Consider the following 57,671-nt stretch of genomic DNA (forward strand, 5'->3'; position numbering starts at 1 on the left):
GTCATGATCGCCAGCAAAGCATCGAGCCGGGCATTCTGTTCGCCCGCCCCCGCCGCGCGACTGCGCTTGAGTTGTGGCAGGCCCAGGCCGGTGACGGCCGGGAATGCCAGTTGCGCTTCTTCCCGGGCGCCTCGCACGCCATAGCGTTGAGCCACTTGGGCGCCATGGCTGAAGGGGTTGGGTGCGTAGCGATCGTTGAGCAAGGCCAGCCGCGCGGCACGTAAAGTGACGGCGCTGGCGACGCTGGATTCAGGTTCCAGTGCGGCCGCAGCCACCAACAGCCCCAAAGCCCAGATCGCGCCACGGTGGGTGTTCACACCGTCGGTGGTAGCGAGCATCGCCGCTTCCCCTTCACGGCCGATCCGCCCAAGAGCTTCGCGCAACGGCAGGCCGATCTCGCCGTATTCAAGGGCGGCGTCGGCCATTTCCTTAAATGCCGGCCACAGCGACAATGCCGAAGCGTGCATCAGACCCAGGTGCAGATCGGTGTGGGCGCCATTGCCGCGCCGATCCACCAAGGCCGGTTTGGGTGACAGGTCGGCTTCGTCGATCAGCGCGTCCACCGCCATATCCGCCAAGCGCTCGGCCAAGGACAATTTTTTCGGTTGCAGGTTGAAGGCGTGCATTTACCAACTCCTGAACTTGGCGGGCGGGTTGTAGAGGCCACCTGACCACTCCACCAGATCGGCCACGCTCTTGGCGGCGAGCAACTCGCGGGTGGCGTCGGTGCGACGAATGCCGAGGTCTTCAGGCAAGGCAATCAAGCCTTCGCGGCGCATACGGGCAGTGTCTTTCGGGTTATGGCGCAAACCGATTGCAGTGACCCCGGCCACGGCGGCGATCATTGCCTGGCGCTCTTCCAGGGAGCGGGCCTTGTACAGGTAGGCGATGCCCTCTTCGGTGAGCAAGTGGGTGACGTCGTCGCCGTAGATCATGATCGGTGCCAGGGGCATGCCGGCTTTTTTCGCCACCTCCACCGCGTCGAGGGTTTCGACGAAGGTGGGTTTGCCGCCTTCCTGGAAGGTCTCGACCATCTGCACCACCAGTTTCTTGCCCCGCTCAAGCAGCGGCGCCTCGCCATCGCCGTGGCGCATGTCGAGCCAGGCCGGTGTGCCGTGACGGCGACCGCGCGGGTCGTGGCCCATGTTCGGCGCACCGCCGAAACCGGCCAGTCGGCCACGGGTTACCGTCGAAGAATGTCCGTCGCCGTCCACCTGCAAAGTAGCGCCGATAAATAGGTCCACCGCGTATTGCCCGGCCAGTTGGCAGACCATGCGGTTGGAGCGCAGCGAACCGTCATGACCGGTGAAGAACACGTCCGGCCGCGCGGCAATGTAGTTTTCCATGCCCAGTTCGGTGCCAAAGCAATGCACGCTTTCGACCCAGCCGCTTTCGATAGCCGGGATCAGGGTTGGATGGGGATTGAGGGTCCAGTTACGGCAGATCTTGCCCTTCAAACCCAGGGACTCGCCGTAGGTTGGCAGGATCAGCTCGATGGCGGCGGTGTTGAAGCCGATGCCGTGATTGAGCGACTGGACGTTGTGCTTCTCGTAGATCCCGCGAATCGCCATCATCGCCATCAACACATGCACCGGCTTGATGTGGCGCGGGTCGCGGGTGAACAGCGGTTCGATGTAGAACGGCTTGTCGGCCACCACCACAAAATCGACCCAGGATGCCGGGATATCAACCCTCGGCAGGTCGCTGACGTCGTCCACCAACTGGTTGACCTGGACAATCACAATCCCGTCGCTGAACGCCGCCGGCTCAATCAGCGCGGGGGTGTCTTCGGTACTGGGGCCGGTGTAGATATTGCCAGCACGGTCGGCCATGAACCCGGCCGAGAGCACCACGTTGGGAATCAGGTCCACCACCAGCCGGGCATAAAGTTCGATGTAGGTGTGGATCGCACCGACTTCCAGCAGGCCATCTTCGAGCAACTGGCTGATGCGCAGGCTCTGGGTGCCGGCGAAGGAAAAATCCAGCTTGCGGGCAATGCCGCGTTCGAACAGGTCCAGGTGTTCGGAGCGGCCGACGCTGGGCATGATCATGTGCAGGTCGTGCAGCTTCGCCGGGTCGACTTTGGCCAGAGAGCGCGATAGAAAATCCGCCTGCTTCTGGTTATTGCCTTCCAGCACCACGCGATCGCCCGGAAGGATCAACGCCTCCAGCGCCGCAACGATCTTGTCGGTGGGCAACACCACACCGTCGGCAAGCCCCTTCACCAGCTCGAGACGCCGCTGCTTTTCGCAACGCCGCCGCGTCCAGCGCGAGTCGGGGGATATTGTTGTTGTCATGACCACTCCACGGGTTCGCTGTCGTGGGGGCTACCTTAGGAGCGTCGGGATCAGGACATCAATCAAGCTCAGCGGCGGATCGTTACGCTTGGCGTAATGGTTGAACGCAGTCCTGTGGGAGCAAGCGTTGCTCCCACAGGTCCTGGCGAATCGAATGCTGGACAAAGTCCATACACAACCCCTGACCTCACCACGGGCGGTATTCGCATACTCAAACAGCCCCCAACAAAAAGCCCCGCTTCCTTTCAGAAGCGGGGCTTTTTGCGTGTCAGGCCAGTTGAGGCTGTGCGCTCATGGGCTGAAGCGGCAGTAGCGGAGCGTGGGGATCGGCCTTGACCGATGCACGCCACGCCGCCAACCACTCGCTATGCCCCTCGCTCCAGACCTGCTCATGCAGGCGGGACAGGGTCACCGGGTCGCTCAGCAGCGCCAGTCGCTCGCTGTTGTTCAGGCCCGCCGGGCCAACCTTGAGGGCGTGACGAACCCGTTCGATCCGCAGCCATTCGATCGGCTCGGCCTGGCCGTGACGCGATGTGGCCAGCGCAAAGGCCAGGGCGTTCTGTTGCGGATCGACCACTGCGCGGATGAAACCGTCGTTCAGCGCGTGCCAACGGTTTTCATGGGTGTACTGATCGGTCGACAGCAGTTCCTGTGGCGGTGCGTATTCCTCAGGGATCAGGAACAGGCTTTCATCGCGGGACTTCAAGCCAAGGCCCACTCGGCTGGAGATCACCGACACCGGAATCGACAGCATCAGCGAACCGACGATCGGCACCAGCCACCACAAAAAGCTCGGGTTCAGCCAGATCACCAGCAAGGCCCAGAAGAAGCCCAGAAGGGTTTGCGGGCCGTGGCGCTTGACGGCTTCGCTCCAGGGCGTGGAGTCGTCGTCACGTTTGGGCGAGTTCCAGGTAGCGGCCCAGCCCAGGAAGGCGGCGAGCACGAAGCGGGTGTGGAAAATCATCCGCACCGGCGCCAGCAGCATGGAGAACAACATCTCCAGCAACATCGACATCGTTACCTTGAACTTGCCACCAAACTCTTTCGCGCCCTTGGCCCAGATCAGGATGATGCTCAGCAGCTTGGGCAGGAACAGCAACACGATGGTGGTGGAGAACAGCGCGATGGCTTTTTCCGGATGCCACTGCGGCCACAACGGGTACAGCTGGCGTGGCTCGAGGAAGTATTGCGGCTCCATCAGCGTGTTCACCGCCAGCAGCGCAGTGGATAGCACCAGGAAGAAGAACCACAGCGGTGCCGACAGATAGGACATCACGCCGGTCAGGAATACCGCGCGATGCACCGGGTGCATGCCCTTGACCAGGAACAGCCGGAAGTTCATCAGGTTACCGTGGCACCAGCGACGGTCACGCTTGAGTTCGTCCAACAGGTTGGGCGGCAACTCTTCATAGCTGCCCGGCAAATCGTAGGCAATCCAGACGCCCCAGCCGGCACGGCGCATCAACGCGGCTTCGACGAAGTCGTGGGACAGGATCGCCCCGGCGAACGCCCCTTTACCGGGCAACGGCGCCAGGGCGCAATGCTCGATGAACGGCTTCATGCGGATGATCGCGTTGTGACCCCAGTAGTGGGATTCCCCCAACTGCCAGAAGTGCAGGCCGGCGGTGAACAGCGGACCGTACACCCGGGTGGCGAATTGCTGCATGCGCGCATACAGCGTGTCCATGCCCGAGGCGCGTGGCGCGGTCTGGATGATGCCGGCATCCGGCGTGGCTTCCATCAGGCGCACCAGGCTGGTCAGGCACTCGCCACTCATGACGCTGTCGGCGTCGAGCACGACCATGTACTTGTAGTCACTGCCCCAGCGACGGCAGAAGTCGTCGAGGTTACCGCTCTTGCGTTTGACGCGACGACGACGGCGGCGATAGAAAATCTTGCCAAAACCCCCGGCTTCACGGCAGACATCCAGCCAGGCTTGCTGCTCGGCGACGCAGATATCGGTTTCGTTACTGTCGCTGAGTACGAAGAAGTCGAAACGATCCAGGTCCCCGGTGGCCGCAACCGACTCGAACGTGGCACGCAAACCGGCGAACACTCGCGGCACATCCTCGTTGCAGATCGGCATCACCAGTGCGGTGCGGGCGTCCTTGGGAATCGGCTCGTTGCCGGCACTGGCACCGGAGATGCGGTACTTGTCGTGACCGGTGAGCAGCTCGAGAAACCCCATCAGCGCCGTCCAGAAACCGGCCGATACCCAGCAGAACAGGATCCCGAACAGAATCAGGATGCTGGTCTGCAATGCATAGGGTAGTACCTGGGTGGCGGTCTGCAACAGCGGCTGGTGCAGGACTTCGTCCAGGTCCACCAACGACCAGCCCTGGTACGGCATGATGCCCTTCATGTACCAGCCGGCGACGATGGTCTGGCCGAGCATCAGGATCAGCAGGATATAGCGACGGATCGAACCCACGGTGCGCCAGCGTGCGTGCGGCAACACGCGCTCATCCTTGGGCGGCTTCGGCGGGTTGGTGCGACCTGTCAGGCGACGCCAGGCGCGCACCAGGATATTGGTGCGCCACGGCTCCGGTACCACCTTGGTCCGACGAATCGGCGGCGTGGCTTTGAGACAGACACGCCCGCTGGCGTCGAGCGCCAGCATTTCGGCGTCTTCGAGTTCTTCGGCGGTGCTCAGGGTCAGCCGACGGCCCACCGAGGCTTGCGCCGCTTCGGTGGGTGCATCGAAGGCCGACGACGAAAGGCGCTCGTGCAGCTCGCTGAAAGACTTGCAGCCCGCCAGCTCGGCGCGCTGCGCATCGGTCATGGGCAAATGGGCCAGATACTCGCTGAGCGTCTCTGGCTGTACTGGAGTATTACTCATCGGCTGGCAACTGATAGCTCCAGGTCTCGGTCAGGACTTGTTCAGTCGGTTCCGGTTCCTGCGGGGTTGGGGTCGACTCAGCGGCAGTGGACGCGCTATCGACCTTGGCTTCTTTCTCCTGCTCTTTTTCCTGCGCGATTTCCTTATCGCTCTGCTGCCTGGCGACCTTGTCAGCCTTGGCAAGGGTCGTGGTCACCGCATGGGACGCGGCCGGCGCTTCAACCGGAACCAGTGGACGGACCAGCGCGGCGCGCAATTCAGTGGACTGTTTAGGGTCTTTGATCTTCAGTCGCAGGGTCAGGCGCCAGCCCTTGGTTTCAGGGTTGTAACGCACATTATTCTCGACGATCTCACCGTTTTCGCCGACGCTCACCTGACTACGCACTTCGGCGTCTTCCGGCAGGGCTTGCAGGGAAGGACCTTCGAAATCCACCAGATAAGCCACGCTGCCGTCCGGCTGACGGATCAGGTTGGACTGCTTCACGTCACCGGTCGAACGCAGGGTCTGCTTGACCCAGGCGCTGTCCGGCGAATGCAGGTTGGCTTCGTCGAGGGTCCAGTGCAGGCGGTAGGCGAAGTCCAGCGGCTGACCTGGCTCAGGCAGCTTTTCCGGGCTCCAGAACGCCACGATGTTGTCGTTGGTTTCGTCAGCGGTCGGAATTTCAACCAGGTCGACGGAGCCCTTGCCCCAATCGCCTTTCGGTTCGATCCAGGCACTTGGACGCTTGTCGTAGCGGTCATCGAGGTCTTCGTAGTGGCTGAAGTCACGACCGCGCTGCAGCAGGCCGAAACCACGCGGGTTTTCTACCGAGAAGTTGCTTACAGCCAAGTGTTTCGGGTTGTTCAACGGGCGCCAGATCCACTCGCCGTTGCCGGCATGGATCGACAAGCCGCTGGAGTCGTGCAGCTCTCGACGGTAGTTCAGGATCTTGGACGGCTGGTTGGCGCCGAACAGGAACATGCTGGTCAACGGAGCAATGCCCAGCTTGGTGACGCGATCTCGCAGGAACACGCGCGACTTCACATCGACGACGGTGTCGGTGCCCGGACGCAGGATCATGCGATAGGCACCGGTAGCCCGTGGCGAATCCAGCAGGGCGAAGATCACCAAGTGCTTATCGGTCGGCCTCGGACGCTGGATCCAGAACTCGCGAAAGCGCGGGAATTCTTCACCCGATGGCAGGGCGGTATCGATGGCCAGGCCACGGGCGGACAAGCCATAAACCTGACCCTTGCCAATGACGCGGAAATAACTCGCGCCCAGCATGGTCATGATTTCGTCTTGCTTGTCGGCCTTGTTGATCGGGTACAGCACGCGAAAACCCGCGTAGCCCAGTTTCTCAGTGGATTTGGGATCGAACTGGACGTCGCCGAAATCGAAGCGCGTCGGGTCGTACTTGATCTCATCGACGGTGGTCGCAGTGATCTCGTTGATCTTCACCGGCGTGTCGAAATGCATGCCCTGGTGATAGAAGGACAGCCTGAACGGCGTCTTCTGATCGGCCCACTCGGCTTTTTCGGTGCGGAAACGGATTTTTTGATAGTCAGCGAATTTCATTTCGCGGAATTCGTTCGGCAGATTGCTGCGCGGGGCTTCGAATTTTTGCCCGGCCAGTTCTTGAGCCTTCGCCGATACATCATCCAGGCTGAATGCCCACAGTTGGCCCGCGCCAAACAGGCACAGCAGGGCCGAGCCCGCTACCAGAGCGTTTCTAAACCGTTTGGCAGTCATTTTTGGTGCATTACAGGGACTAACAATCACGAGCAACCCTCGCCGAAAACAGATCAAAAAACCAACGGCCAGATAAAGTATCTGCAAGGTATCGGCATTGAAAAACCGCACCTGCAGGCCACTCTTGCCAAGTTGGCGAGCATTGTTCCGACTCCGATGGGACAAAATGATTCCCCAAACGGCCCAGGACAAGTCTCTACCTAAGTCAAATGGACCAGCGAACGCTGGTCCCCCGTAGCGCGCGATTATCTAGTAGCCCGCGTGACAACGCATCAGGGGTAACAAAGTATTTATCGAGAAAACTCCCTGTTTTGCCTCGAAACAGGACCGAAAAGATGTTTCAAACGCTTTCAGACCTGTAACAGGAAGGTTACCGGGCCGTCGTTAACCAGATGCACCTGCATGTCGGCGCCGAATCTACCTGATGCCACAGTGCCATGCACCTGTTTCGCGTGGGTGAGCAGATAGTCAAAGAGCTCCTCGCCCAAGGCCGGAGGTGCAGCCGTCGAAAAGCTCGGGCGTAATCCGCTTTTGGTGTCCGCCGCCAGGGTGAACTGCGACACCAACAGCAAGCCACCGCCGACATCTGCCAAGGACAGATTCATCTTGCCATCAGCGTCGCTGAACACCCTGTAGTTCAGCAGTTTGTGCAGCAACTTGTCGGCGCTGGCCCGGGTGTCCTCGGGCTCGACCGCTATCAGGACCAGCAGGCCTTGGTCCACCGCGCCAACGACTTCCCCTGCGACCTCGACCCGGGCGCTGCGGACCCGTTGCAACAGCCCCTTCATGCTTCTTCGGGCGGCAGGTCGAGCAGGCGCCGGGCCATCTGCGCAGCGGCACGTACCAACGCATCGGTGATACCTGGCTCCGAGGCCGCGTGGCCGGCGTCGCGGATCACCTGCAGTTCGCTGTTGGGCCAGTTCTGGTGCAGCTCCCAGGCATTGTCCAGCGGGCAGATCACGTCGTAGCGACCGTGCACGATGACGCCCGGCAGATGGGCGATCTTGCCCATGTCACGGATCAACTGGTTGGGTTCGAGAAAAGCGTTGTTGGTGAAGTAATGACACTCGATCCGGGCAATCGACAACGCACGCTGCGGCTCGGAGAAGCGATCGACCACCAGCGGGTTCGGGCGCAGAGTCGCAGTGCGACCTTCCCAAGTCGACCAAGCCTTGGCCGCGTGCATCTGAGCGATCTGGTCATTACCTGTCAGGCGTTTGTGGAAGGCGCCGAGCAGGTCGTCGCGTTCGTCCAGAGGGATCGGCGCGATGTAGTCCTGCCAGTAATCGGGGAACAGGCGACTGGCGCCGGCCTGGTAGAACCACTCGATTTCCTGCGGACGGCAGAGAAAGATCCCACGCAGAATCAGGCCGTGTACCCGCTCGGGATGGGTCTGGGCGTAAGCCAAGGCCAGGGTCGAGCCCCAGGAGCCGCCAAACAGCACCCATTTTTCGATGCCCAGATGTTTGCGGATGCGTTCCAGGTCTTCGACCAGATCCCAGGTGGTGTTGTTTTCAAGGCTGGCGTGAGGGGTGGAGCGGCCACAGCCGCGCTGGTCGAAGGTAACGATGCGGTACAGGTTCGGATCGAAGTAGCGACGGCTCTGCGCATCGCAACCGGCACCCGGGCCACCGTGAATGAACACCACCGGCAGGCCTTCCGGGGAACCACTTTCATCGACATAGAGCGTGTGGGTGTCATCGACAGCCAGATCGTGCCGGGCATGAGGTTTGATCTGCGGGTACAAAGTCTGCATTGCGCGCTCCGTAAGGGGTCGAGTCATCCCTGGGGGGACTTCTATTTAATCTGCCGTCCGGCATCATAAACCCGAATTACCCGAATGAGCATGTCCCCTGCACAGTCAAAGCGTGTCAGCCAGATACGCCAGCAGTGTGCGATACATCTGATCGACCTCCGGCACCAGCCCCCGGCCCCGCAGGCAACCATGGACCAGGCCCTCGCCGACATACAAGGAAGAGCTCACCCCGGCGATGTTCAGCCGCTCGCTATAAAGGACGCCGTCGTCGCGCAACGGGTCCCATTGCGCCACGACGACCAGCGCTGGCGGCAGGCCGCTCAGGTCATCGGCGAGCAACGGCATGGCGAGGGAAGACGGTTGAGTGTCGCTCAGATAGAGGGCGTGATAACTGTCCAGATCGCGGCTGCTCAACAGTGGTGCATCGGCACATTCGCGCCGCGAGGGCAGATGGGCCGGGCCACCGAGGGCGGGATAAATCAGCACCTGGGCCCGTGGCAGCGCTTGCCCGGCATCGCGCAAGGCCAGGCATAACGCGGCGGCGAGATTGCCCCCGGCGCTGTCACCGGCCACCACCCGACGGCGAGGGTCGATGGCAAAGGGGCTGGCCGCCAGGTGATGCCACACCGTGACGCAATCTTCGAAACCCGCCGGAAACGGATGCTCCGGGGCCAACCGATAATCCACCGCCATGACCAGCACGCCGAGGGTTGCGGCCAGTTCCATGCAGATGAAGTTGTGGGAGTCCAGATCCCCCACCACCCAGCCGCCACCGTGCAGATAAAGGATGCATGGCCAGCCTTCGGCCGGCAGCGCGCTCCGAGGGCAGTAAGCCCGCACGGCTACCCCGGCCAGCTCGAAATCCTCGACCGCCAGCGCCTCCGGGCACGGCGGGGTGAACGCCCGGCACATTTGGCTGTAGGCCTGGCGCTGGCTGGAGAGGCTGTTGTCCGGGCTGTTGAAGCTCAGGGTTTTGTCGATGAAGGCTGACATCGCCTGGGAGAGTGAGTAGGCCATTATGGTTTGCCGTGGATCGCTAAGGTGTAGCTTGGAGGCTTTTGTGGCGAGGGAGCTTGCTCCCGCTGGGCTGCAAAGCAGTCCTCGCTTTTTTTGGCGGTTGCTGCGCAACCGAGCGGGAGCAAGCTCCCTCGCCACAAAGTTACTCACTGCCCTCTGGATTGCATCAGTTCTTGAGACTGGCCTGCACCGCCGCCACGCCATCCTTGCCGTCGAAACTGGTGACACCTGCCAGCCACCGCTGCAAATCCTCAGGATGCTCGCGCAACCATTGCCGAGCAACTTCCTGAGGCGTCTTGCGCGCCATGATCGGCACCATCAACTGGCTTTCCTGGGCCGCCGTAAATGTCAGGTTATCCAGCAACCGGCTCACATTCGGGCAGCGCTGGGCGTAGTCCGGCGCGGTCACGGTGGAGACCGTCGCGGCGCCTTCGTTCGGGCCGTAGACGTCTTCGCTGCCCGTCAGGTAGGTGATGTTCATATTGATGTTCATCGGGTGCGGGGTCCAGCCGACGAAGACCACGAACTCCTTGCGATTCACCGCCCGCTGCACCGCCGCCAGCATCCCGGCCTCACCAGACTCGATCAGCTTGAAGTCCTTGAGGCCAAAGTGATTGGTTTCAATCATGGTCTTGATGGTGGTGTTGGCACCGCTGCCCGGCTCGATGCCGTATATTTTTCCGCCGAGCTGCTCCTTGAACCGGGCGATGTCAGCGAACGTCTTGAGGCCCGCGGCGGCCACGTAGTCCGGCACCGCCAGCGTGGCCTGGGCATCGGCAAGGCTTGGCTGGTCCAGGACTCTCACCTGGTTGGCCGCCAGGAACGGAGCGATGTTGTTGTCCATCGCTGGTTTCCAGTAGCCCAGGAAGATATCGAGGCGCTTGTCACGGATGCCGGCGAAGATGATCTGCTGCACGGCGCTGGTCTGTTTGCTTTCATAACCCAGCCCCGTGAGCAACACATCAGCCATGCCACTGGTGGCGATCACGTCGGTCCAGTTGACCACGCCCATGCGCACGGTCTGGCAGGACGTAGGCTCTGCGGCCATTGCCCCGCTGCTCAATATGGCGGTACCGCAGAGGATCGACAGACAGCGTTTGAACAGTCTTTTCATCGGGAAGGTCTCGTGCGGCAGCGGATTATTGTAGGCCGGTGTCTTGGTGCACCGTGACCGGAACATTACGCAGCGTCGAGGGGGTGAAGGTGACCTGTGGCGACTCGGTTTTGCACGGTGGCGACCGTTCCTCTGCGAGACTCAAGGCAAACACAATCCTGTGGCGAGGGGATTTATCCCCGCTGGACTGCGCAGCAGTCCCAAAACCTGAAGGCACCTTGTAGAACCGGTGTAGATCATCCATTTGTGGGGCCGCTTCGCGACCCAGCGGGGATAAATCCCCTCGCCACAGAGGAATCGCGCAAGAGTTTATTGTTTGTAGGCCTGCCGCCCCCACGCCAACAAGCCTTCCAGCAATTCCTTGAGCACCACTTGGGTCGGTTCCGCCAGATCCGCACGGTAGTTGAACGGCTCGAACTCTTCCATGTAGGTGCTCTGGCACAGTTCCAGTTGCACCGCGTGGATGTCCTCGGCAGGGTTGCCATAGTGCCGGGTGATGTGTCCGCCCTTGAAACGTCCGTTGAGCACGTGGGTAAATTCGCCGTGGCGGGCGCAGATGGCTTCGAGCTGGTGGGCCAATGCAGGGTCGCAACTGGCGCCGTTGAAAGTGCCCAGGTTGAAGTCCGGTAACTTGCCGTCGAACAGGTGTGGGATCACCGAGCGGATCGAGTGAGCGTCGAACAGCAAGGCATAGCCGAATTCGGCCTTGAGCCGCGCCAGTTCCTGCCGCAGGGCCTGATGGTAAGGCACCCAGATCTGTTGCAGATAAGTCGCCCGCTCCGCGGCGGACGGCTCCAGCCCCTGGCGAAACAACGGTACGCCATCGAACAGAATCGAAGGATACAACCCGGTAGTAGCGCCAACGTACATCGGCTTGTCATCGTCAGGGCGGTTCAGATCAATCACGAACCGTGAATATTCAGCGGCCAGGGTGCTGGCGCCCAGTTCGGCGGCGAACTCGTAAAGCTTAGGAATATGCCAGTCGGTGTCCGGCAGGCTTTGGGCCTCGGGGATCAAACCCGCCTTCACCGCCGGGGTCAGGCGCAGGCCGGCGTGGGGCATGCTGATCAATAGCGGCACGCGCCCTTGCTTGAAATTCAGGACCTTCTCCACAACCGTTCTCCTTAATCGATTTCCACGCCGTGACGCACGACGCGTTTTTCCAGATCGCCACCGAGCCAGTACGACAGGTCAGCCGGGCGGTCGATGTGCCAGGCGACAAAATCCGCCACTTTGCCCACTTCCAGCGAACCGTGGGTCCGGGCCATGCCCAGGGCCTGGGCGGCATGAAGGGTCGCCCCAGCCAGGGCCTCCTCGGGGGTCATACGAAAGCAGGTGCAGGCCATGTTCAACATCAAGCGCAACGACAGTGCCGGCGACGTGCCGGGGTTGAGGTCGCTGGCCACGGCGATCTTCACGCCGTGCTTGCGCAGGGCATCCATGGGCGGCAGCTGGGTTTCGCGCAGGAAATAAAATGCCCCCGGCAGCAGCACCGCCACCGTGCCGGATTCGGCCATGGCCCTGGCGTCGTCCTCGGTCATGAATTCCAGATGATCGGCCGACAGCGCCTGATAACGGGCCGCCAGGCTTGAACCGTGCAGCGACGACAATTGTTCAGCGTGCAGCTTCACCGGCAGGCCCAGTTGTTGGGCGGTGATAAACACCCGTTCGACCTGCGCCGGGGAAAACGCCAGGTACTCGCAAAAGGCATCCACTGCATCCACCAACCCTTCGGCCGCCAGGGCCGGAAGCATTTCGGTGCAGATGTGCTCGATGTAGTCATCGGCGCGATCAGCGTATTCCGGCGGCAAGGCGTGGGCCGCCAGGCACGTGCTGCGCACGCTGACCGGCAGTTGTTCACCGAGACGACGGATGACCCGCAGGATCTTGCGTTCGCTGGCCAGGTCAAGGCCGTAGCCTGACTTGATTTCCACCGTGGTCACGCCATCGCGCATCAGGCTTTTCAGGCGTTTGGCGGCGCTGCTGAACAGTTCATCTTCGCTGGCCGCCCGGGTAGCGCGCACGGTGCTGGCGATCCCCCCGCCGGCCGCTGCGATCTCGGCGTAGCTGACACCCTGCAGACGCTGTTCAAATTCACCGCTGCGGTTGCCGCCGAACACCGTGTGGGTGTGGCAGTCGATCAGCCCCGGAGTGACCCAGGCGCCGTTGAGGTCGTTGACGGCCGGGTAGTCACCGGCCGGCAGCTCGGCGCGCGGGCCGATCCATTGAATGAGCTCGCCGTGGGTGACGATGGCGGCGTCTTCGATGATCGAGTAGACGCCCTGGGCCATGGTGGCGGCGTGGCAGTTTTGCCAGAGGGTTTTCATCCCGGTTTCCTCGAATTATTGAAGATCGAATCGCGAGCAGGCTCGCTCCCACAAGGACTTCCGGTGTGCCGGGGCTCTACACCAACCCCCTGTGGGAGCGAGCCTGCTCGCGATGAGGTCCTTACAGGCTCGGCAGCAACTGCGCCATGACCAGTTCATTCAGGCAACGACTGGCCAGCAACTCACTGGCGGCATTGATGTCGGGGGCAAAGAACCGGTCCTTCTCATAGAACGGCACTTCTGCGCGCAACAGGCTGCGAGCCTGTTCCAGCTTCGCGGAGGTCTTCAAACCACCGCGCAGATCCAGCCCCTGGCACGCCGCCAACCATTCCACCGCCAAAATCCCCCGGGTGTTCTCGGCCATTTCCCACAGCCGCTTACCGGCGGCGGGGGCCATGGACACATGGTCTTCCTGGTTGGCCGAAGTCGGCAGGCTGTCCACCGAATGGGGATGGGACAACGCCTTGTTTTCGCTGGCCAGGGCAGCAGCGGTGACCTGGGCGATCATGAAGCCGGAGTTCACCCCGCCATTGGCCACCAGAAATGGCGGCAGTTGCGACATGTGCTTGTCCATCATCAGCGAAATACGCCGCTCACTCAGGGAACCGATTTCGGCGATTGCCAGGGCCATGTTGTCGGCGGCCATTGCCACCGGTTCGGCGTGGAAGTTGCCGCCGGAAATCACATCACCCTCGGCGGCGAACACCAGCGGGTTATCCGACACAGCGTTGGCTTCGATCACCAGCACCTCAGCGGCCTGGCGGAACTGGGTCAGGCAGGCGCCCATCACTTGTGGCTGGCAGCGCAGGGAATACGGATCCTGAACCTTGTCGCAATTCTGGTGGGAAGCGGAGACTTCGCTGCGCTCGCCCAGCAGATCGCGATAAGCGGCGGCGGCATCGATCTGGCCTTTCTGGCCGCGCGCGGCGTGAATACGCGCATCGAATGGCGAGCGCGAACCGAGCACCGCTTCTACCGTCAAGCTGCCCAGGGCCAGGGCACCGGCGAACAGGTCTTCGCCTTCGAACAGGCCACGCAGGGCAAACGCCGTGGACACCTGGGTGCCATTGAGCAGCGCCAATCCTTCTTTTGCAGCCAGGGTCAGCGGCGCAAGGCCGGCCACTTTCAGCGCTTCGACAGCCGGCAACCATTCACCTTTGTAACGGGCCTTGCCTTCACCCAACAGCACCAGGGACATGTGGGCCAACGGCGCCAGATCACCCGAAGCACCGACCGAACCTTTAAGCGGAATGTGCGGATAGACCTCGGCATTGATCAGTGCGATCAGCGCATCGATCACCTGCCGACGGATGCCGGAAAAGCCCCGGCTCAGACTGTTGACCTTGAGCACCATGACCAGCCGCACCAGCGCATCGCTGATCGGCTCGCCCACGCCAGCGGCATGGGACAGCACCAGGGAGCGTTGCAGGTTTTCCAGGTCTTCACTGGCGATGCGGGTCGAGGCCAGCAGACCAAAACCGGTGTTGATGCCGTAGGCGGTACGGTTCTCGGCCAGGATCTGCTCAACGCAGGCGACGCTGGCCTCGATCTGCGCCGCCGCGCTGGCGTCGAGGCTCAGGGTCACGGGTTGCTGATAGATGTCACGCAATTGAGCCAGGCTCAATTGGCCGGGAATCAGGTTTAAGGCAGTCATGTATTGCTCCTTTTGAGAGTTTTGTTTTCACCCGCCAGTCGCTCCGGAATGCTCCGTTATCCGTCACCCTGGCCTTTTGGGCGGTGGATGCCTTGGCACGCTGGCGGTTTTTTTGATCAATTCAAATTCGGTAAAGCGTTGTGCAGCACGGCTGGATCTTTAAGCAGGGCGGCGGCGCTGGCGATGTCCGGCGCCAGCCAGCGGTCCTGATCGTAGGCCGGCACATGCTCGCGCAGCAGTTTCCAGGCAACGTTAGTGCCGGCGCCGAAACGTTGCGTCTTGAGGAATTCAAAAGCCTGGGCGGCCAGCAGGTATTCGATGGCGAGGATCTGCGTGCAGTTTTCCAGCGCCCGGTGCAGCTTCAGGGCGGCGTTGGTGCCCATGCTCAGGTGATCTTCCTGCAAGCCCGAGGTGACAAAGTTGTCGAGCACCGCCGGTTGCGCCAGTTGGCGATTTTCCGCACACAGCGACGCGGCGACGTATTGCACGATCATCATCCCCGAATTCACCCCGGGGTTGGCCACCAGGAACGCCGGCAGGCCGCTGACGTGAGGATTGATCAAGCGGTCGAGCCGGCGTTCGGCGATGGAGCCGATTTCGGCCATGGCAATCGCCAGCAGATCCGCGGCCAAGGCCACCGACTGACCGTGGGGGTTGGCCTGGGACATGACCCGGAAGCTCTCCGGCGTGCCCAGCAACAGCGGGTTATCGGTGGCGGCGTTGAGTTCGGTTTCAATCTGTTGCCGGGCATGCGCCAGTTGGTCGCGAGCGGCACCGTGGACCTGGGGAATCGAGCGGATGCTCAACGCATCCTGGGTGCGAATGCCCAGGCTCGACGCGATGACTTCGCTGCCGTCCAGCAGTGCCCGCAAGTTGACGCCGACCTGTTGCATGCCAGGGTGCGGCTTGAGGGCGATAATCTGGGCATCGAACGCCGCGATCTGCCCGCGCTGGGCCTCGAAACTCATGGCGCCGATCACGTCGGCCCATTGCAGCAGGCGTGTTGCATCGGCCAAGGCCAGGCAACTGAGGCCGGTCATGCACGGCGTGCCGTTGACCAGGCACAAACCGTCCTTGGCCCCCAGTTGTACCGGTTGCAAGCCTTCGGCAGCCAAGGCCTGTTGCGCCGACACGACTTGCCCGCGATAGCTGACATTGCCAACCCCCAATAACGCGATGCTGATATGGGCCATGTGGGTCAGGTAGCCCACCGAACCCTGGGAGGGCACTTGCGGGGTGATGCCGCGATTGAGCAGCGCCAGCAGGGCTTCAACCACCCGGCGATGAATGCCGGATTTGCCCTGGCTGTAGTTGAGGATGGCCGCGCAGATAATCGCCCGGGTCTGTTCATCGGCCAGCGGCGCGCCGACGCCACAGGCATGGCTGAGCAAGGTGTTGCGCGACAGTTGTCTGAGCTGTTCGTCCTTGAGCGAGACATTGCACAAGGCACCCAGACCGGTGTTGACGCCATAGGCGCGCTCGCCGCTTGCGACGATGCGCTGGACGATGGCCTGGGCATTGTCGATCCGCGCCCAGGCCTGGGCCGACAGCTCAAGCTCGGCACCGAAGCGGGCGACGGCGACCACATCCTGCCAACGCAACGGAGCGTCGGCGATTACGATTTTTTCAGCCTGGGACATCTTCAACCTCATGAAAAATTCATCTCAGCATCACACCTGGCTTAAGGCATGGCCCTCGTGGCGAGGGAGCTTGCTCCCGCTTGAGTGCGCAGCGCTCACAAGATTTTTGGGGCGGCTGCGCCACCCAGCGGGAGCAAGCTCCCTCGCCACAACGGCGTCCGGCCTTACACCACCGCAGCCCTGCGCTGCACAAACCGATCGACATACTCATCCGCCGGCGAGTGCAGGATCTCTCGGGGTGTGCCGACCTGGATCAGCTTGCCATCCTTGAGAATCGCGATGCGGTTGCCGATGCGCACGGCTTCGTCGAGGTCGTGGGTGATGAAGACGATGGTCTTGTGCAGGGTCTTTTGCAGCTCCAGCAACTGGTCCTGCATTTCCGCGCGGATCAGCGGATCAAGAGCGCTGAAGGCTTCGTCCATCAGAATGATATCGGTGTCCGCCGCCAGGGCACGGGCCAGGCCCACGCGCTGGCGCATGCCGCCGGAGAGCTGGTGCGGGTACTTGTTCTCGTAGCCCTTGAGGCCCACGGTGTTGATCCAGTGCAGCGCCCGCTCGGCGCACACCTCTTTGCTCTCGCCGCGCACTTTCAAGCCGTAGGCGACGTTGTCCAGCACGCTCTTGTGGGGCAGCAGGCCGAAGCTCTGGAACACCATGCTGATCTTGTGGCGGCGAAATTCGCGCAGGGCGTCCATGTCCAGTTGCAGGATGTCTTCGCCATCCACCAGGATCGCACCGCTGGTGGGGTCGATCAGCCGGTTGAAGTGCCGCACCAGGGTGGATTTGCCGGAGCCGGACAGGCCCATGATCACGAAGATCTCGCCGGTGCCAATGCTCAGCGACAGGTCGTTCACACCGACCACGCAACCGGTTTCGGCCAGCACCTGGTCCTTGGTCTTGTTCTGGCGGATCAGCTCCAAAGCCTCCTTGGAGCGATTGCCGAAAATCTTGAAGACGTTCTTGACTTCGATCTTGCTGATGGCTGCGTTGTTCATTTGCTCACCTCATGCCGAGGACGACCATAGGCCTGGGTAATGCGGTCGATGACCACGGCGAGAATCACGATCGCCAGCCCGGCTTCCAGGCCGCGCCCGACGTTGAGGGTCTGGATGCCCACCAGGACATCTTCGCCCAGGCCACGGGCGCCGATCATCGAAGCGATGACGACCATCGACAGGGCCATCATGGTGGTCTGGTTGATCCCGGCCATGATGCTTGGCAGGGCCAGGGGCAGTTGCACGCCGAACAGCTGTTGCCAACGGTTGGCCCCGAAGGCATTGATGGCTTCCATCACTTCACCGTCCACCTGGCGAATGCCCAGGTCGGTCAGGCGAATCAAGGGTGGCGCGGCGTAGATCACCGTGGCGAAAATCGCCGGGACCTTGCCCAGGCCGAACAGCATCAATACCGGAATCAGGTACACGAAGCTCGGCATGGTCTGCATGATGTCCAACAACGGCATCAATACCGAACGCAGGCGATTGCTGCGGGCCGAGAGGATGCCCAGCGGAATGCCGATCAACACGGAAATAAATGTCGCCACCAGCATCAGGGCGAGGGTCTGCATCAGTTTGTCCCACAGGCCCACCGCACCCACCAGGAACAACAGGCCGACAATCACCGCCGTGGTCGCGACCTTGCGGGTGGCGTGCCAGGCAATGCCGCCGACGATGGCCAGCATCAGCCACCAGGGCGCCAGGCGCAGCAGGCCTTCGAGGTTGACGATGGCCCACAGCAAGGTGTCGGAGATGTGCCGGAACACATCGCCGTAGTTGGTCACCAGGGAGTCGACCCAACTGTTGACCCAGTCGGCGATGGAGAAGGTAAAGCTTTCGGGAAACATAAGAGACTCTCGATCAAGTGGATGCAGTGAACGTCCCGGCCAGCCCTAGGGTTGGCCGGGGGGGATTCGACCTACAGAGCCGCGTCGATTTTCTTGGCCGCGTCTTCACTGACCCAGGCGTGCCAGACTTCAGGATGTTCCTTCAGGAAGATCTTCGCCAGTTTCGGCGACTCGATCCGCTCCTTGGCCATGCGCCCGAGGTTCTGGTTCAGGATATCGATGGGCAGGTTGACCTTTTCCAGCACCGCCACCAGCTCCGGCGCTTCATCGTGGAAGGTCTTGGACAGGCCGACCTTGATGGTCACGCTTTTGTCCACGCCCGGCTTTTCTTCCAGTTTCACCAGGTCCACCTGACCCATGAGCGGGGTTGGCGACCAGTAGTAGAACAGGATCGGCTCGCCGCGCTTGTAGCTCGACAGCACCGCCGCATCCAGGGCCGGACCGGTGCCGGGGCGGAAGTTGGTGTAGGTTTTTTCCAGGCCATAGCTTTTCAGCATCTCGCTGTTGTCCAGCTCGCAGGTCCAGCCGGCCGGGCAGTTGTAGAAGCGGCCCTTGGACGGCTCTTCCTGATCCTTGAACACAGCGGCGTACTGGCCCAGGTCAGCGATGTTCTTCAGGCCCGGCGCCTTGGGTTCGAGCTTGCGCTTGGCGTCGCCCTCGATCACATAGCGCGGCACGTACCAGCCTTCGATAGCACCCACCACCGGGGCGCCGACGCCGACGACCTTGCCGGCCTTCTCGGCCTTGTTCCAGACTTCACTGCGACCGACCCATTCTTCGGCGAACACCTGAATATCGTTGCTGCTCAAGGCGTTTTCCATGGTGATGGAGTTGCCTGGCAGACTGTCGGTCTTGCAGCCGTAGCCTTTTTCCAGCACCACTTGCATGACGTCGGTCAGCAACATGCCGCTTTCCCAGTTCAGACCGGCGAATTTCACCGGCTTGCCCGACTCGCACCAACCCGCCGCTTGCGTGGCGCCGGCACTGGCCAGCAGGCCCATGCAAAGCAATGTGGTCAGCAGGGTCTTGTTCGATTTCATTATGTGACGCTCCTAATCAGTGAATTGGCTTACGGCAGTCAAGAGGCATCCAGCCCTGTCAACATCCCATCAGGCCGCTTGGATGCGACCCGCCCTGCTCGGTTGTGCGTCAACCGCGTCCTGCTCGATCGGCAGGATCAATTGATCGGGTACTGCGCTGTGCCACTTCCTGGCGGCGACGTAATACAGCCCCGCCGGAACCACCAGGCCGATGATCCAGGAAATATCCACACCACCCATGGCTTCCACCAGCGGACCGGTATAGAACTTGGTGGCGATGAACGGCAGTTGAACCAGTACACCGAAGACATAGACGCTGATACCAAGGGCATTCCAACGACCGTAGCGACCGTTCGGGTCGGCCAGCGCCGGCACGTCATAGCGCTCGCGAGTGATGCAGTAGTAGTCCACCAGATTGATCGCGCTCCAAGGCGTAAAAAACGCCAGCAAGAACAGGATGAAAGACTTGAACGCACCGAGGAACGAGTGCTGACCGAGCAGCGCGATCAGGGTCGCCGCGCCGACGATGACCAGCACGAAGCCTAGACGCTGCAAGCGCGTGACGTTCAGGTGACCACGAAAACCGCTGATGATGGTCGCAATGCACATGAAGCTGCCGTAGGAGTTCAGCGTGGAGATAGTGACCTTGCCGAACGCGATGCTGAAGTACAGCAGCGCAGCGGTGGCACCCGTACCGCCCAGGCCAACGATGTAGGCCACTTCGTGACCCGCGAACTGCCCATTGGCCGAGGCGGCGGCAAACACGCCGAGGATCATCGCCACCTGCGCGCCGATGACTGAACCTGCGCCTGCGGCAAAAAAGGTTTTCACCGAGGACGTCTTGCTCGGCAGGTAACGCGAATAGTCCGCTACGTAGGGGCCGAAGGCGATCTGCCAGGAAGCCGCGAGCGACACCGCAAGCAGGAAACTGCTCCAGCTGAAATGGCGGATTTGCAGGAGTGCGCCAACGTCCGTCTGGCTCATCAGGCGAGCGAACAGGTAAACAAAGGCGATCACACCAATGACGCTGGCAACACGGCCAATGAAGTGAATCACCCGATAGCCGAGCACCGTGACCAGCACGATGGCACTGGCGAAAATAAGGATGCCGACGCTGTCGCTGACGCCAAACAACTGGCCCAGCGCCTGGCCGGAAAGCACGGTTCCCGTTGCGGTGAAACCCAGGTACATCAGGCACACCAGCACGATCGGGATGGCTGCGCCGTACACACCAAACTGCACCCGGCTGGAGATCATCTGCGGCAGGCCAAGCTTGGGCCCTTGCGCGGCATGCAACGCCATGACGCCACCGCCGAGCAGTTGGCCGATCAGCAAACCGATCAACGACCAGAACACATCACCGCCCAGCACCACCGCCAATGCGCCAGTGACAATGGCAGTGATTTGCAGGTTGGCACCCATCCAGAGGGTGAACTGGCTCAACAATCGGCCGTGTCTCTCCGCTTCCGGGATGTAGTCGATCGAGCGTTTCTCGATCAACGGCTTGCTACTTGCGCGTGTGCGGGTGACGGCCATGGTTCAACCTCTGTGGATTGTTCTGGGTGTTGGATAACGCCCCTGTAGGAGCTGCCGAGTGCAACGAGGCTGCGATCTTGTCCCGGACGATTGAGTCGCAAGCGAAAGATCAAGATCAAGATCAAGAGATCGCAGGCTTCGCCAGCTCCTACCCGGTAATCATCGGTAGGTTCAGCCCCTGCTCTTTCGCGCAATCAATGGCGATCTGGTAACCCGCATCGGCATGGCGCATCACGCCGGTGCCCGGGTCGTTGTGCAGCACACGGGCAATGCGCTCGGCCGCTTCGTCGGTGCCGTCGCAGACAATGACCATGCCCGAATGCTGGGAGAAGCCCATGCCGACGCCGCCGCCGTGGTGCAGCGACACCCAGGTCGCGCCGCTGGCGGTGTTGAGCAAGGCGTTGAGCAACGGCCAATCGGACACGGCATCGGAACCGTCCTGCATGGCTTCGGTTTCGCGGTTGGGGCTGGCCACGGAACCGGAGTCCAGGTGGTCGCGACCGATCACGATAGGCGCCGACAATTCGCCGCTGCGCACCATTTCGTTGAACGCCAGGCCCAGCTTGGCACGCTGGCCCAGGCCGACCCAGCAGATCCGCGCCGGCAGACCCTGGAAGCTGATGCGCTCGCGGGCCATGTCCAGCCAGTTGTGCAGGTGGGCGTCGTCGGGGATCAGTTCCTTGACCTTGGCGTCGGTCTTGTAGATGTCCTGCGGATCACCCGACAGCGCCGCCCAGCGGAACGGACCGATGCCACGGCAGAACAGCGGACGGATATACGCCGGCACGAACCCTGGGAAATCGAAGGCATTTTCGACGCCCTCTTCCTGGGCCATCTGACGGATGTTGTTGCCGTAGTCGAAGGTCGGCACGCCCATTTTCTGGAAGGCCAGCATGGCTTTGACGTGGACAGCCATCGATTGCTTGGCCGCTTTGACCACAACAGCAGGTTCAGTCTTGGCGCGGGCGCGGTATTCATCCCAGGTCCAGCCGGCCGGCAGGTAACCGTTGAGCGGGTCGTGGGCGCTGGTCTGGTCGGTGACCATGTCCGGGCGCACACCGCGACGGACCATTTCCGGCAGGATTTCGGCGGCGTTTCCACACAGCGCAATGGAGATCGCCTTGCCTTCTGCGGTGTATTTCTCGATACGGGCCAGAGCGTCGTCCAGATCGGTGGCCTGTTCGTCGACATAACGAGTCTTGAGGCGGAAATCGATGCTCACCTGCTGGCATTCGATGTTCAGCGAGCAGGCGCCAGCCAGGGTCGCGGCCAACGGCTGCGCACCGCCCATGCCGCCCAGGCCGGCCGTGAGGACCCAGCGCCCCTTGAGGTTGGCGTCGTAATGCTGGCGACCAGCCTCGACGAAGGTCTCGTAGGTGCCTTGGACGATGCCCTGGCTACCAATGTAGATCCAGCTGCCGGCGGTCATCTGGCCGTACATGGCCAGGCCCTTGGCATCCAGTTCATTGAAGTGTTCCCAACTGGCCCAGTGCGGCACCAGGTTGGAGTTAGCGATCAACACGCGAGGAGCGTTGCTGTGGGTCTTGAACACGCCCACCGGCTTGCCGGATTGCACCAACAGGGTTTCGTCGTCATTGAGGTGGGTGAGGCTCTCGACGATCTTGTCGTAGCACTCCCAATTGCGCGCCGCACGGCCGATGCCACCGTAAACCACCAGTTCCTTGGGGTTCTCGGCCACTTCCGGGTCGAGGTTGTTCATCAACATGCGCAGCGGCGCTTCGGTCAGCCAGCTCTTGGCGGTCAGGGTGTTACCGCGTGGGGCACGGATTTCAACGTCACGGTATTTTTCGGGTTTGCGGGTAGCGTCGGTCACAGCAAGAACTCCTCAGCGATCAATCCAGACCAGCCCAGGCAATGGGCGCGATTTCCAGGCACGTTACGTTGAGCATGGGGACTCATACGCATACGTCTTTACTTGTATGTACAAGCATATGCAATCAAGCGGCCAACTTATTGAGGATATGTTGGGAATGACGTTTGGAATGGCTGAAAGCCCCGATTTTGAGCGGTTTTCTAGTCAGATGAAATTTCTGAAGGGGGGATTCTGGAAGGAGGCAGGCAGGTCATGAAAGCGTGGTTCTGCGCCACACTGGGGCGTTTGGTAACAAGTTGGTGCGCGAAGAGGGAACAGCGAGGGCGAGGCTTTTTGTGGCGAGGGAGCTTGCTCCCGCTGGGCCGCGAAGCGGTCCCCAAGAAGCGACGGGCGCTGCGCACCCGAGCGGGAGCAAGCTCCCCTCGCCACAAAGAGTGTGTTAGCCGGAAATCAATGGGCAGTCAGCTCAATCACGCAGCATTGGCCGTGGGTGGAGATGTCCAGCAGCTCGGTGTTACCGCTCAGTTGCAAGCAGTCGTAGAGGCCCAGGTCAACGGTGGACTCACCGATCTTGATCGCCAACCCCGGGGCCGCGCTGAACACCAGCACTGTCCCCGCCTCGCTGAAAAACCGCTGCTGGCCGCCCATCCATTGCACCCGTGCGCGGTAACGCTGCGGCGCATAGATCAGGTTGAAGTCGCGAATCGGTCCGCCCAGCAACGTGCAATGCACATGGCTTTCGCCGTTGAACGCAAAGGGGTCCAGCGGATGCAGAGGCCGCGTGATCTGGCCATCGACGCTCAGGCTCATGCCGTCACCTTGCAAGACGCTGATGACGCGTTCGTAACCGGCGAACGTGGAAAAACCGCCCGATTCAGCAATATCGGCAATCGACAGACGCCAGCCGAAACCGTCCAGGCCGGTACCCGCATCACGGGTAATTTCTTCGGTGCTGCCACCGCCGTTTTTCCACGGCATACGTGGGTAATCCGCGGCGCGTAAAACCTTCAAGTCACTCATTTATGAAACCGACCTTCCAGACGATGACGAGAACCGGGGTGAATCAGGCGCGCGGCGGTTACCGGCTGACGCCCCGACCAGGTACGGCGGCGAATCAACAGGCACGGCTCGCCCCGCTCGATCTGCAGCAGCTTGCACTCGCTCGCTTCAGCGAGAATCGCTTCAACCACGTGCTCGCCTTCGGTCAGCGGCGCAACCTGGTTGAGGTAGGCATAGGGCGTCTGCAGGGTGAAGTCCTGCTTGAGGTAGTCCGGGGCCACCAGGGCATTGACGAAACGGTCCTCGATTTGCACGGGGATGTCGTTTTCGAAATGCACGATCAGCGAGTGGAACACCTTCTGGCCTTCGCGCATGTCCAGGGCCAGGGCGCGCTCGGAACCGGCGGCCTCCTCTTCCAGGGTGATGACTTTGCACGTATGGCGATGGCCCCGGGAGGCGATCTCGTCGGCAATGTTATGCACTTCGAACAATGCTGACTGGCTCTTGGGCTCGGCCACGAAGGTGCCGACGCCTTGCATGCGCACCAACAAGCCGTCGGCGGTCATCTCACGCAGGGCACGGTTGATGGTCATGCGGCTGAAACCCAATTGGCTGACCAGTTCGCTTTCCGACGGCACGCGGTAATGCGGCGGCCAGTTTCCACTGTCGATCTGCTGGGTGATCATCTGTTTCACGCGGGCGTACAAGGGCGCCGGACTGTCGCCCATGTTTGCGGCCAGCGGCGGTTTGGCAGGCGGAGTCGGCACGGCGGTTCCTTGTTCTGCAAAAGAAGGGTGCTAGCTTGCCGGAGTTTACCGGGCAGGCAAACGTCTGTATATGTATATACAAATTACGCACGATGAGGTTGAACCATGTCCGCCTTCTTTGCCGAACGCGCACTGCTGCCTAGTGGATGGGCCCATGATGTACGTTTTGAAGTCGACGCCAGCGGCGTCTTGACTCATATCCAGGCCGACTCCCAGGCAGACGGCGCCGAACGGCTGGGCGGGCCACTGTTGCCCGGCATGCCGAACCTGCACTCCCACGCCTTCCAGCGGGCCATGGCCGGGCTGGCGGAAGTGGCGGGCAACCCCAACGACAGTTTCTGGACCTGGCGCGACCTGATGTACCGCCTCGTCGGAAAAATCAGCCCCGATCAGCTCGGCATCATCGCCCGACAGCTGTACATCGAAATGCTCAAGGCCGGTTACACCTCGGTCGCCGAATTCCATTATGTACACCACGACACCGACGGCACGCCTTACGCCGACCCGGCGGAACTGGCCCTGCGCATCAGCCAGGCCGCCAGCGCCGCCGGCATCGGCCTGACCCTGCTGCCGGTGCTCTATAGCCATTCCGGTTTCGGCGGCCAGGCCCCCAATGACGGCCAGCGCCGATTCATCAACAGCAGCGAAAACTACTTGAAACTTCAGGCACGCTTGCAGCCGATTCTGGCCGGGCAACCGGCCCAGGCGCTGGGTTTGTGCTTCCACTCCCTGCGCGCCGTGACGCCCGGGCAAATCCAGGAAGTGCTGGCCGCCAGCGACCGCCATTGCCCGGTGCACATCCACATTGCCGAGCAGCAAAAGGAAGTCGACGACTGCCTGAGCTGGAGTGGCGTCCGTCCGCTGCAATGGCTGTACGAAAACACCGAGGTGGATCAGCGCTGGTGTCTGGTCCACGCCACTCACGCCAATGCTCAGGAAGTCAGCCTCATGGCCAGGAGCCAGGCGATTGCCGGCCTGTGCCTGACCACCGAAGCCAACCTGGGCGACGGGATTTTCCCGGCCGTGGATTTCCTCGCCCAGGGCGGACGTCTTGGGATCGGTTCCGACAGCCATGTGTCGTTGAGCGTGGTGGAAGAGCTGCGTTGGCTGGAATACGGCCAGCGCCTGCGAGATCAGCGGCGCAATCGCTTGTATCGGGCGGATCAACCGATGGTCGGGCGCACCTTGTTCGATGCAGCGCTGCAAGGTGGTGCCCAGGCGTTGGGACAACCGGTCGGCGCCCTCGAAGTCGGCAAGCGCGCCGACTGGCTGGTGCTCGATGGCAACGATCCTTACCTGGCCACCGCCAACGGCGATGGGATTCTCAATCGCTGGCTGTTTGCCGGCGGGGATCGTCAGGTGCGGGATGTGATGGTCGGCGGACAGTGGGTTGTGCGGGACGGGCATCACGCCGCGGAAGAGGAAAGCGCTCGGGCGTTTACCCAGGTATTGCGCGAACTGTTGGGTTGATCACAAAAACCTGTGGGAGCGAGCCTGCTCGCGATGGCGGTCTATCAGTCAACAATTGTGTTGAATGTGACGACCTCATCGCGAGCAGGCTCGCTCCCACATTTGATCCCGGTGACTATCAATCCGAAGTCTTGGCCATCTGCCGGTCCGACGCACGCCAGATCAACCGTGTCGTGTCGTAACCCTGCTGGCGCGCCTTGCTCAGCATTTCTTCGCGCACAACGCCGTTGACCGTCGGGGTTCGGGAAAGCAGCCACATGTAACGACGGCTCGGGTCACCGACGATGGCGGTCTTGTAATCATCGCTGACATACAGGACCCAGTATTGCCCCTTCGCCACGCCCGGCACGATCCGCGAAAACCAGTTATCAAACTCGACCCAGAGCTTGTCGGTCTTGCCCGGCACTTGAGGCGTTGCGGTGCCCCTGGCTTCTTCCCACTGCCAGTCCGAGGTCAGGCAGCGGTTGAACACATCCACATTGCCGTCAGGCTTGAGGGTGTAGTGGGCTTCGGATTGTGCGCAGTTGCGCTGGAAGTACATCGGTAGACGGGCCAACTCGTACCAGGTCCCTTGGTAACGCTTGAGGTCGACGCTGTTGACAGTCTTTGGCGCCAACGGGTCTTCGCCAGAAGTGGCACAGCCAGCCAATACCAGGCCGGCAAAAAGCACTAACAATAACCGCATCATTATTTTTCTCCCGCGGGCCGGTGGCCCCGGTTTACTTCAGGCCTTGGCCGGAAAACATTAACACTTTGTCACCGGCGTACTGCACGCTGATAAAGCTCTTCTGATCGCCCCAGGTACAACTGGACATGCCGAGCGCGCCCGAACAATCGGTCGGTTTCCCCAGTAACGTTTCAACTTCGGCCTTGGGCATGCCGGCCGACAGTTTCGAATAGTTTTCCTGGTTGACCTTGCTGCATGCCGTCAACAAGACGCACAAGGACAACAGGGCGATAGATCGCAGCGACATGGTGTAACTCCTGGAACGGAAGGGGGTGGCAGGGTGCCAACCAGAACCTTAGAAGAGAAAACCCCTATCTGGTTCCCCGACAGACCCAGTATTTGTTGGGCGTTGGGGCGGTGTTTCATGGGTGAATCACCCAGTTTGTGACGCCGTCGTGCATTTCGTCGGGATTAGCCTCCGAACGCCTGATTCAAAGCGTTCTGGAGCCGATAAAAAGAGCAGCGCAATGCCAGGCGTTATGGCAAATTGACGCCCCTTCCTGACCAGCTCCTCTGCGGTAGCGTTCTTAATGACCAGAAACATGAAATTCAGCCACAAAATCCTGCTGGCTGCCGCGCTCGTGGTAGCCGTTGCATTCGCCTGCTTCATCCTGTTCAACGACTACCGTCAACGCCAGGGCCTGCATGCCAGCACCGAGACCTCCATGCAGGAGCTCGGCAATCTGACCAGCCGCAACATTCAGACCTGGGTCGAAGGCCGCACCCAATTGCTGCAATCGCTGGCTCAGCAGATCGCCGTGGACGGCAGCAGTGCCGATAGCCTCAAGCGCGCCGTGGGTCTACCGGCCTACACCGGCAACTTCCAGCTCAGCTATTTCGGCGGCACCGACGGCGTGATGTTCTCGGTACCGGCCGGCAATCGTGCAGCCGACTACGATCCCCGCGCCCGTGGCTGGTACAAGGCTGCCAACAGCGCTCAACAAACCATCGTCACCGAACCCTACATCGCCGCCTCGTCGGGCAAACTGGTGATAACCGTCGCCACCCCGGTACAGCATCAGAACCAAATGATCGGCGTGGCCGGTGCGGACATCGACCTGTCGAGCGTCAGCACCATCATTAATTCGTTGAACTTCGGCGGCCACGGCCATGCCTTCATCGTCAGCGCCGACGGCAAGATCCTCATCCACCCCGACAGCCAGCGCGTGCTCAAGACCCTGGCCGAGGCCTACCCTGACGGTGCCCTGCAAATCAGCCCCGGCATGAAGGAAGTCGAACTCGACGGCAAGACCCAATACCTCTCCTTCACGCGGGTCAACGGTGTACCGGGGGCCGACTGGTACGTGGCGCTGGTGCTCGACAAGGACACTGCCCTGGCGATGCTCAGCGAGTTCCGTACCTCGGCGCTGATCGCCATGGTCATTGCCGTGGTGTTCATCATCGCCCTGCTGGGCATGCTGATCCGCGTGCTGATGCAACCGCTGCTGACCATGGGCCGCGCCATGCATGACATCGCCGAAGGCGAAGGCGACCTGACTCGCCGCCTGACCATCCATGGCCAGGACGAATTCGGCGCCTTGGGAACGTCGTTCAACCGTTTCGTGGAGCGCATTCACACGTCCATTCGCGAAGTGGCCTCGGCCACCGGGCTGGTCAACGAAGTCGCGCTGCGCGTGGTCAGCGCGTCCAACTCGTCGATGGTCAATTCCGATCAGCAGGCTTCGCGCACCAGCAGCGTGGCTGCGGCGATCAACCAGCTCGGTGCCGCCGCCCAGGAAATCGCCCAGAACGCCGCCCTCGCCTCGCAACATTCCAGCGATGCCCGCAGCCTGGCCGAAGACGGTCAACAAGTGGTGGATAAAACCATCACCGCCATGCAGCAGTTGTCCGCCAAGATCAGCGATTCGTGCGGCAACATCGAAACCCTGAACAGCAACACGGTAAACATCGGCCAGATCCTTGAGGTGATCACCAGCATTTCCCAGCAGACCAACCTCCTCGCCCTGAACGCCGCGATCGAAGCCGCCCGGGCCGGTGAAGCCGGTCGCGGCTTCGCGGTGGTGGCCGATGAAGTGCGCAACCTGGCTCATCGCACCCAGGATTCGGCGCAGCAAGTGCAGAAGATGATCGAAGAACTGCAAGTCGGCGCCCGAGAAGCGGTCCTGACCATGACCGACAGCCAGCGCCAGAGCGAAAGCAGCGTCGGCATCGCCAACCAGGCCGGTGAACGCCTGGGCAGCGTGACCCAGCGCATCGGTGAAATCGACGGCATGAACCAATCCGTGGCCACCGCCACCGAAGAGCAGACCGCCGTGGTGGAATCGATCAACGTCGACATCACCGAAATCAACACGCTGAACCAGGAAGGTGTGGAAAACCTGCAAGCCACCTTGCGCGCCTGTGCCGACCTTGAGCAACAAGCGGCGCGGTTGAAGCAGTTGGTGGGTAGTTTTCGGATCTAGTGCTATCAAGACCCAATCGCGAGCAGGCTCGCTCCCACAGTTGACCGAGTTCCATCAGGGAAACGCGATTAACTGTGGGAGCGAGCCTGCTCGCGATAGCGGCGTCAGCTACATCGAAAGGATCAGAACCTGGACCCAGGCCTGTTCAAAAACTCGACTTCCTCAGCCGTGGACTCACGCCCCAACACCGCATTGCGATGGGGAAAGCGTCCAAACTGCGCAATGATCTTCTGGTGCCGTTCGGCGTAATCCAGGTTGTCTTCAAACACCGCCCGATCCGCCTCCGGTTGCTCTCGGACCAGGTCGATGAAGCGCGACACGGCCTCGTTCTGCACCGCCAGATTTTCGCAATGCTCAAGCACCAGGTAGATGAACACCCGTTGGATCGGTTCGAGTTGCCGGTCGAAGCCCGCCGCCATGCCTTGGGCCACCAGCGCTTGGGCACGCAGGTCGCCGGAAAAGGCCTTGGGGGTGTCGCGAAAGATCATCCGCGGCAGTTGATCGAGCAGCAGCACCAGGGCCAGCCAGCCTTCGGGGCGTTGCGCCCAGTCGGTCAATTCACCGGCCAGAGCCTGCTCGACCTGATCGCCGAAGCGCTCGTGCGCTTGGCGATCATGGCGTTTGCCGAACCACAGTTTGCCCTTGTCAGCGGCTATTTCGTCCGGCGACGTGGCTGAGCCAAACCACCAATCGAGCAACGGCTGCCAGGGCTGGGCCATGCTTTATTCCTTGTGGTAGGCCGTGGCGCGAGCGACTTCTTCCTTCGAGCCAAGGAACACCGCCACACGCTGGTGCAGGCCTTCAGGCTGAATGTCGAGAATGCGCTGGTGACCGTCGGTCGAAGCGCCACCGGCCTGCTCCACCAGGAACGACATCGGATTGGCTTCGTACATCAGCCGCAGTTTGCCCGGCTTGGACGGCTCGCGGCTGTCACGTGGGTACATGAACAGACCGCCACGGGTCAGGATACGGTGCACGTCGGCCACCATCGCGGCGACCCAACGCATGTTGTAGTTCTTTTTCAGCGGGCCTTCTTCGCCGGCCAGCAATTCGTTGACGTAGCGCTGTACCGGGGCTTCCCAGTGGCGCTGATTGGACATGTTGATGGCAAATTCCTGGGTGGTTTCAGGAATGGTGATGTCTTCGTGGGTCAGAACGAAGCTGCCCATCTCGCGGTCCAGGGTGAAGCCTTTGACGCCGTCGCCCAAGGTCAGCACCAGCATGGTCTGCGGGCCGTAGATGGCATAACCGGCGGCTACCTGCTCGGTGCCTGGCTGCAGGAAAGCCTTTTCGTTCAAGGCTTCGTTCTGGCTCAGGTATTCGTTCGGGCAACGCAATACCGAGAAGATAGTACCGACCGGCGCGTTGATATCAATGTTCGACGAACCGTCCAGTGGGTCGAACACCAACAGATAGGCACCCTTGGGGTATTTGCCCGGGATCTGGTAGGCATTGTCCATTTCCTCGGACGCCATGCCGGCCAGGTGACCACCCCATTCGTTGGCTTCGAGCAGGATTTCGTTGGACAGCACGTCGAGCTTCTTCTGCACTTCGCCCTGCACGTTTTCGGTGCCCATGCTGCCCAGGACACCACCCAGCGCGCCTTTGGATACGGCGTGGCTGATCTCCTTGCACGCACGCGCCACCACTTCGATCAAAAAGCGCAGATCGGCAGGGGTGTTGTTGCTGCGGGTCTGCTCAATCAAATAGCGACTCAAGGTAACGCGGGACATGGACGGCTCCGAAGAATAGGGGGCGGAAAAACCAGCGCAGTTTAGCGCGAGTCGGGACTTAATTCCTCCTATGAGACGGGGAATGAAGGATTGAGTTCATATCCGGGCCTGCCCACCTGCGTAGGAGCTGTCGAGCGAAGCGAGGCTGCGATCTTTTGATCTTGATCTTTCGCTCCAGATTCAATTGACTGGAAAAGATCGCAGGCTTCGCCAGCTCCTACAGGATGTGCTCAGCTCAGGACTTGACCGGCGGCTTGCGCAGCAAGCTGATTGCCATTGCCGCAAGGACCAGCACACTGATCAGCAACACCGCCCACAAGCCGATTTTCTTCCAGTTAGTCTCGATGGTTGCCGGACCCGTTGCAGCGGCCGGTGCCGAGATCGCCGCATCATTAGCCTTCGCCGTCCCCAGCGTTGCCAGACGGGACGGTTTGTAATCGGGCACCAGCGTGGCCAGTGGCAGGCTGGCCGCTTTCACCGTCGCATTGCCCAGCGCCAGGCTGTAGGGGCCCTCACCACGCGCCAGGAACACCACCTGGGTCGGGCGCACGGCAAAACGCAAAGCGGGCGCTTCGGCACCGAGGCCGCCGCCTCGCTCGTCCACCGTCAGCTTCAATTGCTGCACCGTCTGCCCCGACAATTGCAGTTGGTTTTGCAGCACATCCTCGCCGTTCTGGGTCAAGCGATACAACAAGCCACTGCCCTGCGATTGCCACGGCTGACTGCTTTCACGCCGCCCGGCCAGGGTCACCGGTGCCAGGCTGTTGGCCTGGCTCAGTTCGATCTGCACCTGCTCGACATTCAGCCCCATGGGCAACTGCCAGGTGTACTCACCGGCCTTCGTGGTGCTGCCGGCCAAAGGCTGCGACCAGACCAGCGGCGCGCTTTCGTAGCGGGAGCTTTGCAACTGGGCCGAGGTCAGCACCGGCGCCGATGACGGCGACTCCCACAACAACCGCAGATAACGCGCCGGTTGTCCCGGCAGGTTCACCTCATGCTGCTCGACCCGCTCATCGGCAAAGGTCAGCCGCGCCACCTGGCCTTCACCCCACGCCTGCCAGTGTTGCAAGTCGTCACTGGCCTCGATGGTGAAGCGCTGGAAGCCGTCGCGCTCGCTGCTCCAGTCGAGGATCAACTGTTGCAAGGGCGCCTTGATCGCGCTGGCATCCAGCAGCCAGCCACGCAACGCCTCCTCTCCCGCCTCGAGCCGGCTGGACGGTTGCACCTGCACCAGCGTGCCGTCGGCGCTCGATTGCACCCGTACGCTCGGCGCGCGCTCGTGATCATCGGCGGCGTTGTACAACGGGAACCACTTCACGTCGGTGAGGGTGCGGTTTTCACGGCTCTGGGCGGTCTCGCGAACCAGGGCATAGGCCTGGGCCTGCCCGGCGGCGTTGAACACCCGCAGGTCGCTCAGGTCGGTCTGGCGCGCTTGCAACTGAATCTCCAGGGGCAACGCCAGGCGATACCAAGGCCCCTCACCGCTCAAGGCCAATGGCACCTGATGGGCGAAGTCCGCCGGCTGCTCCTGGGCCGTCACCGACAAGGCCACCCACAACCCCACCACGCCCAGCCCGATGCGACTCAACTTGCGACTCAAGATGACACTCCCTCACTGACAGGTATTGGTGGCTCGGTCCGCGAGCCCCCTTCCGGGCGTTTTGGCGGCAGCGGCGCGAAGTAGCCCACCACCAACAGCAATACGCCCACGCCGATAAACGACACGATCCGCGCCAGACCGCCACGGTTACTCAATTCGACAAAGAACAGCTTGGCCACCACCACGGCGATCAACGCCGCACCGATCAGCCACACCTCACGACGATGGCGCAGATGCCCGCCGATCATCAGGCCCAGGGCAATCAGGGTCCAGACGAGGGACAGCCCGGCCTGGACAAACATGGATTCGAGCAACGCATCCAGCTCGAACGGCACACCGATCCAATGATGGGCGCTGCGCATCACCACAGCAGTGAAGAAGGCGAACAGCGACACGCCGGCGATCAACTGGGCGACGTGTCCGGCATGACCCCATCGGATTGCCAGTTGCGCCACTGCGCTGCGGGCCCACGCGTAGACGCCAAACAAGGCGAACAGCAAGCCCAGTTCCAACGGGTTGAGCAGCGGCACATAGGGCAACGGCTCGGCGCTGCCGTCGCTGAAGGTATTGGCCAGCCAGAACCAGCCCAGCATCAACAGGGCCAGGGGCGCCGCCGCGTACACGCGATATTCGCGTGGATGGGCCGAGACCGGCCACGGCCAGGCCCGCGGCGCGGCCATCAGCACCAGGTACAGGCTCGGCAGAATCGCCCAACCCAGCCAGCGCCAGGCGTTGTACTGCTCGGACAACAGCATCAGGCCGTAGCGCACCTCCAGCGCCAGCACACCGATCAGCAGCCAGCAACCGAGCACATGGGCGCTGCTGCGCGCCCGGGCCGGTAGCAGCGGCGCCAGACGTTTCAGGGAAAGCAAATGCACGGCGAACACGGCCAACCAGGCCAGCCAGCCGAAATCCGCCGCCGGGTGATAACGGCTGTGCCCGGTCGCGACCAGCACACAGCCAGCCACAGGTATCAGCAAGGTGCATAACAGGCCCATCGCCGGCCAATTCAAACGCAGCGCCAGCAATGCCCACAGCGCCACACTGATTGCCGCGACGATCAGCATCAAATGGCCTTGCAGGTTCTGCGGCGCAAAGCGCAGCACTTCGCTGCCCCACGCCAGCGCCCACCAGCCGGCGCCCCAGATCAGCAACAACTCGGACAACCGCTGCAAGCTCAAGGCCTGGAACACCGCCGACGGATGACCACGCTGCAATCGCCATGCGCCTACCAGCGCCGCCAGCCCCAGCACCAGCGGCGTCCAGAACCCGCTGTGGGCCACGGGCCGCAGATCCTCGGCACTCAGCGGCCCGAGCAGCGCCGACCCGGCGGCAAGAAACGCCGCGCCGCCGATCAACTGCAACAACAGGCCGAACACGAAACTCACGCGCTGCTTCAGGTACAGGCTCAGCCAGATGATCAGCAGGCCGCTGGCCGCCCATACACCGCTCGCCGTTTGCCAGGGCAGGACGAAGAGTACGGCGAGGTTGATCAGCACCAACCCTGCCAGCAGCACCACCGACAGCCCGCGCAGCAATCGGACATCGTTGCGCACCATGTCATCGCGTGCCGCCAGCAGCATGCCGCCAATCAGCGCCAGGCCGATCAGGGAGGCGCTGAGCAAACCGCTCCACCCAGCGCTGAACACGGCGGTCGAATCCCCTTCGGCCCCCTGCAAACGCAACAGGAACAGCGCACCACCCAGCAGCTGCACCGCGAACGCGGTAAACAGGAAGCTGCGCGATTGCAGGCGCAGGCCCGCGAACAGCGTCGCCAGGCCGGCCAGGGCCCAGGTGATGGCGGTGCCGTGAGTGAAGAAGAACAGCGGCGCCAGCAGATAGAGAAAACTCAAGCCCAGCACCGCTAGCACCGGCAGGCCTTGGCGCTCCCAATTGGCGGTGTGCTCAGGCGCGGTCTTGCGCAACTGGTAGAAACTGAACAGCAAGGCGCCACCCAGCATCAACGCCCCCAGCGGCGCGCCATCGATCAGGCTGTTGTCGCCCTGACGCAACTCGCTGATAAAAGCCAGCGCCGAGCCCAGTTGCAGCAGCAAGGCAAAAGCCCGCGCCAATGGCCGCTGCTGACGCAGGCCCAGCCAGAAGATCCCCGCGCCTTCCACAGCCCATGCCGCTGCGGTCCACCGAGCGTCGAGGCCCAGGGGAATCGCCAGACTGGCAAAAATCACCCCCAGGGCCAGGCAGGTTTCGGCCAACAGGACGGCGCGCCCCCCCATCAATACCCGCGCCAGTCCCATGTAGATCATACCCAGGGCCAGGGCGCTGAACGCTGCGGCGAACTCCAGATGCTGCACCAGTGCGAACTGCAGACCGAACCCCACCAGCGGCGGGCCGAACAGCAGGGTGCCGTCCACGTAGTCACCCTTGCGCGCCGACCAGCGCAACAGCGCATCGCGGCCTTCGTCCTCGGGCCCGTCGCCCATTTCCAGCAGCTTGCGTCGGGTAAACAACAAGCCGATCGCCAGATACATCAGGAAGAAAATAATCAGGAACGGCTCGGTGCTCCAGAGCAGTTCTGGCCCGTAAGAGCGCAAGCCCCAGGCGAAACCGATGCCGAAGGTGCCGACAAAACCAATCAGGTTGAGCAGACGCCAGGCCTTGAACCAGGCAATCGCCAGAATGCCGGCATTAAGCAGGATGAAGTAGCTGAACAGCGCGACATGGTTGCCGCTGCCGGTGGACGTCAGGATCGGCGCGGCAAACCCGCCCAACGCCGCCACCGCGGCAAGGCCGAGGGCATTTTGGGTTACCGCCAGAATCGCCGAGAACACCGTGACCGCCACCAGCAAGCCCAAGGCCGCTGTCGAATCGAGCAGCGGATGCAGGCGCATGGCGGCGAACACGGTCAGGTACAGCACGGCGATCCCGGTGCCCTGCAACATCAACGCGTAGTTGCTGTTGCGCTGGCGCAGCCACCAACCCAGGCCCAGCAGGCTCAACGCACTGGCCGCGACGCCGGCATAACGCAACTCGATGGGCACGACCATGCCTTCAGTGGCATAGCGCAGCAGAAACGCCAGGCCGAGGAACAACAGCACCACCCCGACCCGCAATACGGTATTACCGCCGAACAGCCAGTTACGCGCCCCCGCGACGGCACGCTCGAACAGATTCGGACCACGTGGGGCAGCCGGTTCCGGCTGAACCGGTTTGGGGGCGGCCGGCGCAGACCTCCATACGTCGTCGGGCAACGGCTGGCTGGCTTGTGCGGTCATCGCCGGAAGGGCTTCAAGGTCAGGCGGCAGTTCCCAGACCAGCTCCGGTTCGGATTGGATGTCGGGCTCTGGCGCCTGGGCCACGACGATCTCGGGCGATGGCGCCGGTTCGCTCGAGGCGGCGACCGTGCTGTGCTCAAGCACGATCAGCCGCTGCTCCAGTGAGCTCAAGGTGCGCTGGGCCGTTTGCAACTGGTTCTGCTGTTCGGCGGCGTGGGCACCGAGGCGGCGCAGACCCATCCCCTGAGCGATGCCAAGGCCCAGCAACGCGCCTATCAGCGCATCGGCGAACGACTCATCCACCACCCAGCCAAGTGCCAGGCCCAACAGCGTCAAAATCCATTGCATGGTCGATATCCCTAAGCGGCCCTTGGCGGGCGTAACCGGGGTGAAGCGGTGCCTGGTTCAGTCTAGTGGAACCACACAAACCTTGTGGGAGCAGGCTCGCTCCCACAATGGATTGCTGGCGCCTCAAGTACTAAGCCGGTCACACAGCCCGGCGAAACTGGCGCTTAGTATATCGACCCAGCCCAACCACCGTTGGGCTTCGCTCACATTTCCTGCAACGGCTACTCCAAGGCTTTCCAGATGTCGGTGGCGTATTCGCGGATAGTCCGGTCGGAGGAAAACCAGCCCATGCGCGCGGTATTGAGCACCGCCGAACGCCACCAGTGCTGAGCGTCGTGCCAACGCTCTTCGACCCTGGCCTGGGCATCCCAGTAAGAGTCGAAGTCGGCGCAGACCAGAAAGCGATCGTAATCCACCAGCGAATCGACAAGCCCGGTGTAACGCATCGGATCGTCCGGCGAAAACACCCCGCCGCGAATGGCCTGCAACACATCGTTGAGGCGATGGGACGCGGCAATGTCCGGCGCGGCGCTGAACTCGCCGTTCTGCTTGCGGGCCTCCACCTGCTCGGCCGTCAGGCCGAAGATGAACATGTGCTCACCGCCCACGCGCTCATGCATCTCCACGTTGGCGCCGTCCATGGTGCCGATGGTCAGCGCGCCATTAAGACCGAACTTCATGTTACTGGTGCCTGACGCTTCAAAACCGGCCGTGGAAATCTGCTCGGAAAGGTCCGCCGCCGGGATGATGCTCTCGGCCAGGCTGACGTTGTAGTTGGGCAGGAACACCACTTTGAGCAGACCACGCACGGTCGGGTCGTTGTTCACCACACGGGCGATATCGTTGGTCAGCTTGATGATCAACTTGGCCTGGTGATAACTGGCGGCGGCCTTGCCAGCGAAGATTTTCACCCGTGGCACCCAGTCCACTTCCGGTTCGGCGCGGATCGCCTGGTACAGCGCCACCGTGTGCATCAGGTTAAGCAACTGGCGCTTGTATTCATGGATCCGTTTGACCTGCACGTCGAACATCGCCGCCGGATTCACGGCCACACCCAAGCGCTCGTGAATCAGGTGCGCCAAGGCTTTTTTGCTGTGCAGGCGCTGTTCGGCGAACTGTTTGCGAAACGCCGGTTGATCCGCGAACGGCTCCAGCTCGATCAGGCGTTCCTCTGGGTTGTCGAGCACACTCGGGCCCAGGGCATCGACCATCATCGAGGTCAGTTCAGCGTTGGCCTGAAACAGCCAGCGGCGGAACGTGATGCCGTTGGTTTTGTTGTTGATCCGCTCGGGGTAAAGCTTGTGCAGTTCAGAGAACACCGTGCTGCGCATCAGTTGTGTGTGCAACCCGGACACACCATTGACGCTGTGGGAGCCGAGAAAGGCAAGGTTGCCCATGCGCACCCGACGGCCGTTGTCTTCTTCGATCAGCGACACCGCGCGCAGCACGTCGAAATCGTGCACACCCTTGGACCGCAGCGCATCGATGTGCTGGGCGTTGATCAGGTAAATGATCTGCATGTGCCGGGGCAACATGCGCTCCATCAGCCCCACCGGCCAGGTTTCCAGGGCTTCGGGCAGCAGTGTGTGGTTGGTGTAGGAGAGCGTGTCCTGGGTGATCTGCCAGGCGGCGTCCCAGGCCACGTCATAGACGTCCACCAATTGGCGCATCAACTCGGCCACGGCAATCGACGGGTGCGTATCGTTGAGCTGGATCGCCGCGTGATCGCCCAAGGTCAACACCGAGGTATGCATATTGCGATGACGGCGCAGCAAATCCTGCAGCGAGGCGGCAACGAAGAAATACTCCTGGCGCAGGCGCAGTTCCTGACCCGCCTCGGTGCTGTCGGCCGGGTACAGTACGCGAGAGATACTTTCGGCCCGGGCCACTTCCGCCACGGCACCCAAATGGTCGCCGGCGTTGAAGCGTTCCAGATGCAAATCTTCCACGGCACGGGCGCGCCACAGACGCAGGGTGTTGACGCTGGCACCGCGCCAACCCACCACGGGCGTGTCATAAGCGATGGCTCGCACGGTTTCGCCCGGAGACCAGACTTGCTTGGTATTGCCGGAGGCGTCGGTCACGGTCTCGACGCTGCCGCCGAAGCCGATCGGGTAGACCACTTCAGGCCGCTCGAACTCCCAAGGGTTGCCGAAATCCAGCCAGTGTTCGGTTTGCTCCTGCTGCCAGCCATCGACGATCGCCTGGCGAAACAGCCCGTGCTCGTAACGAATACCGTAGCCATGGCCGGCAATGCCCAAGGTGGACATACTTTCCATGAAACATGCCGCCAACCGGCCAAGGCCGCCGTTGCCCAACGCCGCATCGGGTTCGAGCAGGCGAATGCGCTCCAGATCCACGCCCAGTTCGGTCAGGGCTTCGCGCGCAGTGTCCAGCAGACCGAGGTTACTCAGGCTGTCATAGAGCAAGCGGCCGATGAGAAACTCCAGGGAGAGGTAATAGACGCGCTTCTGGCCCTTGCGGTAGATCTGCCGCGTGTGGTCCATCCAGTGTTCGACCATATGGTCGCGGGCGGCCAGGGCAATGGCTTCGAACCAGTCGTGATCAAACGCATGATCCGGGTCCTTGCCGACGGCGTAAGTGAGTTTGGTCAACACGGCATCGCGAAATGCAGCCACTTCGGCTTCGCGAACAAGTGGTTCTTGAGTCATTGATGAGACCTCGAACGAGCATGAAATTGTCTGAGCCTAGACGGTCTGACAGGCACTGCAGGCGCAGGTTCGTTGGTTTTTCCAGGGTGACGGAGAATCGCCGCCAGGGAATTGCCATATGAGCGAATGAATGCAGGGGCCGTGCCTATCCAGCCAGTGTTTTTGCCGGGCATAAAAAAAACCGGCAGATGGTCGTTCAAAATTTCACCAGTCCCGGTATGATCGCGCGCCCTGATGCATGCTGGTAAACCTTGATGATGAAGCCCAACCTGATCGCCGCCGCGGAGATCGACCGAATCGATACCTGGGCCAAGTATTCCGCGCCAATGTGCGGTTCCTGCGTGTCGAGCTGCTGCACACTGCCGGTGGAGGTCAAGATCAAGGACCTGATCCGGATCGGTATCGTCGATGAATTCGAACTGGGCGACCCGCCGAAAAACATCGCCAAGCGCCTGCAAAAGGAAGGGATCGTCGAGCGCTATAACCAGAAATCCGAAATCTTCACGCTCCAGCGCATGAGCAACAACGATTGCCTGTATCTGGATCGCAAGAGCCGGTTGTGCACCATTTATGAGAAGCGCCCGGACACTTGCCGCAACCATCCGCGGGTCGGACCGCGACCGGGGTATTGCGCCTACAAGCCCAAGGCAGTGGAGCGCGAGCGTAATCCGCGGACGTTGGACAAGTTCTGATCGACCGCTGATGTCGCAACACCTGTTCGGCCGCCTTCGCGAGCAAGCCCGCTCCCACAGTAGATCTGAGCCGGATACAAAATCTGTGTCCACTGAAGATCCACTGTGGGAGCGGGCTTGCTCGCGAAGGGGCCCTGACAGGCGCTACATAACTTCCAGGCATAAAAAAACGCCCCTGATCTCACAATCAGGGGCGTTTTTTTCAGCCATTAACTAAGTCGAAACTCAGTTACCGCTTTTCTTGGCAGCGCGGGTACGCTCGCTTTCGCCAAGGATCTTCTTACGCAGGCGAATCGACTTAGGCGTCACTTCGCACAGTTCGTCTTCCTGCACGAACTCCAGCGCTTGCTCCAGGGTGAACTTGACCGGCGGAACCAATGCGATGGTTTCGTCTTTGCCCGAAGCACGCATGTTGTCGAGCTTCTTGCCTTTGGTCGGGTTCACGCCCAGGTCGTTGTCGCGGCTGTTGAGGCCGACGATTTGACCTTCGTAGATGTCCTGGCCGTGCTCGACGAACAGCTTGCCGCGCGCTTGCAGGGTTTCCAGCGAGTAGGTCAGTGCCTTGCCGGTCGCAACCGATACCAGAACACCGTTCTGACGGCCGGACATGTCGCCGGACTTCATCACGTCGTAACGATCGAAGATCGAAGTCAGGATGCCGCCACCGGAGGTCAGGGTCAGGAACTCGTTACGGAAACCGATCAGGCCACGGGCCGGGATGTTGTACTCAAGGCGCACACGGCCCTTGCCATCCGGAACCATGTTGGTCAGGTCGCCCTTGCGCAGGCCCATTTGTTCCATGATCGCGCCCTGGGATTCTTCCGGCAGGTCGATGGTCACGTTTTCGTACGGTTCGTGCTTGACGCCGTCAACCATACGGATGATCACTTCAGGACGACCTACGCCCATTTCGAAGCCTTCGCGACGCATGGTTTCGATCAGAACCGAGAGGTGCAGCTCACCACGGCCGGAAACCTTGAACTTGTCGGCCGAGTCGCCTTCTTCAACGCGCAGTGCCACGTTGTAGAGCAGTTCCTTGTCCAGACGCTCCTTGATGTTACGGCTGGTCACGAACTTGCCTTCTTTACCGCAGAATGGCGAGTCGTTGACCTGGAAGGTCATGGAGACGGTTGGCTCATCGACGGTCAACGGCTTCATCGCTTCGACGTTCAGTGGGTCGCACAGGGTGTCGGAGATGAACAGTTGCTCGAAGCCGCTGATGCAGACGATGTCGCCGGCAGCTGCTTCTTCAACGTCGATACGGTGCAGGCCGTGGTGACCCATCAGCTTGAGGATACGACCGTTGCGCTTCTTGCCGTCGGCGTCGATCGCCACGACCGGCGTGTTCGGCTTGATGCGACCACGGGCGATGCGGCCAACACCGATCACACCCAGGAAGCTGTTGTAGTCCAGAGCCGAGATTTGCATCTGGAACGGACCGTCACGGTCGACTTTCGGCGCAGGTACGTCGTCGACGATCGACTGGTACAGCGGGGTCATGTCTTCGGCCATGTTGGTGTGGTCCAGACCGGCAATACCGTTCAGGGCCGAGGCGTAGACGACTTTGAAGTCCAGCTGTTCTTCGGTGGCGCCGAGGTTGTCGAACAGGTCGAAAATCTGGTCCAGAACCCAGTCCGGACGCGCGCCTGGACGGTCAACCTTGTTGATGACCACGATCGGACGCAGGCCGGCTTCGAACGCCTTCTTGGTCACGAAACGGGTTTGCGGCATAGGGCCGTCCTGGGCATCGACCAGCAGCAGCACGGAGTCGACCATCGACATTACGCGCTCTACTTCACCACCGAAGTCGGCGTGGCCCGGGGTGTCCACGATGTTGATGTGGTAGCCATTCCAGTTGATGGCGGTGTTTTTCGCCAGGATGGTAATACCGCGCTCTTTTTCCTGGTCGTTGGAGTCCATCACGCGCTCGTCGTTGAGCTCGTTGCGCTCCAGGGTGCCGGATTGACGCAAGAGTTTGTCTACCAGGGTGGTCTTACCATGGTCAACGTGAGCAATGATGGCGATGTTGCGTAGATTTTCGATCACTTGTGTATCTCGATCAGAGGATTCGGTGTGCTGACAGGTCGTGGCAGCGATTTACGTTGAGTCCGACAAAGCCGTTACAGCCTGTCGGCGGCGTCGGGGGGCCGGTGACGCAGGCCACAGGCAAACAGCCCCGGGCACTTAGCTCGGTCGATAAACGCGCACATTGGCATGCCCCTCACTGAGCAAATGGTGGGCATGCAGGCGACTCATCACGCCTTTGTCGCAATACAACAGGTACTGGCGAGTAGGGTCCAGTTCCTTGAAACGCGCGTTCACTGCATAGAACGGCATCGTTTGTACCTCGATACCGGCGATACTCAGCGGGTCGTCCTCAGCGTCGTCCGGGTGACGGATGTCGATGATGATCTGACCGGCCAGCGCTTCGCCGACTTCTTCAATCTGTATGTCCTGGCCCAATTCATCGATCACCCGATCGATTGGCACCAGCCTGGCGTTTTCGAGCGCACGCTCGAGCACCGCCATGTCGAATTCTTTCTCTTCATGCTCCACACGCCCGCGCTTGGCCGCGGTCTTCGGATTGACCGAGATGACCCCGCAGTATTCCGGCATGTGCCGGGCAAAGTCGGCGGTGCCGATCGCGTTGGCCGTGTCGATGATGTCCTGCTTGTGGCTGGCGATCAGCGGGCGCAGCACCAGTTTTTCGGTCACGCAGTCGATCACTGACAGGTTCGGCAGCGTCTGGCTCGACACCTGGGAGATCGCCTCGCCGGTGACCAGCGCATCGATGTGCAGCCGATCGGCGATGCTGGACGCGGCACGCAACATCATACGCTTCAAAATGACGCCCATATGACTGTTATCGACTTTGCCGAGAATCTCGCCCAGGACTTCCTCGAACGGTACGCTCACAAATAACACGCGTTGGGAGCTGCCATACTTCTTCCAGATGAAGTGCGCCACTTCCATTACGCCCAGTTCATGGGCGCGCCCGCCGAGATTGAAGAAGCAGAAATGGCTCATCAGCCCGCGACGCATGATCTGGTAGGCCGCGACCGTGGAATCGAAACCGCCGGACATCAGCACCAGGGTCTGTTCCAGCGAACCCAGCGGATACCCGCCAATGCTGTCGTGCTGACTGTGGATCACGAACAACCGTTGGTCGCGAATTTCGATGCGTACTTCAATTTGCGGGTCTTTCAATGAAATTCCGGCGGCGCCACACTGCTTGCGCAACTGGCTGCCGACGTATCTCTCCACGTCCATCGAACTGAACGGGTGTTTGCCGGCGCGCTTGCAGCGCACCGAGAAAATCTTGCCGGCCAGGGCATCACCATAATGCAGCTTGCACTTGGCGAGGATGTCGTCGAAATCCCCCAGCGGGTATTCGTCGACCTGCAGGAAATGCGCGATGCCCGGCATGCAGCTCAGGCGCTCGGTCATTTCCTTGAGGATCTTGGGTTCGCTGACGCGGGTTTCCAGCTCGAGGTTGTCCCACACGCCGTTCACCACCACAGCCGGGTCCAGATCGCGGAGCACGGCACGGATGTTCTTGGCCAACTGGCGGATGAAACGCATCCGTACCGGGCGGCTCTTGATGGTGATCTCGGGGAAGACTTTTACGATTAGTTTCATGAAAACAGCGCGCGAACGGCCAGCCGAAAAAGGGGGGCGCGGATTATAGCGGAAATTGCTCAAGGTTTAACCAGTTAATCTGCACTCCGTTTTCAGCGCACCAAAACAGGTCATGTCTCGCAAGTCGCGCCACATTGCAGTGCGCAATTGTTCGACAATCTGGGTTTCAAGGCTTTAAAAGCGTGGATTTGGTGCAAAAAACCCATGCTGGGGCACTGGCATGCAAATTGCTCCCTTGTGAGGCAGGTTGCCTTGGCAGAGTATTCGCGCCGGCATCACCCATATCTAAGGGCACACCATTACCCGCCCGAAGCCACCCGGAGGACATATGTCGAAGTCGGTTCAACTCATCAAAGATCATGACGTCAAGTGGATTGATCTGCGCTTCACTGACACCAAAGGCACTCAACATCACGTGACCATGCCGGCCCGTGATGCGCTGGACGACGAATTCTTTGAAATCGGGAAGATGTTCGACGGCTCCTCCATTTCTGGCTGGAAAGGCATCGAAGCCTCCGACATGATCCTGATGCCGGACGACGAAACGGCTGTCCTGGACCCGTTCACCGAAGAGCCGACCCTGATCCTGGTCTGCGACATCATCGAACCTTCGACTATGCAAGGCTATGACCGCGACCCACGCGCCATCGCCCACCGTGCCGAGGAATACCTGAAGTCCACCGGTATCGGCGACACCGCTTTCTTCGGTCCTGAGCCTGAGTTCTTCATCTTCGACTCGGTCAAGTTCAAGTCCGACATCTCCGGCTCCATGTTCAAGATTTTCTCCGAACAAGGCTCGTGGATGTCCGATCAGGACGTGGAAGGCGGTAACAAAGGCCACCGTCCAGGTATCAAGGGCGGCTACTTCCCGGTTCCACCGTTCGACCACGACCACGAAATCCGTACCTCCATGTGCAACGCACTGGAAGAGATGGGCCAGACCGTCGAAGTTCACCACCACGAAGTGGCGACTGCCGGCCAGAACGAAATCGGCGTGAAATTCAACACGCTGGTCAAGAAGGCTGACGAAGTCCAGACCCTGAAGTACTGCGTACACAACGTTGCTGACGCCTACGGCCGCACCGCGACCTTCATGCCTAAGCCTCTGTACGGCGACAACGGTTCGGGCATGCACGTGCACATGTCGATCTCCAAAGACGGCAAGAACACCTTCGCTGGCGAAGGCTATGCCGGCCTGTCGGACACCGCCCTGTACTTCATCGGCGGTATCATCAAGCACGGTAAGGCCCTGAACGGCTTCACCAACCCGTCGACCAACTCCTACAAGCGTCTGGTGCCAGGCTTTGAAGCGCCGGTGATGCTGGCCTACTCGGCTCGCAACCGTTCCGCCTCGATCCGTATTCCTTACGTCAACAGCCCTAAGGCTCGCCGTATCGAAGCCCGTTTCCCGGATCCGGCTGCCAACCCGTACCTGGCCTTCGCCGCACTGATGATGGCTGGCCTGGACGGTATCCAGAACAAGATCCACCCTGGCGATGCCGCCGACAAAAACCTGTATGACCTGCCGCCTGAAGAGGCCAAGGAAATTCCACAGGTGTGTGGCAGCCTGAAAGAAGCCCTGGAAGAGCTGGACAAGGGCCGTGCGTTCCTGACCAAGGGCGGCGTATTCAGCGATGACTTCATCGACGCTTACATCGCACTGAAAAGCGAAGAAGAAATCAAGGTTCGCACCTTCGTACACCCACTGGAATATGAGCTGTACTACAGCTGCTGATCCGGTAGCGTCGCCCCACGCGGCGTGAATAAAAAAGAGGCCTCCTTCGGGAGGCCTTTTTTATGGGCGCAGGTTACGTGCATGATTGTCTGCGCCCTCCACTATTCGAAGACGAGATCACCCATGACTTCGCGCCTTTCACTCTACCTTGCGCTGTCTGCCGCGTTGTTGGGCTCCGCCGCCCAGGCCGCCACCGCACCCACCACCCTCGCCCCGCTGCTGGGCACCATAGGCGAGCGTCTGGCCATTGCCGACCAGGTCGCCTTGAGCAAATGGGACAGCCGCAAACCGGTGGAAGACCGCCAGCGCGAACGCGAGGTGATCGCCGCCGCCGTCGCCCAGGCACCGGCTTACAAACTGAGCAGTGAAGCGGTAGAGGCGTTTTTCGCCGCACAAATAGAAGCCAACAAACTGGTGCAATACGCGCATCTGTCCGATTGGCAACTGCAAGGCAAAGCCCCGGACGCGCCGCGCCCGGACCTGGTTGGGCAGATCCGCCCGCAACTGGATCAACTGCAAAAACGCCTGCTGCAACAACTGGCCGACTTCAGCCCCTACCGCACCGACCCGCAATGCCCACAATGGCTGGCCCAGGCCACCCATACCGTCAGTAGTGACCCGTTGCGGCAAATGGCGCTGGTTCGGGCGACCGCAGAGCTGTGCGTCTTCACAAAATCCTGAGCCCACACATCTTTCCCCAGTGGGAGCGAGCCTGCTCGCGATGAGGCCAGCCCATCTACCACTTGTGTGACTGACACTCCGCCATCGCGAGCAGGCTCGCTCCCACTGGGGGCCAGTGTCGAACCTGGAGGCTATGAACACCGCCCCCACAAGGGATTGCGTGCAACAACTTGGGCCAACCGCCTCCCCTGACCTATGCTGCAATCCAACACTTTTGGTTTTCGGTTGATTTTATGGGTCGTGGCTTTCCAGGAATGCTGTTGTTGCTATTGGCGCTGCCAGCCGCCGCACAGATCTACAAATACACCGACGCCGACGGCAACACCGCCTATAGCAACCAGCCGCCCGATGGCGTACCGGCCCAGGCAGTGGAGCTGCCGCCACTCAACAGTGTCGAATCCCAGCCCCCTGCCTCCCCGAACGTTACTGCGCCTGCCGCGAACCGGGAGGAGCCAAACAACGCCTACGAAACCCTGGAGCTGACAGACATCCCCAGCGAAGAGGCTCTGCGCGCCAACAACGGCACCTTCACCGTTGGCGTCCTGGCTCGGCCGCGCCTGCAAAGCCCTCATCTGTTCAGGTTGTTGCTGGACGGCCAACCCTATGGCCAGCCGAGCAATGTGCCGCGCCTGCAACTGGTGAATATCGACCGGGGCGAGCACAGCCTGGCAGTACAGGTCATCGACGGCGAACATCTGGTGCAACAGAGCGAAACCGTCATCTTCACCGTACAACGGGTGCACCGCCCATGATCCGCTGGCTGCTCGCGCTGAGCTTGTCCCTGGCCGCGCTGCCGACGGTGGGACAGGTTTATACCTACATCGACGCCCAGGGCAATCGCGTCTTCACCGACCAACCGCGCCCCGGTAACGCCCAAAAAGTGCAATTGCCGCCCGCCAACCGGATGGCGACACCACCCTCCGGCGCAGCCTCAACAACGGCCCCCGCAAAAACTCCCGATCCGATGTTCCGCTACGAAATGCTGCGACTGTTGATCCCTGAACCGGATGCCACGATACGCAGCACAGCGGGGGAACTGATCGTCACGGTCACCAGCGAACCCAGCTTGCAAAAAGGCCACCGCTACCGCCTGCTATTGGACGGCAACCCCACAGGCGAACCGGGACCCAGCCCGGTGTTCGCGCTGAGCAACATCGATCGAGGCAGCCATCATCTGGCGGTAGAGATTCTCGATGAGCAGGGCCGTATCGTCGAACGTACCGCCAACCAGCCCTTCCACATGCAGCGCATTTCCCTGGCGCAGAAACGCCGCATCACACCCTGCACCAAAGCCGACTACGGCCAGCGTCCCGAATGCCCCCTCAGCGACAAGCCCGCAGAAGAGCAAAGCAGCATCCTGCCGTTCTTTTAACGCCCCTCTGGATGACGCACTATATTGGTGCAAGTGTCTGCACCCTACTCAAATTCCAGCCCATTTTGGTTCGAAAGTACCCGAAAAAGCTGGCAGAACGCCACGCAATCGGGCGAAAAAGGTTCGTTTGAGGCTCTAAACGCTTCTTTTCGGAGCCTTGGTTTGGTTTTTGCATTTTCCTTGTATCAGCGCGTCATACGCGTGCTTGCTTACGCTCCAAAAGAGGTCCTGATGACCATTAGCGACGCACTACACCGCTTGCTACTCGATAACCTCACCACTGCAACCATCCTGCTCGATGCCGAACTGCGCCTCGAGTACATGAACCCGGCAGCGGAGATGCTGCTGGCCGTCAGCGGCCAGCGCAGCCATGGGCAGTTCATCAGTGAGCTGTTCACCGAATCGGCCGAGGCGCTCAATTCCTTGCGCCAGGCGGTGGAACAGGCGCATCCGTTCACCAAGCGCGAAGCGATGCTTACCGCCCTGACCGGCCAGACGCTGACCGTGGATTACGCGGTAACACCGATCCTCAATAACGGTGCCACGCTGTTGCTGCTGGAGGTTCACCCCCGTGATCGCCTGCTGCGCATCACCAAGGAAGAGGCTCAGTTGTCCAAGCAGGAAACCAGCAAAATGTTGGTGCGTGGCCTGGCCCATGAGATCAAGAACCCCCTCGGCGGGATTCGTGGCGCCGCACAACTGTTGGCCCGGGAACTGCCCGAAGAAAACCTCAAGGACTACACCAACGTCATCATTGAAGAAGCCGACCGCTTGCGCAATCTGGTGGATCGCATGCTCGGCTCCAACAAGCTGCCGTCCCTGGCGATGTGCAACGTCCACGAAGTGCTGGAGCGCGTCAGCAGCCTGGTGGAAGCCGAGAGCCAGGGTTGCATCACCTTGGTGCGCGACTACGACCCAAGCATTCCCGATGTACTGATCGACCGCGAGCAGATGATCCAGGCGGTGCTGAACATCGTGCGCAACGCCATGCAGGCCATCAGTAGCCAGAACGAGCTGCGCCTGGGCCGCATCAGCCTGCGCACCCGCGCCATGCGCCAGTTCACCATCGGCCATGTGCGTCATCGCCTGGTGACCAAGATAGAAATCATCGACAACGGCCCGGGCATTCCCGCCGAGTTGCAGGAAACCATCTTCTTTCCCATGGTCAGCGGTCGCCCGGACGGTACCGGGCTGGGCCTGTCCATTACCCAGAACATCATCAGTCAGCATCAGGGCCTGATCGAATGTGAGAGCCACCCTGGCCACACCACCTTTTCGATCTTCCTGCCACTGGAACAAGGAGCCACATCGACATGAGCCGTAGTGAAACCGTGTGGATCGTCGATGACGACCGTTCTATCCGTTGGGTCCTGGAGAAAGCCTTGCAACAGGAAGGCATGACCACCCAGAGCTTCGACAGCGCCGACGGCGTGATGAGCCGTCTGGCCCGTCAGCAACCGGACGTCATCATCTCCGACATCCGCATGCCCGGCGCCAGCGGCCTGGACCTGCTGGCGCGGATTCGCGAGCAGCACCCACGGCTGCCGGTGATCATCATGACCGCCCATTCGGACCTGGACAGCGCTGTAGCGTCCTACCAGGGCGGCGCCTTCGAATACCTGCCCAAGCCGTTCGACGTCGATGAGGCCGTGTCACTGGTCAAGCGCGCCAACCAGCACGCCCAGGAGCAACAGGGCATGGAAGAGGTGCCGGCGCTGGCCCGCACCCCGGAAATCATCGGTGAAGCGCCGGCAATGCAGGAAGTGTTTCGCGCCATTGGGCGTTTGAGCCACTCCAACATCACCGTGTTGATCAACGGCGAATCGGGCACCGGTAAAGAACTGGTCGCCCATGCCCTGCACCGCCACAGTCCACGGGCGGCATCACCGTTCATTGCGCTGAACATGGCGGCGATCCCCAAGGACCTGATGGAGTCCGAGCTGTTCGGCCACGAGAAAGGCGCGTTCACCGGCGCGGCCAACTTGCGGCGCGGGCGCTTCGAACAAGCCGACGGCGGCACCTTGTTCCTCGACGAAATCGGCGATATGCCGGCCGACACCCAGACCCGGCTGCTGCGCGTACTGGCCGACGGCGAATTCTATCGGGTGGGCGGCCATACCCCAGTCAAGGTCGATGTACGCATCATCGCCGCGACCCACCAGAACCTGGAAACCCTGGTCCACGCGGGAAAATTCCGTGAAGACTTGTTCCATCGCCTGAATGTGATCCGCATTCATATCCCGCGCCTGGCGGACCGTCGCGAAGACATCCCGACCCTGGCCCGGCACTTCCTCAGCCGCGCGGCCCAAGAGCTGGCGGTGGAGCCCAAGCTGCTCAAGAGCGAAACCGAGGAATACCTCAAGAACCTGCCATGGCCCGGCAACGTGCGCCAACTGGAGAACACCTGCCGCTGGATCACGGTGATGGCGTCCGGTCGCGAAGTGCACATCAGCGATCTTCCGCCGGAGCTGCTCAGCCTGCCCCAGGACTCGGCCCCGGTGACCAACTGGGAACAGGCCCTGCGCCAGTGGGCCGACCAGGCTCTGGCCCGCGGCCAATCGAACCTGCTGGACAGCGCCGTACCGAGCTTCGAGCGCATCATGATCGAGACCGCCCTCAAGCACACCGCCGGCCGCCGTCGTGACGCCGCGGTGCTGCTGGGCTGGGGCCGCAATACCTTGACCCGCAAGATCAAGGAATTGGGGATGAAGGTCGATGGCGGGGATGATGATGAGGGGGATGAGGGCTGAGCAGCCTTTAGCCCTTCACTGATCTTGAAGGCCAATCGCGAGCAGGCTCGCTCCCACAAAGGTTTGCGGTGTCGCCACTGTCTTGTGGGAGCGAGCCTGCTCGCGATGCTTTTGAAGGCTTGATGCACCGCATCGATGCACTGAGAACCGCAATGGCACATGCGGCCCCCGTCAAAACCAATCAGCCCAACTCGAAAAAACCGCACAAACAAAAGCAAAAGCCCCGGAATACGGGGCTTTTCGCATCATCAGCAAACTTTTTGTGACAAGCCATTTAAAACTGGCACGCCCCCTGCAATAACTCAATCACTACCCAGTTTCGGGGACCTTGGTACAGGCAGGCCGGGGATTCCCCATTTTATATCGGGCTCATCGAGCCCACTGTTTTGGGGGCCTTGATACAGGCAGGTCAAGGTTTCCCTTCTTTACACCGGGGCTGCGCGTTTAACGCAAGCCCCTCCCGTTTGGGGACCTTGGTACAGGCAGGCCGGGGATTCCCTCTTTTATTGCTCCTGGAGACGGATCTCCAGCCGCCAGCGGTCATCGACCTCGCTGCCGGCCCATTCCCCCCGCAACGGACGCGCCGCCACCAGCGTCAGCAACAACCCCTTGTCACTCAAACGCACCCGCCAGTTCACGTCCTTGCCGTTGAGCTTGAGCTGGCCCTTCTGCGGGCGGCCTTGTGCCTGTAACAACAGCGCCACCGAGCCGTCGATGATTTCCCCGTGCAACTTGGGCTCGTTGTTGAACCAGGCCACCAACGTCCCGTCGATCACTTCGACCTGTTGCAGCATGCTCGGCTCGGGCGTGGTCAGGCGACCGATCATCAAGCCGACCATCAGACCGAAGATCGCCAAAGACCCCATCACCCGAGGTAATAGCATCGAACGCTGATCGGTTTGCGGCGTAGAATGCCGCTCATCTTTATCTGCGGAGCCGTGCATGTTTCACGTCATCCTTTTTCAACCGGAAATTCCGCCGAACACCGGCAACGTCATCAGGCTGTGCGCCAACAGCGGCTGCCACCTGCATCTGATCGAACCACTGGGCTTCGAGATGGACGACAAGCGCCTGCGCCGTGCCGGTCTCGACTACCACGAGTATGCCACCCTGCAGCGCCACGCCGACCTCGCCAGCTGTCTGGAAAGACTGGGGCATCCGCGACTGTTCGCGTTCACCACCAAGGGCTCGCGGCCGTTTCATGACGCCAGTTTCGTCGCCGGCGATGCGTTCCTGTTCGGCCCGGAAAGCCGGGGCCTGCCGGCGGAGGTACTGGACGCACTGCCCGCCGACCAGCGTCTGCGCCTGCCGATGCGCGAAGGCTGTCGCAGCCTGAACCTGTCCAACACCGTGGCCGTGGCCGTTTACGAGGCCTGGCGGCAGAACGGGTTCGCCTGAGCCGGTGCAGCCACCCAAAAACTCCTGTGGGAGCGAGCCTGCTCGCGATGACGTGATGTCAGTCAGTATGGAGTCGACTGATTCACCGCCATCGCGAGCAGGCTCGCTCCCACAGGTTTTGTGCCTGACAGTCGACGCTTACTGAACGGTCGCGCCGCCTTCTTGCTGCATGCGCTGCAGTTCTTGCGCGTACAGGGCATCGAAGTTCACCGGGGCCAGCATCAGGGCCGGGAACGAACCGCGGGTCACCAGGCTGTCGAGGGTTTCGCGGGCGTACGGGAACAGGATGTTGGGGCAGAAGGCACCCAGGGTGTGGCTCATCGAAGCGGCATCCAGGTTCTTGATCAGGAAGATCCCGGCTTGCTGCACTTCGGCGATGAACGCCACTTCGTCACCGTTCTTCACGGTTACCGACAGGGTCAGCACCACTTCGTGGAAGTCATCTTCCAGGGCTTTCTGGCGGGTGTTCAGGTCCAGGCCTACGCTAGGCTCCCATTGCTGGCGAAAGATCGCCGGGCTTTTCGGGGCTTCGAAGGACAGGTCACGTACGTAAATGCGCTGCAAGGAGAATTGCGGTGCGGCTTCTTCTTCGCTGGCAGCTGTGTTCTGTTGGTCAGTCATCGCAGATCCTTCTTACTTTCAGGTTCTTAGTAGGGAATTCAGGCCTTGAGCATCGCATCGAGCTTGCCGGCGCGATCCAGGGCAAACAGATCATCGCAACCGCCCACGTGGGTGCTGCCGATCCAGATCTGCGGCACGGAGGTACGTCCGGCCTTTTGAGTCATTTCGGCGCGCAGTTGCGGCTTGCCGTCGACCTTGATCTCTTCGAAAGCCACACCTTTGTTCTTGAGCAGGAACTTGGCTCGGGAGCAATAGGGGCAGTAATCGCTGGAATAGACAACGACGTGGGTCATCTCACTTCACCAGGGGCAGATTGTCGGCTTTCCAGCTTGCAACGCCACCGGACAGCTTGGCGGCGGTAAAGCCGGACTTCATCAGTTCGCGGGCATGCGTGCCTGCGTGCTGGCCCTGGGCATCCACCAGGATCAGCGTCTTGGCCTTGTGCTTTTCCAGTTCACCGATACGGGCGATCAGTTTGTCCTGGGGAATATTCACTGCGCCGACAATGTGACCAGCGGCGAAATCCTTGCTCGGACGGATGTCTACCACTACGCCGGTGTCTTTGTTGACCAGCGCGGTCAGTTCGCCGGTGCTCAGGCTGCGGCCGCCGCCCTGCATCGTATGGGCAACCAGCAATGCCAGCAGTACGACGAAGATACCGACGAGAAGGTAGTGGTTAGTGGCAAATTCAATCAGGTGAGCAACCATCGAAGGAGGTTCCAGGGCGTTAAAATGTCGGCCAGTATACACAGCACACAAGGCCGGCCAAACCCCGCCCGGCGGTGACGGCACCGGAACTTACCTTTAAACTGCCCGTCCCTTTTCCATCGCCTTCTTTTAATCAGCCACGAGTGGATTCCATGACTACCACGCCTAAACCTTTGGTCCTGATGATTCTCGACGGCTTCGGTCACAGTGACAGCCACGAATCCAATGCCGTGTACGCGGCCAAGAAGCCCGTGCTGGACCGCCTGTGGGCCACCGTGCCGAACGGCCTGATCTCCGGCAGCGGCATGGACGTCGGCCTGCCCGACGGACAGATGGGCAACTCCGAAGTCGGCCACATGAACCTCGGCGCGGGCCGCGTGGTGTATCAGGACTTCACCCGCGTGACCAAAGCGATCCGCGACGGCGAGTTCTTTGAAAACCCGACCATCTGCGCGGCTGTGGATAAAGCCGTGGCTGCTGGCAAAGCTGTGCACTTCATGGGCCTGCTGTCCGATGGCGGCGTGCACAGCCACCAGGACCACCTGATCGCCATGGCCGAGCTGGCGTCCAAGCGCGGCGCGGAAAAAATCTACCTGCACGCGTTCCTCGATGGCCGCGACACGCCACCCAAAAGCGCCACTTCGTCGATCGAACTGCTCGACAGCACCTTCCAGGCCCTCGGCAAGGGTCGTATCGCCAGCATCGTCGGCCGTTACTACGCCATGGACCGCGATAACCGCTGGGACCGGGTGGCCCAGGCCTACAACCTGATCGTCGACGGCAACGCCGAGTTCAACGCCGCCACCGCCCAGGAAGGCCTGCAAGCCGCCTACGAGCGGGGTGAAAGCGACGAATTCGTCAAGGCCACCACCATCGGCGAGCCGGTTAAAGTCGAGGACGGCGACGCTGTGGTGTTCATGAACTTCCGCGCCGACCGTGCCCGCGAGCTGACCCGCGTGTTTGTCGAAGACGATTTCAAGGAGTTCGAACGCGCCCGCCAGCCGAAACTGGCCGGCTTCGTCATGCTGACCCAATACGCCGCCAGCATCCCCGCGCCGTCGGCCTTCGCCGCCGGCAGCCTGGAAAACGTGCTGGGCGACTACCTGGCGAAGCACGGCAAGACCCAACTGCGCATCGCTGAAACCGAGAAGTATGCCCACGTGACGTTCTTCTTCTCCGGCGGCCGTGAAGAGCCGTTCCCCGGCGAAGAACGCATCCTGATCCCGTCGCCAAAGGTCGCCACCTATGACCTGCAACCGGAGATGAGCGCACCGGAGGTCACCGATCGCATCGTCGATGCCATCGAGCACCAGCGCCACGACGTGATCGTGGTCAACTACGCCAACGGCGACATGGTCGGCCACAGCGGTGTGTTCGACGCCGCGGTCAAAGCCGTGGAATGCCTGGACACCTGCGTCGGGCGCATCGTCGAGGCGCTGGAAAAAGTCGGCGGTGAAGCGCTGATCACCGCCGACCACGGGAACGTCGAGCAGATGTCCGATGAGTCCACCGGCCAGGCCCACACCGCCCACACCACCGAGCCGGTGCCGTTCATCTATGTCGGTAAGCGCGCCTTCAAGGTCCGCGATGGCGGCGTACTGGCTGACGTGGCGCCGACCATGCTGATGTTGCTGGGGATGGAGAAGCCGGCGGAGATGACCGGGACGTCGATCCTGGTCTGACCCAACACTTACCAATGTGGGAGCGAGCCTGCTCGCGATAGCGGTATTACAGTCAACATCTATGTTGGATGTTATGGCCTCATCGCGAGCAGGCTCGCTCCCACAGGGTTCAAGGTGTTTTTTGGGCCAGTTATCACACAGCCCCAAATGGGCGTTTTTTTTGCAGCGTGGGGCGGGCATACTAGGCCGTCCCTTTCCCTGGTGTCGCCCGCCTCTATGCTTCGCGTTCTGATAGCCCTCGCTCTGACCTGCCTGCTCCAACCGGCCTTCGCTGACGAGCGCGCACAAACCCAACAGCAGTTGGACGCCACGCGTCAGGACATTGCCGAGCTGAAAAAGCTGCTGGGCAAGTTGCAGGAAGAGAAGTCCGGCGTGCAGAAAGACCTGCGCGGTACCGAGACCGAGATGGGCAAGCTGGAGAAGCAGGTCGACGCCCTGCAACAAGAGCTGAAGAAAAGTGAATCCGAGTTGCAGCGCCTCGATACGGAGAAAAAAAAACTCCAGAGCGCGCGCACTGAACAACAAAAGCTGATCGCCATCCAGGCCCGGGCGGCCTACCAGAACGGCCGTCAGGAGTACCTCAAGCTGCTGCTCAACCAGCAGAACCCCGAGAAATTCGCCCGCACGCTCACGTATTACGATTACCTGAGCCAGGCGCGCCTGGAGCAACTCAAGAGCTTTAACGAAACCCTGCGCCAGCTGGCCAATGTCGAAAAAGAGATTGAATTGCAGCAGGCCCAGTTGCTGGTGCAGAAAAGCAGCCTCGACACCCAGCGCGAAGAACTCGAGAAGGTTCGCAAGGAGCGTCAGGTCGCCCTGGCCAAGCTCAATGAAGACGTGAAGGCCCGCGACAGCAAGCTCAAGGCTCGCGAGCAGGACCAGGCTCAACTGGCAAAAGTCTTGAAGACCATCGAAGAAACCCTGGCACGCCAGGCTCGAGAGGCGGAAGAAGCGCGCCAAAAGGCGCTGATCGCCCAGCAGGAAGCCGAAAAAAAGCGCTTGCGTGAGGCCCAGGCCGACGCCGGCGATGCACCGCGCAAGCCTGCCCGATCAAGCCCCGGCCCACTGGTTTCGACAGGCGGGGAAACCTTCGGCGGCGCTTTTGCTTCGGCACGGGGCAAACTTCCATGGCCGGTCAATGGTCGATTGCTTGCACGCTTCGGCCAAACCCGCGGCGACGATACCCGCACCAAGTGGGACGGCGTGATGATCAGCGCCACTGCCGGCAGCCAGGTGCATGCCGTGCATGGCGGTCGCGTGGTGTTCGCCGACTGGCTGCGCGGCGCCGGCCTGCTGGTGATCCTGGATCACGGTAACGGCTATTTGAGCCTGTACGGCCATAACCAGACGCTGCTCAAGGCGGCCGGCGATGTAGTCAAGGCCGGCGAGTCCATCTCTACGGTTGGTAACAGTGGCGGGCAGGATACGCCAGCGCTGTATTTCGCTATTCGTCAGCAGGGTCGCCCCAGTGACCCGACCCAATGGTGTCGTGCGCAAGGATAAGCGCGCCCATCCAACTCAGGAGTTCGTTCGACATGCTGCATTTGTCCCGCCTCACCTCGCTGGCCCTGACGATCGCCCTTGTGATCGGTGCGCCCCTGGCGTTCGCCGCTGAACCGGCCCCCTCGTCGACAGCCGCTACGGCCGCGACCACCAAGGCCCCGCTGCCGCTGGACGAACTGCGCACCTTTGCTGAAGTCATGGACCGGATCAAGGCCGCCTACGTGGAACCGGTGGACGACAAGCTGCTGCTGGAGAACGCCATCAAGGGCATGCTCAGCAACCTTGACCCCCACTCGGCCTACCTGGGGCCGGAAGATTTCGCCGAGCTGCAGGAAAGCACCAGCGGCGAGTTCGGCGGGCTGGGCATCGAGGTCGGCAGCGAAGACGGCTTCGTCAAAGTGGTTTCGCCCATCGACGACACGCCTGCTTCCAAGGCCGGCATCCAGGCCGGTGACTTCATCGTCAAGATCAACGGCCAGCCGACTCGCGGCCAGAGCATGACCGAAGCTGTGGACAAGATGCGCGGCAAAATCGGCCAGAAGATTACCCTGACCCTGGTGCGCGATGGCGGCACGCCGTTCGACGTGACCCTGACCCGTGCGATCATCCAGGTCAAAAGCGTGAAGAGCCAGTTGCTGGAATCGGGCTACGGCTACATCCGCATCACCCAGTTCCAGGTCAAGACCGGCGAAGAAGTCGCCAAAGCCCTGGCCAAGCTGCGCAAGGACAACGGCAAGAAGCTCAACGGCATGGTCCTGGACCTGCGTAACAACCCCGGCGGCGTGCTGCAATCGGCGGTGGAGGTGGTGGACCATTTCATCACCAAGGGCCTGATCGTCTACACCAAGGGCCGCATTGCCAATTCCGAACTGCGCTTTTCGGCCACCGGCAACGACCTGAGCGAAGCCGTGCCGCTGGTGGTACTGATCAACGGTGGCAGCGCTTCGGCATCGGAAATCGTCGCCGGCGCCCTGCAGGACCAGAAACGCGGCGTTGTCATGGGCACCACCAGTTTTGGCAAGGGCTCGGTGCAAACCGTCTTGCCGCTCAACAATGACCGCGCGCTGAAGATCACCACTGCGCTGTACTACACCCCTAACGGCCGCTCCATCCAGGCCCAGGGCATCGTCCCGGACATCGAGGTGCGCAAAGCCAAGATCACCAGCGAGCAGGACAGCGAGTACTTCAAGGAAGCTGACTTGCAGGGTCACTTGGGCAATGGCAACGGCGGCGCCGACAAACCGACCGGTTCCGGCGCCAAGGCCAAGCCCATGCCGCAGGATGACGACTATCAGTTGGCTCAGGCCCTGAGCCTGCTCAAAGGACTGAACATCACCTCCGGCCGCTGAGATGGGCCTGCGCTTCATCCTGGGCCTGGTGTGCTGTCTGGCGGGCGCTGCCTTTGCCGCACCCGCGACACAGCCTCCGGCACCACACAAGGCCTACCTGAGCCTGATCATCGACGACCTGGGGCAAAACCTGCCCCGGGATCGCCGCGTGCTGGCTCTGCCCGGCCCAGTCACCGCAGCAATCATGCCCGACACACCCCATGCCGCCGAACTGGCTCGTGAAGCCCATCGCGCCGGCAAGGTCGTCATGCTGCACATGCCCATGGACCCGGCCACCGGGCCGTTCGCCTGGCATCCGGAACTGCCCCTGGAGGAGCTGGAAAAACGCCTCGACGCCGCATTCGCCGCCGTGCCCTTCACCAGCGGGATCAATAACCACATGGGCAGCCGCATGACGTCCCAGCCGCGGGCCATGGCGTGGTTGATGGCGAACTTGCAGCAACGGCACAAGTTCTTTGTCGACAGCCGCACCAGCGCCCAGACAGTCGCCGCCGCCGAGGCGCAGAAGATCGGCCTCGCCAGTGTGTCGCGCGATGTGTTCCTGGACGATGAGCGCACCGAAGCAGCCATCGCCCATCAGCTTCAGGTCGCCATAGAGCTGGCTCGCCAGCAGGGCTCGGCGGTGATGATTGGCCATCCTTATCCGCAGACCCTGGCAGTGCTCGAACGCGAACTGCCCAGGCTCAAGGCCCAGGGCATCGAATGGATCGACATCAAGTCGATGATCAGCTTGCGCAGCAATCGGGCGATGGCCGGGCATGGGGAAAATGGGGTTTATCGGTAGCGGTTGGGCTCGCTCTCAAACCGCGCCGCCGCTATCGCGAGCAGGCTCGCTCCCACAGGGTGTCGGGTTGTTCGCCAGTCATGTGCCCACCGCAGATCCAGTGTGGGAGCGAGCCTGCTCGCGATAGCGGCGCCGTGGTCTTCAGAGATACCGCGC

47 protein-coding genes (2 of these 47 only partly in view) are annotated in these 57,671 nt (G+C 61.4%); 14 read left to right on the plus strand and 33 right to left on the minus strand.

Features of this window, described 5'->3' with window-relative positions; all coding sequences use genetic code 11:
- The 19 genes from BM132_RS13255 to hutC all read right to left on the minus strand — a co-directional run.
- A protein-coding gene (locus BM132_RS13255) for a triphosphoribosyl-dephospho-CoA synthase (RefSeq protein ID WP_092401517.1) crosses the window boundary here: on the minus strand, nucleotides 1–626 show its 5' portion. Its footprint begins 250 nt before the window's first position; 626 of the gene's 876 nt are visible here — the first part of the coding sequence; the start codon lies at nucleotides 624–626; its stop codon lies beyond the left edge, outside the window.
- Nucleotides 627–2,297: a malonate decarboxylase subunit alpha gene (gene mdcA, locus BM132_RS13260; RefSeq protein WP_047226944.1), complete on the minus strand. Its 1,671-nt coding sequence runs from the start codon at nucleotides 2,295–2,297 to the stop codon at nucleotides 627–629.
- A gap of 268 nt (nucleotides 2,298–2,565) precedes the next feature.
- The gene (mdoH, locus tag BM132_RS13265; RefSeq protein ID WP_092455821.1) at nucleotides 2,566–5,136 is read right to left on the minus strand and encodes a glucans biosynthesis glucosyltransferase MdoH; all 2,571 of its coding nucleotides are present in this window, start codon (nucleotides 5,134–5,136) and stop codon (nucleotides 2,566–2,568) included.
- Nucleotides 5,129–6,868 carry a glucan biosynthesis protein G gene (locus tag BM132_RS13270; RefSeq protein ID WP_218157841.1) on the minus strand — a complete coding sequence of 580 codons (1,740 nt, stop codon included), beginning with the start codon at nucleotides 6,866–6,868 and terminating at the stop codon, nucleotides 5,129–5,131. Before BM132_RS13270 ends, mdoH begins: the two co-directional genes overlap by 8 nt.
- A 350-nt stretch (nucleotides 6,869–7,218) precedes the next feature.
- Nucleotides 7,219–7,656, minus strand: a complete 438-nt coding sequence (gene dtd / locus BM132_RS13275) for a D-aminoacyl-tRNA deacylase (protein WP_092455823.1) — start codon at nucleotides 7,654–7,656, stop codon at nucleotides 7,219–7,221.
- Nucleotides 7,653–8,624 (minus strand): prolyl aminopeptidase, encoded by a 972-nt coding sequence (gene pip / locus BM132_RS13280; RefSeq protein WP_092401505.1) that lies wholly within the window; start codon nucleotides 8,622–8,624, stop codon nucleotides 7,653–7,655. Before pip ends, dtd begins: the two co-directional genes overlap by 4 nt.
- Before the next feature lie 105 nt (nucleotides 8,625–8,729).
- On the minus strand, nucleotides 8,730–9,644 hold the full coding sequence (locus tag BM132_RS13285; protein ID WP_177218175.1) for an alpha/beta hydrolase: 915 nt from the start codon (nucleotides 9,642–9,644) through the stop codon (nucleotides 8,730–8,732).
- A 163-nt stretch (nucleotides 9,645–9,807) separates the two neighbouring features.
- A complete protein-coding gene (locus BM132_RS13290) occupies nucleotides 9,808–10,755 on the minus strand; it encodes a choline ABC transporter substrate-binding protein (RefSeq protein WP_092455825.1) in 948 nt (315 codons plus the stop codon).
- A gap of 309 nt (nucleotides 10,756–11,064) precedes the next feature.
- A complete protein-coding gene (gene hutG, locus BM132_RS13295; RefSeq protein WP_092455827.1) occupies nucleotides 11,065–11,868 on the minus strand; it encodes an N-formylglutamate deformylase in 804 nt (267 codons plus the stop codon).
- An 11-nt stretch (nucleotides 11,869–11,879) separates the two neighbouring features.
- Nucleotides 11,880–13,082: an imidazolonepropionase gene (gene hutI, locus BM132_RS13300; protein WP_092455829.1), complete on the minus strand. Its 1,203-nt coding sequence runs from the start codon at nucleotides 13,080–13,082 to the stop codon at nucleotides 11,880–11,882.
- Nucleotides 13,083–13,203: 121 nt separating this feature from the next.
- On the minus strand, nucleotides 13,204–14,736 hold the full coding sequence (gene hutH / locus BM132_RS13305; RefSeq protein WP_092455832.1) for a histidine ammonia-lyase: 1,533 nt from the start codon (nucleotides 14,734–14,736) through the stop codon (nucleotides 13,204–13,206).
- Between the two features lie 116 nt (nucleotides 14,737–14,852).
- Nucleotides 14,853–16,376, minus strand: a complete 1,524-nt coding sequence (gene hutH / locus BM132_RS13310) for a histidine ammonia-lyase (protein WP_092455834.1) — start codon at nucleotides 16,374–16,376, stop codon at nucleotides 14,853–14,855.
- 164 nt (nucleotides 16,377–16,540) lie between these two features.
- A complete protein-coding gene (locus BM132_RS13315; protein ID WP_092401487.1) occupies nucleotides 16,541–17,371 on the minus strand; it encodes a quaternary amine ABC transporter ATP-binding protein in 831 nt (276 codons plus the stop codon).
- Complete coding sequence (locus BM132_RS13320; RefSeq protein WP_092455835.1) at nucleotides 17,368–18,219, minus strand: ABC transporter permease; 852 nt, start codon at nucleotides 18,217–18,219, stop codon at nucleotides 17,368–17,370. Before BM132_RS13320 ends, BM132_RS13315 begins: the two co-directional genes overlap by 4 nt.
- Before the next feature lie 71 nt (nucleotides 18,220–18,290).
- A complete protein-coding gene (locus tag BM132_RS13325; protein WP_092401481.1) occupies nucleotides 18,291–19,259 on the minus strand; it encodes an ABC transporter substrate-binding protein in 969 nt (322 codons plus the stop codon).
- Between the two features lie 69 nt (nucleotides 19,260–19,328).
- A complete protein-coding gene (locus BM132_RS13330) occupies nucleotides 19,329–20,795 on the minus strand; it encodes a purine-cytosine permease family protein (protein WP_092455837.1) in 1,467 nt (488 codons plus the stop codon).
- Between the two features lie 148 nt (nucleotides 20,796–20,943).
- A complete protein-coding gene (gene hutU, locus BM132_RS13335) occupies nucleotides 20,944–22,629 on the minus strand; it encodes a urocanate hydratase (protein ID WP_092401475.1) in 1,686 nt (561 codons plus the stop codon).
- A 450-nt stretch (nucleotides 22,630–23,079) separates the two neighbouring features.
- A complete protein-coding gene (locus tag BM132_RS13340) occupies nucleotides 23,080–23,649 on the minus strand; it encodes a HutD/Ves family protein (RefSeq protein WP_092455839.1) in 570 nt (189 codons plus the stop codon).
- Nucleotides 23,646–24,356 (minus strand): histidine utilization repressor, encoded by a 711-nt coding sequence (gene hutC, locus BM132_RS13345; protein WP_171061303.1) that lies wholly within the window; start codon nucleotides 24,354–24,356, stop codon nucleotides 23,646–23,648. Before hutC ends, BM132_RS13340 begins: the two co-directional genes overlap by 4 nt.
- A 144-nt stretch (nucleotides 24,357–24,500) precedes the next feature.
- On the opposite strand from hutC, the gene BM132_RS13350 reads away from it, so the two are divergent.
- Complete coding sequence (locus tag BM132_RS13350) at nucleotides 24,501–25,865, plus strand: formimidoylglutamate deiminase (protein ID WP_092455840.1); 1,365 nt, start codon at nucleotides 24,501–24,503, stop codon at nucleotides 25,863–25,865.
- Between the two features lie 118 nt (nucleotides 25,866–25,983).
- Here BM132_RS13350 and BM132_RS13355 read toward each other — a convergent pair whose 3' ends face one another.
- Both BM132_RS13355 and BM132_RS13360 read right to left on the minus strand, forming a co-directional pair.
- Nucleotides 25,984–26,553 carry a lipocalin family protein gene (locus tag BM132_RS13355; protein ID WP_092455842.1) on the minus strand — a complete coding sequence of 190 codons (570 nt, stop codon included), beginning with the start codon at nucleotides 26,551–26,553 and terminating at the stop codon, nucleotides 25,984–25,986.
- Nucleotides 26,554–26,584: 31 nt separating this feature from the next.
- Nucleotides 26,585–26,839, minus strand: a complete 255-nt coding sequence (locus BM132_RS13360) for a hypothetical protein (protein WP_025211369.1) — start codon at nucleotides 26,837–26,839, stop codon at nucleotides 26,585–26,587.
- Between the two features lie 283 nt (nucleotides 26,840–27,122).
- Between BM132_RS13360 and BM132_RS13365 the strand changes: the two genes are divergently transcribed.
- Nucleotides 27,123–29,015 carry a methyl-accepting chemotaxis protein gene (locus BM132_RS13365; RefSeq protein WP_214912575.1) on the plus strand — a complete coding sequence of 631 codons (1,893 nt, stop codon included), beginning with the start codon at nucleotides 27,123–27,125 and terminating at the stop codon, nucleotides 29,013–29,015.
- Nucleotides 29,016–29,137: 122 nt separating this feature from the next.
- Here BM132_RS13365 and BM132_RS13370 read toward each other — a convergent pair whose 3' ends face one another.
- The 5 genes from BM132_RS13370 to BM132_RS13390 all read right to left on the minus strand — a co-directional run bounded on the left by BM132_RS13370 (nucleotide 29,138) and on the right by BM132_RS13390 (nucleotide 38,601).
- Entirely contained in the window at nucleotides 29,138–29,734 is a 597-nt protein-coding gene (locus BM132_RS13370) for a DUF924 family protein (protein ID WP_092455846.1), read from the minus strand.
- A 3-nt stretch (nucleotides 29,735–29,737) separates the two neighbouring features.
- Nucleotides 29,738–30,748, minus strand: a complete 1,011-nt coding sequence (locus tag BM132_RS13375; RefSeq protein WP_025211364.1) for a class 1 fructose-bisphosphatase — start codon at nucleotides 30,746–30,748, stop codon at nucleotides 29,738–29,740.
- A gap of 235 nt (nucleotides 30,749–30,983) precedes the next feature.
- Nucleotides 30,984–32,348, minus strand: coding sequence for a DUF3999 domain-containing protein (locus BM132_RS13380; protein ID WP_092455848.1), 1,365 nt, complete (start codon nucleotides 32,346–32,348; stop codon nucleotides 30,984–30,986).
- The gene (locus BM132_RS13385) at nucleotides 32,345–35,929 is read right to left on the minus strand and encodes a DUF2339 domain-containing protein (RefSeq protein ID WP_092455850.1); all 3,585 of its coding nucleotides are present in this window, start codon (nucleotides 35,927–35,929) and stop codon (nucleotides 32,345–32,347) included. The genes BM132_RS13380 and BM132_RS13385 overlap by 4 nt, the downstream gene beginning before the upstream one ends.
- A gap of 221 nt (nucleotides 35,930–36,150) precedes the next feature.
- Nucleotides 36,151–38,601, minus strand: a complete 2,451-nt coding sequence (locus BM132_RS13390; protein WP_092401443.1) for a glycogen/starch/alpha-glucan phosphorylase — start codon at nucleotides 38,599–38,601, stop codon at nucleotides 36,151–36,153.
- Nucleotides 38,602–38,855: 254 nt separating this feature from the next.
- On the opposite strand from BM132_RS13390, the gene BM132_RS13395 reads away from it, so the two are divergent.
- A complete protein-coding gene (locus BM132_RS13395; protein WP_092401440.1) occupies nucleotides 38,856–39,293 on the plus strand; it encodes a YkgJ family cysteine cluster protein in 438 nt (145 codons plus the stop codon).
- 225 nt (nucleotides 39,294–39,518) lie between these two features.
- On the opposite strand, the gene typA is transcribed toward BM132_RS13395, so the two are convergent.
- Both typA and thiI read right to left on the minus strand, forming a co-directional pair.
- A complete protein-coding gene (gene typA / locus BM132_RS13400) occupies nucleotides 39,519–41,339 on the minus strand; it encodes a translational GTPase TypA (protein ID WP_047226918.1) in 1,821 nt (606 codons plus the stop codon).
- Between the two features lie 138 nt (nucleotides 41,340–41,477).
- Nucleotides 41,478–42,932: a tRNA uracil 4-sulfurtransferase ThiI gene (gene thiI, locus BM132_RS13405; RefSeq protein ID WP_092401437.1), complete on the minus strand. Its 1,455-nt coding sequence runs from the start codon at nucleotides 42,930–42,932 to the stop codon at nucleotides 41,478–41,480.
- 328 nt (nucleotides 42,933–43,260) lie between these two features.
- Here thiI and glnA point away from each other — a divergent pair, with 328 nt between their 5' ends.
- From glnA to ntrC, 6 genes are all read left to right on the plus strand, one after another.
- On the plus strand, nucleotides 43,261–44,667 hold the full coding sequence (gene glnA, locus BM132_RS13415; RefSeq protein ID WP_003196860.1) for a type I glutamate--ammonia ligase: 1,407 nt from the start codon (nucleotides 43,261–43,263) through the stop codon (nucleotides 44,665–44,667).
- A gap of 123 nt (nucleotides 44,668–44,790) precedes the next feature.
- On the plus strand, nucleotides 44,791–45,348 hold the full coding sequence (locus tag BM132_RS13420) for a chorismate mutase (RefSeq protein WP_092401434.1): 558 nt from the start codon (nucleotides 44,791–44,793) through the stop codon (nucleotides 45,346–45,348).
- 233 nt (nucleotides 45,349–45,581) lie between these two features.
- Entirely contained in the window at nucleotides 45,582–46,100 is a 519-nt protein-coding gene (locus BM132_RS13425) for a DUF4124 domain-containing protein (protein WP_092455852.1), read from the plus strand.
- Nucleotides 46,097–46,720 (plus strand): DUF4124 domain-containing protein, encoded by a 624-nt coding sequence (locus BM132_RS13430; protein ID WP_092455853.1) that lies wholly within the window; start codon nucleotides 46,097–46,099, stop codon nucleotides 46,718–46,720. Before BM132_RS13425 ends, BM132_RS13430 begins: the two co-directional genes overlap by 4 nt.
- A 231-nt stretch (nucleotides 46,721–46,951) precedes the next feature.
- Entirely contained in the window at nucleotides 46,952–48,037 is a 1,086-nt protein-coding gene (gene glnL, locus BM132_RS13435) for a nitrogen regulation protein NR(II) (protein ID WP_092455855.1), read from the plus strand.
- Nucleotides 48,034–49,470, plus strand: a complete 1,437-nt coding sequence (gene ntrC, locus BM132_RS13440) for a nitrogen regulation protein NR(I) (protein WP_047226913.1) — start codon at nucleotides 48,034–48,036, stop codon at nucleotides 49,468–49,470. Before glnL ends, ntrC begins: the two co-directional genes overlap by 4 nt.
- 503 nt (nucleotides 49,471–49,973) lie before the next feature.
- On the opposite strand, the gene BM132_RS13445 is transcribed toward ntrC, so the two are convergent.
- Nucleotides 49,974–50,414, minus strand: a complete 441-nt coding sequence (locus tag BM132_RS13445) for a hypothetical protein (protein ID WP_092455857.1) — start codon at nucleotides 50,412–50,414, stop codon at nucleotides 49,974–49,976.
- Here BM132_RS13445 and trmL point away from each other — a divergent pair.
- Nucleotides 50,413–50,868, plus strand: coding sequence for a tRNA (uridine(34)/cytosine(34)/5-carboxymethylaminomethyluridine(34)-2'-O)-methyltransferase TrmL (gene trmL / locus BM132_RS13450; RefSeq protein ID WP_092455859.1), 456 nt, complete (start codon nucleotides 50,413–50,415; stop codon nucleotides 50,866–50,868). The two genes, BM132_RS13445 and trmL, sit on opposite strands and share 2 nt — an antisense overlap.
- Before the next feature lie 138 nt (nucleotides 50,869–51,006).
- Here the strand turns inward: trmL and secB are convergent, their stop codons facing one another.
- From secB to BM132_RS13465, 3 genes are read right to left on the minus strand one after another with little or no spacing between them, the layout of a single operon-like run.
- Nucleotides 51,007–51,489: a protein-export chaperone SecB gene (gene secB / locus BM132_RS13455; RefSeq protein WP_024618249.1), complete on the minus strand. Its 483-nt coding sequence runs from the start codon at nucleotides 51,487–51,489 to the stop codon at nucleotides 51,007–51,009.
- 38 nt (nucleotides 51,490–51,527) lie between these two features.
- Nucleotides 51,528–51,782 (minus strand): glutaredoxin 3, encoded by a 255-nt coding sequence (gene grxC, locus BM132_RS13460; protein ID WP_047226909.1) that lies wholly within the window; start codon nucleotides 51,780–51,782, stop codon nucleotides 51,528–51,530.
- A 1-nt stretch (nucleotide 51,783) separates the two neighbouring features.
- On the minus strand, nucleotides 51,784–52,197 hold the full coding sequence (locus tag BM132_RS13465; protein ID WP_047226908.1) for a rhodanese-like domain-containing protein: 414 nt from the start codon (nucleotides 52,195–52,197) through the stop codon (nucleotides 51,784–51,786).
- A 152-nt stretch (nucleotides 52,198–52,349) separates the two neighbouring features.
- Here BM132_RS13465 and gpmI point away from each other — a divergent pair, with 152 nt between their 5' ends.
- From gpmI to BM132_RS13485, 4 genes are all read left to right on the plus strand, one after another.
- On the plus strand, nucleotides 52,350–53,879 hold the full coding sequence (gene gpmI / locus BM132_RS13470) for a 2,3-bisphosphoglycerate-independent phosphoglycerate mutase (RefSeq protein ID WP_092455861.1): 1,530 nt from the start codon (nucleotides 52,350–52,352) through the stop codon (nucleotides 53,877–53,879).
- Nucleotides 53,880–54,095: 216 nt separating this feature from the next.
- Nucleotides 54,096–55,382, plus strand: coding sequence for a murein hydrolase activator EnvC family protein (locus BM132_RS13475; protein ID WP_092401413.1), 1,287 nt, complete (start codon nucleotides 54,096–54,098; stop codon nucleotides 55,380–55,382).
- 32 nt (nucleotides 55,383–55,414) lie between these two features.
- Entirely contained in the window at nucleotides 55,415–56,731 is a 1,317-nt protein-coding gene (locus BM132_RS13480; protein WP_047226905.1) for a S41 family peptidase, read from the plus strand.
- Between the two features lies 1 nt (nucleotide 56,732).
- Nucleotides 56,733–57,515 (plus strand): divergent polysaccharide deacetylase family protein, encoded by a 783-nt coding sequence (locus BM132_RS13485; RefSeq protein WP_092455863.1) that lies wholly within the window; start codon nucleotides 56,733–56,735, stop codon nucleotides 57,513–57,515.
- A 141-nt stretch (nucleotides 57,516–57,656) separates the two neighbouring features.
- Here BM132_RS13485 and BM132_RS13490 read toward each other — a convergent pair whose 3' ends face one another.
- Nucleotides 57,657–57,671, minus strand: partial view of a substrate-binding periplasmic protein gene (locus BM132_RS13490; RefSeq protein WP_092455865.1) — the final stretch only. 741 nt of this gene lie beyond the right edge of the window; the window shows 15 of its 756 coding nt (coding positions 742–756); its start codon lies off the right edge, out of view; it ends in the stop codon at nucleotides 57,657–57,659.

The organism is Pseudomonas sp. NFACC45 (assembly GCF_900113505.1).
GTDB lineage: Bacteria > Pseudomonadota > Gammaproteobacteria > Pseudomonadales > Pseudomonadaceae > Aquipseudomonas > Aquipseudomonas tehranensis.

Bases quoted from the DNA above. Each gene is read 5' to 3' on its own strand.
- mdcA (WP_047226944.1), bottom strand. From the start codon at position 2,297: ATGACAACAACAATATCCCCCGACTCGCGCTGGACGCGGCGGCGTTGC.
- mdoH (WP_092455821.1), bottom strand. From the start codon at position 5,136: ATGAGTAATACTCCAGTACAGCCAGAGACGCTCAGCGAGTATCTGGCC.
- BM132_RS13270 (WP_218157841.1), bottom strand. From the start codon at position 6,868: ATGACTGCCAAACGGTTTAGAAACGCTCTGGTAGCGGGCTCGGCCCTG.
- dtd (WP_092455823.1), bottom strand. From the start codon at position 7,656: ATGAAGGGGCTGTTGCAACGGGTCCGCAGCGCCCGGGTCGAGGTCGCA.
- pip (WP_092401505.1), bottom strand. From the start codon at position 8,624: ATGCAGACTTTGTACCCGCAGATCAAACCTCATGCCCGGCACGATCTG.
- BM132_RS13290 (WP_092455825.1), bottom strand. From the start codon at position 10,755: ATGAAAAGACTGTTCAAACGCTGTCTGTCGATCCTCTGCGGTACCGCC.
- hutI (WP_092455829.1), bottom strand. From the start codon at position 13,082: ATGAAAACCCTCTGGCAAAACTGCCACGCCGCCACCATGGCCCAGGGC.
- hutH (WP_092455832.1), bottom strand. From the start codon at position 14,736: ATGACTGCCTTAAACCTGATTCCCGGCCAATTGAGCCTGGCTCAATTG.
- hutH (WP_092455834.1), bottom strand. From the start codon at position 16,376: ATGTCCCAGGCTGAAAAAATCGTAATCGCCGACGCTCCGTTGCGTTGG.
- BM132_RS13315 (WP_092401487.1), bottom strand. From the start codon at position 17,371: ATGAACAACGCAGCCATCAGCAAGATCGAAGTCAAGAACGTCTTCAAG.
- BM132_RS13320 (WP_092455835.1), bottom strand. From the start codon at position 18,219: ATGTTTCCCGAAAGCTTTACCTTCTCCATCGCCGACTGGGTCAACAGT.
- BM132_RS13325 (WP_092401481.1), bottom strand. From the start codon at position 19,259: ATGAAATCGAACAAGACCCTGCTGACCACATTGCTTTGCATGGGCCTG.
- BM132_RS13330 (WP_092455837.1), bottom strand. From the start codon at position 20,795: ATGGCCGTCACCCGCACACGCGCAAGTAGCAAGCCGTTGATCGAGAAA.
- BM132_RS13340 (WP_092455839.1), bottom strand. From the start codon at position 23,649: ATGAGTGACTTGAAGGTTTTACGCGCCGCGGATTACCCACGTATGCCG.
- hutC (WP_171061303.1), bottom strand. From the start codon at position 24,356: ATGGGCGACAGTCCGGCGCCCTTGTACGCCCGCGTGAAACAGATGATC.
- BM132_RS13350 (WP_092455840.1), top strand. From the start codon at position 24,501: ATGTCCGCCTTCTTTGCCGAACGCGCACTGCTGCCTAGTGGATGGGCC.
- BM132_RS13355 (WP_092455842.1), bottom strand. From the start codon at position 26,553: ATGATGCGGTTATTGTTAGTGCTTTTTGCCGGCCTGGTATTGGCTGGC.
- BM132_RS13360 (WP_025211369.1), bottom strand. From the start codon at position 26,839: ATGTCGCTGCGATCTATCGCCCTGTTGTCCTTGTGCGTCTTGTTGACG.
- BM132_RS13365 (WP_214912575.1), top strand. From the start codon at position 27,123: ATGACCAGAAACATGAAATTCAGCCACAAAATCCTGCTGGCTGCCGCG.
- BM132_RS13370 (WP_092455846.1), bottom strand. From the start codon at position 29,734: ATGGCCCAGCCCTGGCAGCCGTTGCTCGATTGGTGGTTTGGCTCAGCC.
- BM132_RS13375 (WP_025211364.1), bottom strand. From the start codon at position 30,748: ATGTCCCGCGTTACCTTGAGTCGCTATTTGATTGAGCAGACCCGCAGC.
- BM132_RS13385 (WP_092455850.1), bottom strand. From the start codon at position 35,929: ATGCAATGGATTTTGACGCTGTTGGGCCTGGCACTTGGCTGGGTGGTG.
- BM132_RS13390 (WP_092401443.1), bottom strand. From the start codon at position 38,601: ATGACTCAAGAACCACTTGTTCGCGAAGCCGAAGTGGCTGCATTTCGC.
- BM132_RS13395 (WP_092401440.1), top strand. From the start codon at position 38,856: ATGATGAAGCCCAACCTGATCGCCGCCGCGGAGATCGACCGAATCGAT.
- thiI (WP_092401437.1), bottom strand. From the start codon at position 42,932: ATGAAACTAATCGTAAAAGTCTTCCCCGAGATCACCATCAAGAGCCGC.
- glnA (WP_003196860.1), top strand. From the start codon at position 43,261: ATGTCGAAGTCGGTTCAACTCATCAAAGATCATGACGTCAAGTGGATT.
- BM132_RS13420 (WP_092401434.1), top strand. From the start codon at position 44,791: ATGACTTCGCGCCTTTCACTCTACCTTGCGCTGTCTGCCGCGTTGTTG.
- BM132_RS13425 (WP_092455852.1), top strand. From the start codon at position 45,582: ATGGGTCGTGGCTTTCCAGGAATGCTGTTGTTGCTATTGGCGCTGCCA.
- BM132_RS13430 (WP_092455853.1), top strand. From the start codon at position 46,097: ATGATCCGCTGGCTGCTCGCGCTGAGCTTGTCCCTGGCCGCGCTGCCG.
- glnL (WP_092455855.1), top strand. From the start codon at position 46,952: ATGACCATTAGCGACGCACTACACCGCTTGCTACTCGATAACCTCACC.
- ntrC (WP_047226913.1), top strand. From the start codon at position 48,034: ATGAGCCGTAGTGAAACCGTGTGGATCGTCGATGACGACCGTTCTATC.
- trmL (WP_092455859.1), top strand. From the start codon at position 50,413: ATGTTTCACGTCATCCTTTTTCAACCGGAAATTCCGCCGAACACCGGC.
- BM132_RS13445 (WP_092455857.1), bottom strand. From the start codon at position 50,414: ATGCACGGCTCCGCAGATAAAGATGAGCGGCATTCTACGCCGCAAACC.
- secB (WP_024618249.1), bottom strand. From the start codon at position 51,489: ATGACTGACCAACAGAACACAGCTGCCAGCGAAGAAGAAGCCGCACCG.
- grxC (WP_047226909.1), bottom strand. From the start codon at position 51,782: ATGACCCACGTCGTTGTCTATTCCAGCGATTACTGCCCCTATTGCTCC.
- BM132_RS13465 (WP_047226908.1), bottom strand. From the start codon at position 52,197: ATGGTTGCTCACCTGATTGAATTTGCCACTAACCACTACCTTCTCGTC.
- gpmI (WP_092455861.1), top strand. From the start codon at position 52,350: ATGACTACCACGCCTAAACCTTTGGTCCTGATGATTCTCGACGGCTTC.
- BM132_RS13475 (WP_092401413.1), top strand. From the start codon at position 54,096: ATGCTTCGCGTTCTGATAGCCCTCGCTCTGACCTGCCTGCTCCAACCG.
- BM132_RS13480 (WP_047226905.1), top strand. From the start codon at position 55,415: ATGCTGCATTTGTCCCGCCTCACCTCGCTGGCCCTGACGATCGCCCTT.
- BM132_RS13485 (WP_092455863.1), top strand. From the start codon at position 56,733: ATGGGCCTGCGCTTCATCCTGGGCCTGGTGTGCTGTCTGGCGGGCGCT.